At 70.6% G+C, this 57671-nt stretch carries 49 protein-coding genes and 1 tRNA gene (1 of these 50 only partly in view); 25 read left to right on the top strand and 25 right to left on the bottom strand.

Annotated features, from left to right (window positions below):
* The 8 genes from OG912_RS20880 to OG912_RS20915 all read right to left on the bottom strand — a co-directional run.
* Positions 1–674: the start of a discoidin domain-containing protein gene (locus tag OG912_RS20880; RefSeq protein ID WP_327710695.1), read on the bottom strand. 1084 nt of this gene lie to the left of the window's left edge; 674 of the gene's 1758 nt are visible here — the first part of the coding sequence; the start codon lies at positions 672–674; its stop codon lies beyond the left edge, outside the window.
* 193 nt (positions 675–867) lie between these two features.
* Positions 868–1980 carry a DUF1996 domain-containing protein gene (locus OG912_RS20885; protein ID WP_327710696.1) on the bottom strand — a complete coding sequence of 371 codons (1113 nt, stop codon included), beginning with the start codon at positions 1978–1980 and terminating at the stop codon, positions 868–870.
* A gap of 325 nt (positions 1981–2305) precedes the next feature.
* Positions 2306–2524, bottom strand: a complete 219-nt coding sequence (locus OG912_RS20890; RefSeq protein ID WP_327710697.1) for an XRE family transcriptional regulator — start codon at positions 2522–2524, stop codon at positions 2306–2308.
* Entirely contained in the window at positions 2521–3105 is a 585-nt protein-coding gene (locus OG912_RS20895; RefSeq protein ID WP_327710698.1) for a Uma2 family endonuclease, read from the bottom strand. The genes OG912_RS20890 and OG912_RS20895 overlap by 4 nt, the downstream gene beginning before the upstream one ends.
* 63 nt (positions 3106–3168) lie before the next feature.
* Entirely contained in the window at positions 3169–4020 is an 852-nt protein-coding gene (locus tag OG912_RS20900; protein ID WP_327710699.1) for an EamA family transporter, read from the bottom strand.
* Positions 4017–4532 carry a YbaK/EbsC family protein gene (locus OG912_RS20905; RefSeq protein ID WP_327710700.1) on the bottom strand — a complete coding sequence of 172 codons (516 nt, stop codon included), beginning with the start codon at positions 4530–4532 and terminating at the stop codon, positions 4017–4019. Before OG912_RS20905 ends, OG912_RS20900 begins: the two co-directional genes overlap by 4 nt.
* Positions 4533–4645: 113 nt before the next feature.
* Positions 4646–6289, bottom strand: coding sequence for a penicillin-binding transpeptidase domain-containing protein (locus OG912_RS20910; RefSeq protein ID WP_327710701.1), 1644 nt, complete (start codon positions 6287–6289; stop codon positions 4646–4648).
* A gap of 142 nt (positions 6290–6431) precedes the next feature.
* The gene (locus OG912_RS20915; RefSeq protein ID WP_327710702.1) at positions 6432–8210 is read right to left on the bottom strand and encodes a dolichyl-phosphate-mannose--protein mannosyltransferase; all 1779 of its coding nucleotides are present in this window, start codon (positions 8208–8210) and stop codon (positions 6432–6434) included.
* Between the two features lie 53 nt (positions 8211–8263).
* Between OG912_RS20915 and rsmI the strand changes: the two genes are divergently transcribed.
* The 6 genes from rsmI to OG912_RS20945 all read left to right on the top strand — a co-directional run bounded on the left by rsmI (position 8264) and on the right by OG912_RS20945 (position 13762).
* Complete coding sequence (rsmI, locus tag OG912_RS20920; protein WP_326736664.1) at positions 8264–9160, top strand: 16S rRNA (cytidine(1402)-2'-O)-methyltransferase; 897 nt, start codon at positions 8264–8266, stop codon at positions 9158–9160.
* Positions 9161–9319: 159 nt separating this feature from the next.
* Positions 9320–9700 (top strand): hypothetical protein, encoded by a 381-nt coding sequence (locus tag OG912_RS20925; protein WP_326736663.1) that lies wholly within the window; start codon positions 9320–9322, stop codon positions 9698–9700.
* Positions 9701–9734: 34 nt separating this feature from the next.
* Positions 9735–10601: a TatD family hydrolase gene (locus tag OG912_RS20930; protein WP_327710704.1), complete on the top strand. Its 867-nt coding sequence runs from the start codon at positions 9735–9737 to the stop codon at positions 10599–10601.
* A 322-nt stretch (positions 10602–10923) separates the two neighbouring features.
* The gene (locus OG912_RS20935) at positions 10924–11997 is read left to right on the top strand and encodes a ubiquitin-like domain-containing protein (protein ID WP_327713494.1); all 1074 of its coding nucleotides are present in this window, start codon (positions 10924–10926) and stop codon (positions 11995–11997) included.
* Complete coding sequence (gene rsmA / locus OG912_RS20940) at positions 11994–12866, top strand: 16S rRNA (adenine(1518)-N(6)/adenine(1519)-N(6))-dimethyltransferase RsmA (protein WP_327710706.1); 873 nt, start codon at positions 11994–11996, stop codon at positions 12864–12866. Before OG912_RS20935 ends, rsmA begins: the two co-directional genes overlap by 4 nt.
* Positions 12863–13762, top strand: a complete 900-nt coding sequence (locus OG912_RS20945; RefSeq protein WP_327710707.1) for a 4-(cytidine 5'-diphospho)-2-C-methyl-D-erythritol kinase — start codon at positions 12863–12865, stop codon at positions 13760–13762. The genes rsmA and OG912_RS20945 overlap by 4 nt, the downstream gene beginning before the upstream one ends.
* A 29-nt stretch (positions 13763–13791) precedes the next feature.
* Here the strand turns inward: OG912_RS20945 and OG912_RS20950 are convergent, their stop codons facing one another.
* Positions 13792–14439, bottom strand: coding sequence for a lipoprotein (locus OG912_RS20950; RefSeq protein ID WP_327710708.1), 648 nt, complete (start codon positions 14437–14439; stop codon positions 13792–13794).
* A gap of 194 nt (positions 14440–14633) precedes the next feature.
* Here OG912_RS20950 and OG912_RS20955 point away from each other — a divergent pair, with 194 nt between their 5' ends.
* The 5 genes from OG912_RS20955 (at position 14634) to OG912_RS20975 (ending at position 23534) form a co-directional block, all read left to right on the top strand.
* The gene (locus OG912_RS20955) at positions 14634–16448 is read left to right on the top strand and encodes an ABC-F family ATP-binding cassette domain-containing protein (RefSeq protein WP_327710709.1); all 1815 of its coding nucleotides are present in this window, start codon (positions 14634–14636) and stop codon (positions 16446–16448) included.
* Positions 16449–16615: 167 nt separating this feature from the next.
* On the top strand, positions 16616–18382 hold the full coding sequence (locus OG912_RS20960; protein WP_327710710.1) for an outer membrane protein assembly factor BamB family protein: 1767 nt from the start codon (positions 16616–16618) through the stop codon (positions 18380–18382).
* Positions 18383–18644: 262 nt separating this feature from the next.
* The gene (locus OG912_RS20965) at positions 18645–20510 is read left to right on the top strand and encodes an outer membrane protein assembly factor BamB family protein (RefSeq protein WP_327710712.1); all 1866 of its coding nucleotides are present in this window, start codon (positions 18645–18647) and stop codon (positions 20508–20510) included.
* 112 nt (positions 20511–20622) lie between these two features.
* Entirely contained in the window at positions 20623–22569 is a 1947-nt protein-coding gene (locus OG912_RS20970) for an outer membrane protein assembly factor BamB family protein (protein ID WP_327710714.1), read from the top strand.
* Positions 22570–22838: 269 nt separating this feature from the next.
* Complete coding sequence (locus OG912_RS20975) at positions 22839–23534, top strand: helix-turn-helix transcriptional regulator (protein WP_327710716.1); 696 nt, start codon at positions 22839–22841, stop codon at positions 23532–23534.
* Positions 23535–23567: 33 nt separating this feature from the next.
* On the opposite strand, the gene OG912_RS20980 is transcribed toward OG912_RS20975, so the two are convergent.
* Positions 23568–23864: a hypothetical protein gene (locus OG912_RS20980; protein WP_327710718.1), complete on the bottom strand. Its 297-nt coding sequence runs from the start codon at positions 23862–23864 to the stop codon at positions 23568–23570.
* 15 nt (positions 23865–23879) lie between these two features.
* The gene (locus tag OG912_RS20985) at positions 23880–25550 is read right to left on the bottom strand and encodes a sodium:solute symporter family protein (RefSeq protein ID WP_326736651.1); all 1671 of its coding nucleotides are present in this window, start codon (positions 25548–25550) and stop codon (positions 23880–23882) included.
* 224 nt (positions 25551–25774) lie between these two features.
* Between OG912_RS20985 and galT the strand changes: the two genes are divergently transcribed.
* From galT to galK, 3 genes are read left to right on the top strand one after another with little or no spacing between them, the layout of a single operon-like run.
* Positions 25775–26818 (top strand): galactose-1-phosphate uridylyltransferase, encoded by a 1044-nt coding sequence (gene galT / locus OG912_RS20990; RefSeq protein ID WP_326736650.1) that lies wholly within the window; start codon positions 25775–25777, stop codon positions 26816–26818.
* On the top strand, positions 26815–27795 hold the full coding sequence (galE, locus tag OG912_RS20995; RefSeq protein ID WP_326736649.1) for a UDP-glucose 4-epimerase GalE: 981 nt from the start codon (positions 26815–26817) through the stop codon (positions 27793–27795). Before galT ends, galE begins: the two co-directional genes overlap by 4 nt.
* A complete protein-coding gene (gene galK, locus OG912_RS21000) occupies positions 27792–28979 on the top strand; it encodes a galactokinase (RefSeq protein ID WP_327710720.1) in 1188 nt (395 codons plus the stop codon). Before galE ends, galK begins: the two co-directional genes overlap by 4 nt.
* 19 nt (positions 28980–28998) lie before the next feature.
* Here the strand turns inward: galK and OG912_RS21005 are convergent, their stop codons facing one another.
* The gene (locus OG912_RS21005; RefSeq protein ID WP_326736647.1) at positions 28999–29439 is read right to left on the bottom strand and encodes a GNAT family N-acetyltransferase; all 441 of its coding nucleotides are present in this window, start codon (positions 29437–29439) and stop codon (positions 28999–29001) included.
* A gap of 279 nt (positions 29440–29718) precedes the next feature.
* Between OG912_RS21005 and OG912_RS21010 the strand changes: the two genes are divergently transcribed.
* Positions 29719–30528 (top strand): response regulator transcription factor, encoded by an 810-nt coding sequence (locus tag OG912_RS21010; protein ID WP_327713495.1) that lies wholly within the window; start codon positions 29719–29721, stop codon positions 30526–30528.
* Here OG912_RS21010 and OG912_RS21015 read toward each other — a convergent pair.
* Positions 30487–30984: a MarR family winged helix-turn-helix transcriptional regulator gene (locus OG912_RS21015; RefSeq protein WP_326736646.1), complete on the bottom strand. Its 498-nt coding sequence runs from the start codon at positions 30982–30984 to the stop codon at positions 30487–30489. The two genes, OG912_RS21010 and OG912_RS21015, sit on opposite strands and share 42 nt — an antisense overlap.
* Before the next feature lie 89 nt (positions 30985–31073).
* Here OG912_RS21015 and OG912_RS21020 point away from each other — a divergent pair, with 89 nt between their 5' ends.
* Positions 31074–31871, top strand: a complete 798-nt coding sequence (locus OG912_RS21020) for a trans-aconitate 2-methyltransferase (RefSeq protein ID WP_327710721.1) — start codon at positions 31074–31076, stop codon at positions 31869–31871.
* Between the two features lie 96 nt (positions 31872–31967).
* On the opposite strand, the gene OG912_RS21025 is transcribed toward OG912_RS21020, so the two are convergent.
* Positions 31968–32654 carry a TetR/AcrR family transcriptional regulator gene (locus OG912_RS21025; RefSeq protein ID WP_327710722.1) on the bottom strand — a complete coding sequence of 229 codons (687 nt, stop codon included), beginning with the start codon at positions 32652–32654 and terminating at the stop codon, positions 31968–31970.
* Entirely contained in the window at positions 32651–33631 is a 981-nt protein-coding gene (locus OG912_RS21030; protein WP_327710723.1) for an acyl-CoA desaturase, read from the bottom strand. The genes OG912_RS21025 and OG912_RS21030 overlap by 4 nt, the downstream gene beginning before the upstream one ends.
* 343 nt (positions 33632–33974) lie before the next feature.
* Here OG912_RS21030 and ppc point away from each other — a divergent pair, with 343 nt between their 5' ends.
* Complete coding sequence (gene ppc, locus OG912_RS21035) at positions 33975–36704, top strand: phosphoenolpyruvate carboxylase (protein WP_327710725.1); 2730 nt, start codon at positions 33975–33977, stop codon at positions 36702–36704.
* Between the two features lie 54 nt (positions 36705–36758).
* On the opposite strand, the gene OG912_RS21040 is transcribed toward ppc, so the two are convergent.
* From OG912_RS21040 to OG912_RS21065, 6 genes are all read right to left on the bottom strand, one after another.
* Entirely contained in the window at positions 36759–37229 is a 471-nt protein-coding gene (locus OG912_RS21040; RefSeq protein WP_326736641.1) for a hypothetical protein, read from the bottom strand.
* 101 nt (positions 37230–37330) lie between these two features.
* Positions 37331–37924 carry an aminoacyl-tRNA hydrolase gene (pth, locus tag OG912_RS21045; RefSeq protein ID WP_327710727.1) on the bottom strand — a complete coding sequence of 198 codons (594 nt, stop codon included), beginning with the start codon at positions 37922–37924 and terminating at the stop codon, positions 37331–37333.
* 105 nt (positions 37925–38029) lie between these two features.
* On the bottom strand, positions 38030–38617 hold the full coding sequence (locus tag OG912_RS21050) for a 50S ribosomal protein L25/general stress protein Ctc (protein WP_327710728.1): 588 nt from the start codon (positions 38615–38617) through the stop codon (positions 38030–38032).
* A gap of 196 nt (positions 38618–38813) precedes the next feature.
* The gene (locus OG912_RS21055) at positions 38814–39788 is read right to left on the bottom strand and encodes a ribose-phosphate diphosphokinase (protein WP_148019072.1); all 975 of its coding nucleotides are present in this window, start codon (positions 39786–39788) and stop codon (positions 38814–38816) included.
* Positions 39789–39908: 120 nt separating this feature from the next.
* A complete protein-coding gene (gene glmU / locus OG912_RS21060; RefSeq protein ID WP_327710729.1) occupies positions 39909–41357 on the bottom strand; it encodes a bifunctional UDP-N-acetylglucosamine diphosphorylase/glucosamine-1-phosphate N-acetyltransferase GlmU in 1449 nt (482 codons plus the stop codon).
* A gap of 109 nt (positions 41358–41466) precedes the next feature.
* Positions 41467–41538 (bottom strand) — tRNA-Gln (locus OG912_RS21065).
* Between the two features lie 150 nt (positions 41539–41688).
* Between OG912_RS21065 and OG912_RS21070 the strand changes: the two genes are divergently transcribed.
* Positions 41689–42993 carry a sensor histidine kinase gene (locus tag OG912_RS21070; protein ID WP_327710730.1) on the top strand — a complete coding sequence of 435 codons (1305 nt, stop codon included), beginning with the start codon at positions 41689–41691 and terminating at the stop codon, positions 42991–42993.
* Between the two features lie 13 nt (positions 42994–43006).
* Here OG912_RS21070 and OG912_RS21075 read toward each other — a convergent pair whose 3' ends face one another.
* Positions 43007–43540, bottom strand: coding sequence for an SUKH-3 domain-containing protein (locus OG912_RS21075; RefSeq protein WP_327710731.1), 534 nt, complete (start codon positions 43538–43540; stop codon positions 43007–43009).
* Positions 43541–43550: 10 nt separating this feature from the next.
* Positions 43551–44084, bottom strand: coding sequence for a YwqJ-related putative deaminase (locus OG912_RS21080; RefSeq protein ID WP_326736635.1), 534 nt, complete (start codon positions 44082–44084; stop codon positions 43551–43553).
* 304 nt (positions 44085–44388) lie between these two features.
* Here OG912_RS21080 and OG912_RS21085 point away from each other — a divergent pair, with 304 nt between their 5' ends.
* The 3 genes from OG912_RS21085 to OG912_RS21095 all read left to right on the top strand — a co-directional run bounded on the left by OG912_RS21085 (position 44389) and on the right by OG912_RS21095 (position 48890).
* Positions 44389–45366 carry an SMI1/KNR4 family protein gene (locus OG912_RS21085; protein WP_326736634.1) on the top strand — a complete coding sequence of 326 codons (978 nt, stop codon included), beginning with the start codon at positions 44389–44391 and terminating at the stop codon, positions 45364–45366.
* 5 nt (positions 45367–45371) lie between these two features.
* Complete coding sequence (locus tag OG912_RS21090) at positions 45372–47804, top strand: SUKH-4 family immunity protein (RefSeq protein WP_327710732.1); 2433 nt, start codon at positions 45372–45374, stop codon at positions 47802–47804.
* A gap of 192 nt (positions 47805–47996) precedes the next feature.
* A complete protein-coding gene (locus OG912_RS21095; protein ID WP_327710733.1) occupies positions 47997–48890 on the top strand; it encodes a cellulose-binding protein in 894 nt (297 codons plus the stop codon).
* A 33-nt stretch (positions 48891–48923) separates the two neighbouring features.
* Here the strand turns inward: OG912_RS21095 and OG912_RS21100 are convergent, their stop codons facing one another.
* Positions 48924–49379 (bottom strand): MarR family winged helix-turn-helix transcriptional regulator, encoded by a 456-nt coding sequence (locus OG912_RS21100; RefSeq protein ID WP_327710734.1) that lies wholly within the window; start codon positions 49377–49379, stop codon positions 48924–48926.
* A gap of 174 nt (positions 49380–49553) precedes the next feature.
* Between OG912_RS21100 and OG912_RS21105 the strand changes: the two genes are divergently transcribed.
* Positions 49554–51011, top strand: coding sequence for an MFS transporter (locus OG912_RS21105; RefSeq protein ID WP_327710736.1), 1458 nt, complete (start codon positions 49554–49556; stop codon positions 51009–51011).
* Between the two features lie 140 nt (positions 51012–51151).
* Here the strand turns inward: OG912_RS21105 and OG912_RS21110 are convergent, their stop codons facing one another.
* Positions 51152–52600 carry an NCS2 family permease gene (locus OG912_RS21110; protein WP_327710737.1) on the bottom strand — a complete coding sequence of 483 codons (1449 nt, stop codon included), beginning with the start codon at positions 52598–52600 and terminating at the stop codon, positions 51152–51154.
* 339 nt (positions 52601–52939) lie between these two features.
* Between OG912_RS21110 and OG912_RS21115 the strand changes: the two genes are divergently transcribed.
* The 3 genes from OG912_RS21115 (at position 52940) to OG912_RS21125 (ending at position 57333) form a co-directional block, all read left to right on the top strand.
* Complete coding sequence (locus tag OG912_RS21115) at positions 52940–53560, top strand: helix-turn-helix domain-containing protein (protein WP_327710738.1); 621 nt, start codon at positions 52940–52942, stop codon at positions 53558–53560.
* Positions 53561–53965: 405 nt separating this feature from the next.
* Positions 53966–54754: an ABC transporter ATP-binding protein gene (locus OG912_RS21120; protein WP_326736624.1), complete on the top strand. Its 789-nt coding sequence runs from the start codon at positions 53966–53968 to the stop codon at positions 54752–54754.
* The gene (locus OG912_RS21125; protein WP_327710740.1) at positions 54751–57333 is read left to right on the top strand and encodes an ABC transporter permease; all 2583 of its coding nucleotides are present in this window, start codon (positions 54751–54753) and stop codon (positions 57331–57333) included. The genes OG912_RS21120 and OG912_RS21125 overlap by 4 nt, the downstream gene beginning before the upstream one ends.
* Positions 57334–57671 lie beyond the last annotated feature (338 nt).

Consider the following 57671-nt stretch of genomic DNA (forward strand, 5'->3'; position numbering starts at 1 on the left):
GGGGCGTTCTTCTTGTAGTACGGCCAGGCGCCGGTCCAGGCGTCGGTCGAGGTCACCGGGTGGTTGGGGTCGACCGCGTGGATCTTCTTCGCGACCTCGTTGACGAAGGTGGTGTACGCGTTGCGCTGGGCCTCCAGCTCGTCACCGCCGTAACAGTTCTGGAGGCCGAGCGTGGACTCGTTGCCGACGTTCCACATCAGCACGCCGGGGTTGTCCTTGTAGGTGTCGACCCACTTGGGGAACTCGGCGAGCATGTTGTTCTTGTACTCGGTGTCCGTCAGGTAGTTGACGCAGCCGCCCGCGCCGGGGCCGCCGCCCGGCTGGAGCCAGAAGCCGGCGATCACCTTGATGCCGTTGGCCGCCGCCGTGTCGAAGAGCGGCTTGCTGGTGGCGTCGGTGCCCCAGGTGCGGATGGTGTTGACGCCCATGGACTTCACGTCGGGCATGTACTTTGCGGCGTCGGCGACCGAGGGGCCCCAGGTGAGGCCCTTGACCGTATACGGCGAACCGTCCACGGTCAGCTGCCAGTTGCCCTGCGAACCGGTGACCTTCACGACGTTGCCGGCCGCCTGGGCGGCGGGCGCCTGCACGGCGAGCAGACCGCCGCCGAGCAGGGCCGCCGCCGCGAGCGGCGCCACCAGACGCTTGGCCCTGCGTGTGGGGGGATGGTGCATGAGGTTGCTCCTTGCGGGTGGGGAGTGAGTGACGTACGCGATCTTGGAGAGCGCTCTCCAAGGCGGCCCGAAAAAGGGCCCGCGTCCGGTGGGGGTAGGGGTTGTGCGGGGTTGTGCGGGGTTGTGCGGGCTGTTCAGGCCGTACGTGTTGTACGGGCCGTACGGGCCGTACGGGTTGTACTTGCTGTACGGACTACGGCAGTTCGTAGTTCTCGTCGAGCACGGCGCCGGCTGCGGGGTGGTTCTCGTCGTAGCCGTGCGGGTCGCACTGCAGGCCGCCCTTGACGCAGTGGGTGACCATCGCGTCGAGCGTGGCGGCGTCCCAGCCGTTCATGAAGTCGTAGTGGAAGGAGAATCCGGCACCGCTCGCCAGCTTCACCTTCGACATGTCACCGTTGACCGGCCAGGCCATCTTGAACTCGATCATCGGCAGGGCGACGGGGTGGTCGGCCGGGCAGGAGTTGTAGTTGGCGCCCCCCGCGACCGGGTATGCCATGTGACTCTTGTGGTCGGGCGTGTCCAGGTGGATGCCGTCCCAGCAACTGGGCGCCTGGAGACGCAGGTTGAGCTGGACGTCCTGCCGGTCGGGGCAGGTCGCCGGGAAGTCGTAGTTCTTGAACGACTCGCCGCACTCCCAGCCCTCGACGGTGCCCTTGAGGTTCTTGAACTCGTCCTGCGTCTGCATCGGGCTGCCGACGACGTACCGCAGTCCCCTCGGGAAGGGCCGCACGCTGCGGTAGTCGGTGACGCCCGACTTGTAGTAGATGGTCTGGGCGCCTTCGGGGAGAACCTTCGTGTCCCCGTTGAACAGGCTCGGCATCCAGTACCCGGACTTGTCGCCCGGGGCCAGGCAGGTGGTGTCACCCGCCTCCAGTGAGGCGGTGGTGGTGTTGGCGTTCGTGGTGGTGTTGCCCATGAACGTGTGGTCATGGGACTTGCCCGGCTGCCCCGGGTAGACGATCGGGTCGTCCGGAGCGCTGTGCGTCGGGGCGCACTTGGCCTGGAACTCGTGGAAGTACGCCGACGGCGGTACCTCCGTCGAGGGGGTGACCCCGGTGACCGGGGGGTCGGCCATGATGTAGCCGTCGCCGTCCGGGTCGTCGCCCGATGCCTGGGTGGACGCGGGCATGCCGGGCATCCCGGGCATGGAGTACGCGGCGTTGTGCGCGGTGTGCGTGCCCGCCGCCGCGGCCGGCGTCTCGGGGGAAGCGTTCGCTGTCGCCGCGATCCCGGCGATCCCTGCCGTGGTCAGGGTCAGCGAGGTGAACAAGAGCAGTCCGGTGAGGGTTCTCGACCTCCGTGGCATGGAGACCTCCTGCTGCGTCGTGGGGGCGTGCATGGAGTTGGGAGAGCGCTCTCCCAACTCGGAGTGTTCCGCCCCTGACAAGAGCGTGTCAATAGTTGGTTAACGATGGCCGTCGTGCGTGAAGTGGGTGGGGCGCGGTGGGCCGGCGGGGGAGTTGCCGTGTGACCTGCGAGGAGGTCCACGAGATGCTCAACTCACGTGCAGCGTGAACCTGGTGCCGGCCGGTGGGTTGGCTGCGGGGGCCATCGGCGAACTGGATCGTGCGGACGTGCGCGTGTCGCGTCCAGGTGGAGCAGGCCGCTGAAGTCTGCCCGGTCCGAGGCGGTCAGGAGGCGGTCAGGGGAATCTCGTCGCCCGTGGACGTGGTGGCCAGCAGGACGAGGTCGGCCTCCAGGGCGCGAAGGTAGCGGCGGAGCTGGCGCTGGCTGATCTCCTGAACGGGAAGGCGCTCCAGGCGGGAGACGTTGGGCTGGGCCGTACCCATCCGTGTCGCGACCTCGGCCTGGGTCAGGCCGGTCTGTTCCCGCAGTTCGGCGAGCTTCATGCGTCACCGATCTTCCCGTACCGGCGAAAGGCGCTGGTGTCGATGCTCCAGGCTCCGAAGCGGACGATGTCCCCGAAGATGTACGGCTCGCGGTTCCGGTACGCGCCGTGGCAGGGATCGTCATACACCGCGATCGTGCCGTCCCTCGGGTCCACGATCAAATACAGGCCGATCTTCATGGCCGGGTAGTCGGCCATCTTCTCGACGTAGTCATTGCTCGGGTTCGACTTCGAGACCACCTCGACACAGGCCAGCACCTCATCCGGGGCGAGTGAGTCCCGATCGGAATCCAGTGCGCTCTCTTCGCACACCAGCACGTCCGGGCGGCGCATGCGGCCGACCCGCGGGTCCTCGACTTCGGGCCCGGTCTCGGCGATCCACCCCGGATGCGTCGAGGTGATCTGCTGATTGATCTGATCCCTGATCCGGCCCGCGATCCGCTCGTGCCGGTTGACCGGGCTCATCATGGCCATGACGGGACCGCCCGCACCGATCTCCACGCTCCAGGAGCCCTCCAGATGCTGGGCATACTCGGAAAGCTCGTCGGCGACCTTCCGCATCCACGCATAGCCCAGGCTCATGCCTAAAGTATATCAAAAATCATATGCTCTCTCCGGTCGCCGTATCGTCGCCGCCCGCCGTGCTCAACTCGTATGCAGCATCAGCCCGATCCCCACCACCATCAGCCCCGCAGCCGCGATCCGCGGTGCGCCGAATCGTTCCTTGAAGAACACCGTCCCGATCGCCGCGCCCACGATGATCGACGACTCCCGCAGCGCCGCCACCGGGGCGAGCGCCGCCCGGGTCTGGGCCCACAGGACGAGGCCGTACGCCGTCACCGACAGGGCCGCGCCGAGCAGGCCGCGTACCGCGTACGGGCGGAGCTGGGCGGGGAGGGCGGAGCGGCGGCGGTAGAGGGCGTAGAGGGGGATCGCGACGCCCTCCAGGATCATCAGCCAGGCGATGTAGCCGAGCGAGCTCCCGGAGGCGCGTACGCCGACGCCGTCCACCGTCGTGTAGCCGGCGATGGCGAGACCGGTCGCCAGTGCGGCCAGGATCGCCGGCCACTGCGGGCGTTTGCCGGCGCCGCGGATGCCCCAGAGGGCCAGTCCGACCAGGCCTGCCGAGGCGACCGCGACGCCCGCCGTGGCCCAGCCGTCCGGGTGTTCGCCCACGAAGACGGCGGCGAGGACGGTGACCACGAGCGGGGCGGTGCCGCGGGCGATCGGGTACATCTGGCCGAAGTCGCCGAGCGTGAACGACCGCATCAGCAGCAGCATGTACACCACGTGCAGGGCTGCGGACGCGATCAGGTACGGCCAGGCGTCCGTGGCCGGGAACGGGACGAAGAGGGCGGCGGCCGCGCCGATCAGCAGGCCGCCGCCGGAGATCAGGGTGAAGGACAGCAGCTGGTCCTTGATCGCGTGCGCGATGGCGTTCCAGCCGGCGTGCGTGAAGGCGGCCGTCAGGACGGCTATGGCGACCAGCGGCGTCACTTGGTCTGCTCGCGTACGTCCACCACGGTGCCGCCGGCGTGCCCGATCAGCGTCTGCGGGTCGAGCGGGAAGACCGTGTACGGGGTGCCGGCCGCCGCCCACACCGTCGCGTGCGCGAGCAGCCCGCGGTCGGCGAGGACCCGGGTCCTGGTGCGGTGCCCGAAGGGCGGCACGCCGCCGATCGCGTAACCGGTGGCCTCCCGGACCACGTCCGCGCCCGGCCGCCGTACCTTCGCCGCCCCCAACTCCTGCCGTACGAGCTCCACATCGACGCGCGAGGAGCCGTCCATCAGGACCAGTACCGGTACCCCGTCGGCCTCGAAGATCAACGACTTGACGATCTCGCCGAGCTCGCAGCCGAGGGCGGCCGCTGCCTCGGCCGCGGTCCGGGTGGCCTCCGGGAAGCGGCGGATCTCGACGTCGAGTCCGAGCTCGCGCAGGGCCTCGGCGAATCGGGGGTGGGCGGCCGAGGTGTCGTTGCCCGTCGGGGCGGGGGCGTCTGAAGTACTCATGATCTGCACGCTATCGGCCGTGGTGCGGGGCGTGCGATCGGGTTTGCGGGACGGCACGGCAAGGGCCTCCGCCGCAGATGCGGCGGAGGCCCTTGCCGTGCCGGTCGGTACGTCTACCGCCCCGCGCGCAGGACCGCGGCGACGAGCGGGCCGGCCGCGTCGCCGCCGTGGCCGCCGGACTGGACGACCGCCGCTGCCGCGAGGTCGTCGCTGAAACCGGTGAACCAGCTGTTGGACTTCCCCTGCCCGTCCACCTCGGCCGAGCCGGTCTTGGCCCCCTTGTCGCCGAGGACCGAGGACATGGCCGCCTTGCCGGTGCCCCAGGAGGCGGTGGCCCGCATCATGTCGGTCAGCTGGCCGGTGACGTTCGGCGACAGCGAACGGGAAGCGGTGACGAGCCGGCGGCCGTCCAGGCTGCTCGGTACGAGGACCGGCTGGCGGAAGGTGCCGGTGCGGGCGGTCGCGGTGATCGACGCCATGTTGAGCGCGTTCATCGTCACCGTGCCCTGGCCGATGTACTGGGCCGCCGCCACGCCACCGGTCGCCTCGGGCACGCTGCCGTCGACGGAGGTGACGCCGGTCTTCCATACCAGGCCGATCCCGAAGACGTCCCGGGCCTCCTTGCCGAGTGCCGCGTCGTCCTTCGTGTCGTCGATCAGCTTGATGAAGGCCGTGTTGCAGGACTGGGCGAAGCTGGAGGTGAACGTGTTCGTCGGCGGGAGCGAGAAGTACTTCAGGTTGTGGAACGTCGTTCCCTGGTAGAGCACTTCCTTGGGGCACTCGACGGGGCTGTTCGCGGAGGCGAGCCCCTTCTCGATGAGCAGCGCGGCGGTCACGATCTTCATCGTGGAGCCCGGCGCCTGTGCGCCCTGCATCGCCGCGTTGAAGCCGTTCGCCGGGTTGTTGGCCACCGCGCGGATCTCGCCGGTGGACGGTTTCACCGCCACCACCGAAGCCCCGCTGAACTGCTTGACCGCGGTTTCGGCCGCCGCCTGGGCCTTCGCGTCCAGGGTGGTCGGCACCCTGCCCGGCTTCCCCTTGACCAGGGTCAGCAGCGTCTTGTCCACACCGTCGGCGTTCGCGCTGTTGATCCAGGTCTCGATGCCGACGGTGCCGCCGGCCTTCGCGCTGTACCGCTTGCGCAGCTCGTCCAGAATGCCGCCGAGCGACGGGTACTTCTCCTTGGTGAGCACGTTGCCGTTGCGGTCGACCGCCTCGATCGACGCGGTCTCCGACTCGCCCGTCTCCAGCGACTCGCCCTTGCCCAGGTCCGGATGGATGACGGAGGGGAGCCAGTCGACGAGCGGGCGGCCCGTGGTCAGGCCGCGTACGACGGTGAGTTCGGAGGAGTACGTCCAGGGCTTCGTCTTCCCCTCGTACGAGACGGTCGCCTTGACCGTGTACGGCACCTTCGAGCCGGTCGCCGGGCCGGCGGTGATCACGGCCTCGGTGACATGGGCCGAGTCGCTGTAGCCGATCAGTGCGGGTTCGGCGTCGCCCTTGTTGTTGGTGAGATCGGCTGCGACGGCCGCATCGCCCTTCGCCCATGCGGCGAGGAACGCCTTCGACGTCTCGGCGATCTCGTCCTTGGTGACCGGCCCCGTCTTCACCTCGGCCGAGGTGGCCTTGGTGTCCGTGCCGCCCCCGACCCCGCTGTCGCCGAGCCCGTCCAGGACGTTGTAGGCCCCGTAGCCCACCCCGCCGACCACGACCGCGAACACTCCGCCGACCACGGCGACCTTCACTCCACTGCGCATCCCTGCAGTCCCCCTCCCCAGGAGGCCCCCTTGAACGTGTTCAAGGGGGCTGTTCCCTGCACGTTACGGGACTGCCGTGACAGTGGGGCCGGTTGTTATCGGAATGCGATCCGCCGCGGCATGGGAGACGCGAACAGAACGGTCAAATCCAGGTATCCAGCCACATGCGGTCCCGCCAGGAATCCTCGGGAATCGGGGTTCCGGTATACAGCGGCCAGAAATAGATGAAATTCCAGATGATCAGGAGGACCAGTACGCCGGCGGCTACGGCCCCCAGTGTCCGGCGCCGTTCACCCGAGGGATCGCCCTTTGTCAGACCCAGTTCGAGTTTCGCCCCGGTGCCTGCCGCAGGGCCCAGCATCGCGCCGATCATCATCGCCACCGCGAGGCAGAGGAAGGGCACGAACACGACCGCGTAGAAAAGGAAAATGGTGCGTTCCTGGTAGAGGAACCACGGCACCCAGCCCGCGGCCACTCCGCAGGCGATCGCGCCCGCCCGCCAGTCGCGGCGGAAGAACCAGCGCCACAGCACGTACAGCAGGGCGAAGCACGCGGCCCACCACAGCAGCGGCGTGCCGAGTGCCAGCACCTCGCGCGCGCACTTGCCGGTCGACGAGTCGGTGCAGCCGTTCTGCTCCTCGTAGAAGTACGAGACCGGCCGGCCCAGCACGATCCAGCTCCACGGATTGGACTGATAGGTGTGACCGGACGTCAGGTTCACATGGAACTCGTAGACCTGGTTCTCGTAGTGCCACAGGCTGCGCAGCCAGTCCGGCAGCCAGGTCCAGCTGCCGCCCTTGCCGTCGGTCGCCGCCCAGTCCCGGTAGTAGCCGTGCCGGTCGGGGTCGTTGTGGATGATCCAGCCGGTCCAGGAGGCGATGTACGTGAGGACCGCGACCGGCACCGTGGAGACGAAGGCCGGCAGCAGATCCCGCTTCAGTACCGCCTTGTACGGCTGCACCGCGCCCGCGGTCTTTCGCGCGCCGACATCCCACAGGACCGTCATCAGGCCGAACGCGACCATGATGTACAGCCCGTTCCACTTGGTGGCGAAGGCCAGCCCGAGGGAGATTCCGGCCGCGATCCGCCACGGGCGCCAGCCCAGGCGCAGGCCCTCCGCGACTCCGGTGTCCGGCCGCAGCACGCCGTCCTCGTCGACCGGAAGCGCCGCGGCGAGTCTGCGCCTCGCCCAGTCCCGGTCGATCAGCAGGCAGCCGAACGAGGCCAGCACGAAGAACATCAGCACCAGGTCGAGCAGCGCGGTGCGGCTCATCACGAAGTGCAGCCCGTCCACCGCGAGCAGCGCGCCCGCCAGACAGCCCAGGAACGTCGAGCGGAACAGCCTGCGGCCGATCCGGCACAGCATCAGCACCGACAGCGTGCCGAGCACGGCGACCATGAACCGCCAGCCGAACGGCGTGAATCCGAAGATCTGCTCACCGATGCCGATGATCCACTTGCCGACCGGCGGGTGCACCACATAACCCGGATCGGTGGGGACCGGCACCTGCGACGGATCGTTGAGGATCAGCTTGTCGACGTCCTTGGGCCACGCCCCCTCGTACCCCTGCTTGATGAGGGCCCAGGAGTCCTTGGCGTAATACGTCTCATCGAATATCACCGCGTGCGGGCTGCCCAGGTTCCAGAACCGCAGCACCCCGGCGACCGCCGCCACCAGCAGCGGACCGCCCCACGCCGACCAGCGCACCAGCCGGTCCGCGAGCAGCGGGGGCATCCCGAGCACCGCCCACAGCTGGCCTCCCGGGCGGGTGTACGGCGGAACCAGCCGTTCGCGCAGCCCGATACCGGGGCGCGGGAAATGGCCGAAGCGGCGCAGCCGCTGCTGCCAGGAAGTCGGCTCCGGGCCGTGCTGTTCCCCGGCGTCTTGGCCCTGCCGGGCTTCGGGCGCAGTACTCGTCACCGCGCCATCGTAGGGAACGCATCTGTGCGAGTCCTGCCGCCCTTGCTGGGAGGATGGACGTTGTGACTGGAACGACTGGAACGCTGGTACTCGCAGGGACCCCCATCGGCGATGTGGCGGACGCCCCGCCACGACTCGCCGCCGAACTGGAGACGGCCGATGTCGTCGCCGCCGAGGACACCCGCCGGCTGCGCCGGCTGACCCAGGCGCTGGGCATCCACACCACGGGGCGTGTCGTCTCCTACTTCGAGGGCAACGAGTCCGCCCGTACGCCCGAACTCGTCGAGGCGCTGCTGGGCGGCGCCCGGGTGCTGCTGGTCACGGACGCGGGCATGCCGTCCGTGTCCGACCCCGGCTACCGGCTGGTCGCCGCGGCGGTGGAGAAGGACATCAAGGTCACCGCGGTGCCGGGCCCGTCGGCGGTGCTCACCGCGCTCGCCCTGTCCGCGCTGCCGGTGGACCGGTTCTGCTTCGAGGGCTTCCTGCCGCGCAAGGCGGGCGAGCGCCTCGGCAAGCTCCGCGAGGTCGCCGACGAGCGCCGCACCATGGTGTTCTTCGAGGCCCCGCACCGGCTCGACGACACCCTTGCCGCGATGGCCGAGGTCTTCGGCGCCGACCGGCGCGCCGCGGTGTGCCGGGAGCTGACCAAGACGTACGAGGAAGTGAAGCGCGGTCCGCTGGGCGAGCTCGCCGTCTGGGCGGCCGAGGGCGTACGCGGTGAGATCACCGTCGTCGTCGAGGGCGCGGCCGACTCCGGAGCCGAGGAGCTGGACGCCGAGGAGCTGGTGCGCAGGGTGCAGGTGCGCGAGGAGGCGGGGGAGCGGCGCAAGGAGGCGATCGCCGCCGTGGCCGCGGCGGCGGGGCTGCCCAAGCGCGAGGTGTTCGACGCGGTCGTCGCAGCAAAGAATGCGGCTCGGACCGGCCCAGTGGACGGCAAAGGACTATCGTAAAAGGCAAAGCCAGAGCCGCGTTCCGGGGCCTTTTGCCACGAGAAGGCCAAATCCGCTCCAACACTCGACAGGGCCCGGTGCGCTCCCGCCGGTAAAGGCGTCCACTGGATTCAGGACGCATTCTCCGGAGTGCTTGTCCGGCGGACAAGAGGAGCAGGCATGAGCGACATCGCAGCAACCACCGTGCACGAGGCGTATGCCTTCGCCTGCATGAGGTGCGGATACGGCTGGGAACAGGCCTACGAAATAGAGCACCACGTGGACACCTCGAACCACGCGTTCGTGGTCTACAAGGCGGACGGCGAACGCGTGCCGTCCCCGCTTTCCACGCCCACCTGCACGAACTGCGGCGGGCACGTCGTACGGATCATGCGGGCCGGGCGGGTCTCGACGGTGCAGCAGCTGCTCCAGAACCGCCGGCCGGCCGTCGAGGCCGACGCCGACGCCGAGGTGCGGGAGCCCGTGGCCGCCACGGCCGCTCCTTCGGGCGACCACCACTGGCACCTCTCCGACCTGCTCCACCCCTTCCACCGCAAGTGAGGTTCCCGGCCACGGTCCTCGTACGATCGTGGCCATGAGCCGTACCGAAGCCCCGCCGCTGCCCGAGCCCCTCCGGGTGCCGGTCGCCGATTCGCACACCCACCTGGACATGCAGGACGGCACCGTCGAGGAGGCCCTGGCCAGGGCCGCCGCGGTGAACGTGACGACCGTGATCCAGGTGGGCTGCGATGTGAAGGGCTCGCACTGGGCCGCCGAGACCGCGGCCGCGCACGCGAGTGTGTACGCGGCCGTGGCGCTGCACCCCAACGAGGCGCCGCGCATCGTGCACGGGGACCCGGACAACTGGTCGCGGCAGGGGGCGCGCGAGGGCGGCGGGAGCGCCGCGCTCCACGAGGCGCTCGCCGAGATCGACGCGCTGGCCGCGCTGGACCACGTACGCGGCGTCGGCGAGACGGGGCTCGACTACTTCCGGACCGGCCCCGAGGGCATGGCCGCCCAGGAGGAGTCCTTCCGGGCCCACATCGAGATCGCCAAACGGCACGGCAAGGCGCTCGTCATCCACGATCGCGAGGCGCACGCCGACGTGCTGCGCATCCTGGCCGACGCGGGCGCCCCCGAGCGGACGGTCTTCCACTGCTACTCCGGCGACGCCGACATGGCCCGGGTCTGCGCGGACGCCGGGTACTTCATGTCCTTCGCGGGCAACATGACGTTCAAGAACGCCCAGCCGCTGCGTGACGCGCTGGCCGTCGCGCCCATGGAGCTGGTCCTGGTCGAGACCGACGCGCCCTTTCTCACCCCGGCCCCGTACCGCGGACGGCCTAACGCGCCGTATCTGATTCCGGTCACGCTGCGCGCCATGGCCGCGGTCAAGGGCGTCGACGAGGACACCCTGGCGTCGGCGATCGCCGACAATACGGCTCGCGCGTTCGACTACTGACCGGCATTGCACGACGCTGCGTAGTCGCGCCGCTTTGGAGAGTCACGCAGGCTCCGCTATCGTCCCGGGCGCCAAGAGTGAGCCGGGCCGGTACGGATCTTCTGGAGCGAGCGTCGTGAGCAATTCGCAGGGCAGTCACCGCGCGGCACGCGGCAGGGGGCGTACGGCGGCGGCCGGGACCCGCGGGCCCGCAACCGTCGTCGTGCCGGGCCCGTCCCCCGTACCGCCGCACACCGTCGTCGTGCCGGGCCCGTCCCCCGTACCGCCGCACGAGGAGCTGACGCTCGCCGCGTGGCCCCGGCACACCCCGACCGTCGTCGACATGCCGACGGGGCGGACGGTGACCGCGACCGGCGGCCCGGCCGGCCTGCCGACGGGGTGGACCGCTGCCGCGCCCGGCGGCCCATTCCGTACCGCGCAGGCCCCCACCGTCACCGCGCTCACCGTGCCGGCCCCCGCCGGCAGGTCCGGGGCGCGGCGGGGCGCCCGGCGGCGCCGGGTGTCCGTCCGGCCCGAGCAGCTGCGCCGCCTGGTCCCGCAGGCCCTCGTGGTCGCGTTCCTGGCGGGCGGGACGACCGCGTTCCTCGCCGAGGACAAGGCGGTGACCCTGGACGTCGACGGGGAGCCCCGCACCCTGCACACCTTCGCGGACGACGTGGGGGAGCTCCTCGCCGAACAGGGCATCGATGCGAACGCGGACGGCGGCCCGGCCGTGTCCCCGGCCCCCGGCACCCGCCTCGCCGACGGCGACGTGATCACCGTCGGCGGCCCGCGCCCGGTGACGCTCACGCTCGACGGGGTGCGGCGCAGGGTCTGGACCTCCGAGCCCACCGTCGGCGCCGCCCTGCGCCGGCTGGGCGTGCGGGCCGACGGCGCCTACCTCTCCGTCTCCCGGTCCGCGCCGATCGGGCGCACCGGACTGACCCTGGACGTGCGCACCGCCCGCACCGTCACCGTGATGGCCGACGGCCGCGAACACACCGTCCGCACCACCGCCGCCACCGTCCGCGAGGCCGTCGCACGGGCCGGTGTCGTCCTGCACGGCGAGGACACCACGTCCGTGGCCCCGGACAGCTTCCCCCGCGAGGGCCAGACCGTCTCGGTGCTCCGGATCACCACCGCCCGGGTGGTGCGCGAGGAGCTGCTGCCGTACCCCGTCGAACGGACCGGCGACGGGGCGATCCCCGCCGGCACCGAGCGGGTCGAGCGGGAGGGGCGGGACGGTTCGCGCCGTGTCATGTACGCCCTGCGGACCGTCAACGGCGTCCGGCAGAAGCCCCGGGTCCTGGCCACCGAGGTCGTACGGGAGCCGGTCAGCCGGGTCGTGAAGGCCGGCACCGGGCCCCGCACGGCCGGGACGGCCGGGAGGGCGACAGCCCGTACGCTTAACAGGTGAGCACCACAGAGCCCGACGCCCTCCTGGGCCCCGCAGAAATCCGCGAGCTGGCCGCGACGCTGGGCGTACGCCCCACGAAGCAGCGCGGTCAGAACTTCGTCATCGACGCCAACACGGTCCGCCGGATCGTGCGCACCGCGGAGGTCCGCCCGGACGACGTGGTGGTCGAGGTCGGTCCCGGTCTGGGCTCGCTGACCCTGGCCCTGCTGGAGGCGGCCGACCGGGTCGTCGCCGTCGAGATCGACGACGTGCTGGCGGCCGCCCTGCCGGCCACGGTCGCCGCCCGGATGCCGCAGCGCGCCGACCGGTTCACCCTCGTCCACTCGGACGCGATGCTCGTACGGGAGCTGCCGGGCCCGCCGCCCACCGCACTGGTCGCCAACCTTCCGTACAACGTCGCGGTGCCCGTGCTGCTCACGATGCTCGACCGTTTCCCCAGCATCGAGCGGACCCTGGTCATGGTGCAGGCCGAGGTCGCCGACCGGCTGGCCGCCAGGCCGGGCAACAAGGTCTACGGCGTGCCGTCGGTGAAGGCCAACTGGTACACCGACGTCAAGCGCGCCGGCTCCATCGGCCGCAAGGTGTTCTGGCCCGCGCCGAACGTCGACTCGGGCCTGGTGTCACTGGTGCGCCGGACCGAGCCCGTCGCCACCACGGCGAGCAAGGCCGAGGTCTTCGCGGTCGTCGACGCCGCCTTCGCCCAGCGCCGCAAGACGCTGCGGGCGGCCCTGTCCGGCTGGGCCGGCTCCGCGCCCGCCGCCGAGGCGGCCCTGGTCGCGGCCGGCATCTCGCCGCAGGCCCGGGGCGAGGCACTCACGGTCGAGGAGTTCGCCGCCATCGCCGAGAACAAGCCGGAGCTGTCCGCATGAGCGAGAGCGTCACCGTCCGGGTACCCGCCAAGGTCAACGTCCAGCTCGCGGTCGGCGCCGCGCGCCCCGACGGCTTCCACGACCTGGCCAACGTCTTCCTCGCCGTCGGCCTGTACGACGAGGTCACCGTCACCCCGGCCGACGGGCTGCGCATCACCTGCTCCGGCCCGGACGCCGCCCAGGTCCCCCTGGACGCCACCAACCTCGCCGCCCGCGCCGCGACCGCGCTGGCCGAACGGCACGGCATCGCACCCGACGTCCACATCCACATCGCCAAGGACATTCCCGTCGCGGGCGGAATGGCCGGCGGCAGCGCGGACGCGGCCGGTGCCCTGCTGGCGTGCGACGCGCTGTGGTCCACCGGCGCCACCCGCGAGGAGCTCCTCGCGATCTGCGCCGAGCTGGGCAGCGACGTGCCGTTCAGCCTCGTCGGCGGGGCGGCCCTCGGGGTCGGCCGCGGCGAGCAGCTCACCCCCGTCGAGGTCGGCGGCACCTTCCACTGGGTCTTCGCGGTCGCCGACGGCGGCCTCTCCACCCCCGCCGTCTACCGCGAGTTCGACCGGCTCACGGCCGGCACGCGGGTGCCCGAGCCCGCCGCGTCCGCCGCGCTCATGGACGCACTGCGGGCCGGTGACCCCGTCGCCCTCGCCGCAGCCCTGAGCAACGACCTCCAGGCCCCCGCGCTGTCGCTGCGCCCCTCGCTGGCCGACACCCTGGCGGCGGGCACGGAGGCGGGCGCACTGGCTGCGCTGGTCTCGGGCTCCGGGCCGACCACCGCGTTCCTGACCGAGGACGAGGCGGCGGCCCGCAAGGTGGCCGACGCACTGACCGCCTCGGGGACCTGCCGCACCGCGAGGGTCGCCGTCTCCCCGGCACCGGGCGCCACCGTCGTCTGACCGGTGACGCCCCGGACGTGCGGCCCGGCTCAGCCGAGCCGCACGCTCCGCTTCGCCAGCTCGAACGCCGGCAGCATGCCCTTGTGCTCCTGCGCGTCCAGCCCGCCCAGGTGCACCACGACCGGTCCGTCCGGGGTGGCGACGGCGAAGGCGTGGGCCGGGCGCGACTCCTCCATGATCTTGCTGTAGACGGTGTAGCCCACTTCGGTCACGGACAGCTTCCCGACCGTGGTCTGCGTGTACGTGATCTTCGAGGCGTTCTCGTCGGCCTTCACGAAGCCCTCCAGCGCCTGGCGCGCCGTGCCGTCCTTGCCCTCGCCCTGCCACACCCGCAGGAACCCGATGTGCCCGGCCGGCTTCGCGTCGATCTCGCACACCATCGCGACCGGGCCCTGCCGGGCGAGGTCGGCGAGCTCCGAGTCCGGCTCCACGGGAGCCACGGCCTTCGCCTTCCAGTGCTGCGCCAGGTCGAAGACGACCGGCAGCTCGCATCCGGAACCGGGGCCCCCGACCGTGCCGCCCTTGGCCGCGGTCTTCGCACCCGCCCCGTGCGCGGCCGCGCCGCCGCCCGGCTTGGTGTCCGCCTTCGCACCGCCACCGGACTCCGACGAGCAGCCGGTCAGCGCGAGGGCTGCCAGCAGGACGGGCGCCAGCCCGCGAACCGTACGTCGTGTCATGAAGTTCCCCACCCCGATGAGACCCGGGAACCGGCCCGGATCTTGATCAATTCGGGCAAGGTACCGCACAGAGGTGTCCGGACGAACGCGGTTTCCCGGCACTGTCCCGTACAGGTGAGCGGGCGCTCGTAAGGAGCCCGGCGCCATGGCGACTACGCTGAAGGTCAGTGTTTCTCCTTCGAGCTGGAGCGTTTGTGGCCGTCAACCTCGTCAATGTCGAGCAGGTCAGCAAGGTGTACGGCACCCGTGCGCTGCTCGACGGTGTGTCCCTCGGTGTGTCCGAGGGGGACCGGATCGGTGTCGTCGGCCGTAACGGAGATGGCAAGACGACTCTCATCCGGATGCTCGCCAAGCTGGAGGAGGCGGACACCGGCCGGGTCACCCACAACGGCGGACTGCGTCTCGGCGTCCTGACCCAGCACGATTCGCTCGACCCGAAGGCGACGATCCGGCACGAGGTCATCGGCGATCTCGCCGACCACGAGTGGGCCGGCAGCGCCAAGATCCGCGACGTCCTGACCGGGCTCTTCGGCGGTCTCGACCTGGCCGGCTTCGAGCAGGGCCTGGACACCGTCATCGCCCCGCTCTCCGGTGGCGAGCGCCGCCGGATCGCGCTGGCCAAGCTGCTCATCGCCGAGCAGGACCTGATCGTCCTCGACGAGCCGACCAACCACCTCGACGTCGAGGGCATCTCCTGGCTGGCCGGACACCTGCGCGCCCGCCGCTCCGCACTGGTCTGCGTCACCCACGACCGGTGGTTCCTGGACCAGGTCTGCACCCGCATGTGGGACGTCCAGCGCGGCACGGTCCACGAGTACGAGGGCGGCTACAGCGACTACGTCTTCGCCCGTGCCGAACGCGAGCGGATCGCGGCCACCGAAGAGGGCAAGCGGCAGAACCTCATGCGCAAGGAGCTGGCCTGGCTGCGGCGCGGCGCCCCCGCCCGTACGTCCAAGCCCCGCTACCGCATCGAGGCGGCCAACGAGCTGATCGCCGATGTGCCGCCGCCCCGCGACACCAGCGCGCTGATGAAGTTCGCCAACGCCCGGCTCGGCAAGACCGTCTTCGAGCTGGAGGACGTGACCGTCCAGGCCGGCCCCAAGACGCTGCTCACCCACCTGACCTGGCAGCTCGGTCCCGGCGACCGGATCGGCCTGGTCGGGGTCAACGGCGCGGGCAAGACCTCGCTGCTGCGGGCGCTGGAGCAGGCGGCCCGTACCCAGGGCGAGGCGCAGCCCGCCGACGGGAAGATCGTCGTCGGCAAGACCGTGAAGCTCGCCTACCTCTCCCAGGAGGTCGCGGAGCTCAACCCGAACCTCCGGGTGCTGGAGGCCGTGCAGCAGGTGCGCGACCGGGTCGACCTCGGCAAGGGCCGGGAGATGACCGCGGGCCAGCTCTGCGAGCAGTTCGGCTTCTCGAAGGAGAAGCAGTGGACCCCGGTCGGCGACCTGTCGGGCGGTGAGCGGCGCAGGCTGCAGATCCTGCGGCTGCTGATGGACGAGCCGAACGTCCTCTTCCTCGACGAGCCCACCAACGACCTCGACATCGAGACCCTGACCCAGCTGGAGGACCTCCTCGACGGCTGGCCCGGGTCGATGATCGTGATCTCCCACGACCGGTTCTTCATCGAGCGGACCACGGACAAGGTGCTGGCGCTCCTCGGCGACAAGTCGCTGCGGATGCTGCCGCGCGGCATCGACGAGTACCTGGAGCGCAGGCTGCAGATGGCGGGGGCCGCCATGCCCGCCGCACCTGCCACGGCCTCCCGGGCCGCCGCCCCGGCACCGGGCGTCTCGCCGCAGGAGGCACGCGCGGCCAAGAAGGAACTCCAGAAGGTCGAGCGGCAGCTCGACAAGATGTCGACCCGCGAGACGACGCTCCACGCCCAGATCGCCGACAACGCCACGGACTTCGAGAAGGTCGCGAAGCTCGACGCCGAACTGCGCGAACTGGTCGCGGAACGCGATGTGCTGGAGATGCGCTGGCTGGAACTGGCCGAGGAGGCCTGACCGGCCGCTGAGGCGTCCTGCTGCGTGGCCGGTACAACTGCCGTGACCGGTGTGGTCGGTGAGGCCTGTGGGGCGGGTGGTAGAAAGAAGCCCCGTCCGGCGTCGTAGCCGGACCGCTTCGCACCACAGGTACCGACGGAACAACAACGGAACAGGGGGACGGGCCGATGAGCCAGCCGCCCGGACAGCAGCCGCCGCAGGGCGGGTTCGGAGCTCCTTACGACCCGCCGCCCGGGGCGTACCCGCCACCGGCCGCCCCGCCGCAGCCCGCCGGCCCGTACGGGCAGCCCGGTCCGTACGGCAATCAGCCCGGTCCGTACGGCAGTCAGCCCGGTCCGTACAACCAGCCGACGCAGGGCTACGGGTACGGCTACCCGCCCCAGCAGCAACAGCCGCAACAGCAGCCGGGGCACGGCTACCCGACGCAGCCCCCGCAGCCCGGCGGACCGCAGCCCGGCGGACCCCGGGGCGGCGGCCGGTTCCGCGGCCGGACCGGGATGATCGTCGGCGGCCTGCTCGCGGTGGCACTCCTGGCGGGCGGCGGCATCTGGCTCGCCACCGGCGACGACGGCGGCAACGGGACGCCCACGGCGAACGGCGGCCACAGCTCCGCGCCACCGGCCCCCGCGCCGACCCTGGACCAGGGCGACGGCAAGGGCGACACCGACGACGACGGCACGGTCACCCCTCAGGCCGAGGCCGCCGCCATCAACGCGGCGCGCGGGCCGGGGGAGGCGAAGGCCCTCTGGATCCGGAAGAGCGGCGTCGATCTCCCGGAGGGCGGCGAGGACTTCTACGGCCCGTGGTTCGCCGGCGACACCGTCGTCACGGCCATGTACCACACCGTCACGGGCTATTCGGCAGCCGACGGCACGCTCAAGTGGACCCTGCGGCTGCCCACCAACGCCTGCGCCGCGCCCACCCGGCCCACCGCCGACGGCAAGATCGTCCTGGGCATCGAGGACAGCACATCGGACGACGCGTACTGCGACAACCTCCAGATGGTCGACCTCACGACGGGCAAGGCCGGCTGGCGCAAGCAGTACGCCCGCGACGGCGCCTGGGACGGGCTCTCCGACCTCGCGATGGCGATCAACGGCGACACCGTGACCGTGGGGCGCACCAGCAGGACCGACGCCTTCCGGGTCAGCGACGGCAAGGTGCTGTTCGGCAAACTGCCCGGCAACTGCCAGCCGTTCGGCTTCGCCAGCGGCCCCGTGGCGATCGCCGCGGCGAGCTGCCAGACCGCCGCGGACGACCACAAGGAACACCGGGTACAGCGGATCGACCCCGGCACCGGCAAGGTGCAGTGGACGTACAAGGTCAAGAAGGGCTGGCAGGTCGCGCAGATCTACTCCGCCGACCCCATCGTGATCTCGCTGACGCAGCCGGAGAAGTGGGGCATCCTCGTGCTCAACACCAACGGCACCTACCGCACCCAGCTCTCCGGCGGGCCGGGGGAGTACGCCGTCGGGTGCGACAAGGACCGGCGCGTCCAGGGGGCCAACCTCGACAGCTGCACCGGGGTGGCCGCCGGTGCGAACACGTTCTACATGGCGACCAAGGCCGTCGACCTCAAAACCGGCGACGGCAACCAGGTCGCCGCCTTCGATCTGTCCACCGGCAAGCACAAGTGGACGATCAGCTCCCCGGCGGAGCAGCCCCTCACCCCGCTGCGGACGGAGGGCGGCAAGCTGCTGATGTACCTCGGGGCGGCGAAGAACAAGGGAGGCGGTATCGCCTCCGTTCCGGCCGCCGGCGGTAAATGGGGCATGGTGGTGCGGCACCCGGCGGCGGCCTCCGACCTGGAGCGCAGTTTCTACGAGCCGAACATCTCCTACGTGGACGGACGCAGCTTCCTCACGAATTCGAGGATCAGCGGCTCGGACGACGAGGAGATCGAGAGGCGGTCCATGGCCGTCTTCGGCAACTGACGGCCGATCAGGGCTCACGTAGGCATAACGGCGGTATCACGGGCCGGTTCTCCCTTGGGAACAGGGGTGGACCGAACCGCGGCGGGTGGCGGGCCGGGTGGTACAAAGAAGCCCCGCTCGACTGTCGTAACACTGCGGGATCCATGCCCGATTCGCTCCATTTCGCCGTTAATTCAGGGGGTCTTCGCCGATTCCCCGAGCTCCGGCGTGATCGCGGGGGAGTCCGGACCGGGCACCGGACCGCATGAAGGGGGACGCGCTGATGACCCAGCCGCCCAGCCAGCAACCGCCGCAGGGAGGCTTCGGCGCTCCGCAGGAGCCGCCGCACGGGGTCCCGCAGCCGCCCCAGGGCCCGCCGCAGACGCCGCCGCCCGCGCAGCCGCCCCAGGCACCGGCCGCCCAGCCGGGATATGGCTATCCCCAGCAGCCGGGCCAGGCAGCGGGCCGGCCGCCGCAGCCCGGCCCCTACGGGCAGCCGCAGCAGCCGGGCCCGTACGCCCAGCAGCCCGGTCCCTACGGCCAGCCCCAGCAGCCCGGCCCCTACGGTCAGCAGCAGCCGGGTCCGTATGCCCAGCAGCCCGGCCCGTACGGTCAGCCGCAGCAGCCCGGATACGGGTATCCGCAGCAGCAGTACCCCGGCGCACCGGTCCCCGCGCCGCCCGGTGGCCGTGGCCCGTTCAAGGGCAAGCCCGCGGCGATCATCGGTGCCGCGGTCGCCGCGCTCCTGGTCATCGGCGGCGGTGTCTACCTGCTGTCGAGCGGGGGCGACGACGACAAGAAGCCCGTCGCGAAGAAGAGCGGCGAGGTCCAGAAGCCCACCACGTCGCCCACTGTCGACGAGGGCGACGGCAACGGCACCGGCCGTGAGGGCAGCGACGACCTGAACGGCGGGCGCAAGCCCGGCGAGGCGAAGGTCCTCTGGCTCCAGAAGAACGACGTGGACCTGCCGCGCAACGGCGCGGACGTGTACGGCCCGTGGATCGTCGGCGACACCGTCGTCAAGGGCATGTACCGCACGGTCGCCGGCTACTCGGTGGCCGACGGCAAGGAGAAGTGGAAGCTGAAGCTTCCCGCCGACATCTGCTCCGCCCCGCAGCAGACCACCACGGACGGCAAGATCGTCATCGCGGTGAAGAACGGCACGACCGACAAGTCCGACTGCTCCACCCTCCAGCTGATCGACCTCAACACGGGGAAGGCGGGGTGGAAGAAGGAGGTCAAGAAGAGCGGCCTCTTCGACCTGATGTCGGACCTCTCCCTCGCCATCAGCGGCAACACCGTGACGGTCGGCCGCACCGGCGCCTCCAACGCCTACCGGGTCAGCGACGGCAAGGACCTGTTCGGCAAGCGGGCGGGGATCTGCCAGCCGTTCGCCTTCGCGGGCGGGCCCAAGCTGATCGCCGCCACCAACTGCCGGGTCAGTGACCTCGACAACCCGCAGCACGAGATCGAACTGATCGACCCGAACACCGGCAAGCCGAAGTGGACCTACAAGCCGGCCCGCGGCTGGGAGGTCGACAACATCTACTCGGTGAGCCCGCTCATCGTGTCGCTGACCAAGGGCGACAGCAGCAAGGACAAGAAGTGGAGCATCCTCGCGCTCCGGGAGAACGGCACGCTCCGCTCCCAGATCATCAGCGACAAGGGTGACAAGTTCCCGATGGCCTGCGGCAACGCCTTCGCCATCTTCGGCAAGCCCGTCGACGGCTGCGAGGGTGTCACGGCCGACGCCAACACGCTCTACATGCGGACGCAGGACGACACCAGCGGTTCCGCCCGTACCAACCAGGTCGTCGCCTTCAACCTGAACACCGGCAAGACGAAGTGGAAGGCGAAGGCCCCGGCCGAGCAGACCATGAAGCCGCTGCGGATGGAGGGCGCCAACCTCCTGGTCTACGTGGACGCCGGTTACAACAAGGGCGGCGGCATCGCCACCCTGGGCCCGGCCGGCGGCACCCCGAAGATGCTGCTCCAGCACCCGGCCTCCATGGCTCAGGTCGAGAGCTCGTTCTGGAGCGAGAGGGTCCTGTACGTGGACGGCCGCTCGTTCATCGCCAGCGGGCGGGTCAGCGCGACCAACGACGAGGAAGAGCTGGAGACGAAGACCATGATGGCCTTCGGCAGCTGACCGCTCCCCACGGCACCCGTAGGAACTCCACCGGTCGCGGGCGGCGGCAGACCCGCCCGCGACCGGCACCGGCCCACCGCCCGACTCCCCTTCTCCAGAGGTACGCAACGCCATGACGCAGCCGCCCCAGCCGCCGCCCAACGACCCGTCCCAGGGCGGGTTCGGCGCGCCGCAGGACCCCCCACCCGGTGGTTTCGGTGCCCCGCAGGACCCGCCGCCCGGTGGTTTCGGCGCCCCGACGCCGCCGCCCGCCGACCCGTTCGGCAAGCAGCCGGCCACCCCGCCGCCCCCGGCCCCCGGCGGCTACGGCACCCCGCCGCCCCCGGCTCCGGGCGGCTACGGCACCCCGCCGCCCGCGGGCCCGCCACAGCAGCAGCCCGGCTACGGCTACCCGCAGGGACCGCCCCAGCAGCAGCCCGGATACGGCTACCCGCACGACCAGCCGACGCAGCCGTCCGGGTACGGATTCCCGCCCGGTCAGGCTCCGCAGCAGGGGTACGGATTCCCGCCCGGCCAGCCGACGCAGCAGCAGAGCTACGGCTACCCGACCGCTCCGATGCAGCAGCCGCAGCAGCCCGGCGGCAACGGGCCGAAGAAGTTCTCCACCCAGTCCCAGATTATCGTCGCCGCGGTGGTCGCCGTGGCACTGATCATCGGCGGCGGTGTCTGGTTCGCGTCGAGCGGCGGCGACGACGAAGGCAAGAAGGACGAGGCGTCCACCTCCGCCGGCACCAGCGGCGAGAACAAGGGCGGATCGGGCAGCAGCGACAGCATCGGGGGCGGCGGCAAGGAGAAGGCCCCGGCCAACACCAAGGCCCAGGTCGGCTTCCAGCTTCCGCAGCCCAAGGTCACCGATGTCACCACGGTCGCCGGTTCCTGGCTGACCGACAAGGCGTACGTGAAGACCGGCGTCAACGAGATCGTCGGCTACGACCTGGCCAAGGGCACCAAGCTCTGGTCGATCCCGCTGGACGGCCAGCTGTGTGCCGCCTCCCGGTACATGAGCAAGGACTTCAAGACGGCCGTCGCCTTCGAGGAGGGCAAGCGGACCACGGCGAACAAGTACCCCACCTGCAACCAGGTGGGCGCCCTCGACCTGAACACCGGCAAGCTCATGTGGAGCAAGTCGGTGACCGCGTCCACCGGCGGTGACCGGCCGGTCCGGTTCGACGAGATCACCGTCAGCGGCACCACGGTCGCCGCAGGCGGCACCGAGGGCGGCGCCGCCTTCGACCTGAACACCGGCGCCGAGCGCTGGAAGCCGAAGGTCAGCACGGACGGCTGCTACGACAAGGGGTACGGCGGCGGCGAAGCACTCGCCGTGGTCCGCAAGTGCGGGACGTACGACGACCCGCAGCTCGTCATCCAGGCGCTGAACCCGACGACGGGCGCCCCGCTCTCCTCGTACAAGATGCCGCCCGGTGTCGACTACGCGAGCATCGTCTCCACCAAGCCGCTGGTCGTCGCCGCCGACGTCGGCGACACCGCCGGTGACGGCAGCGGCATCTCGGACTTCTTCTCGATCGACGCGGCCAGCGGCAAGCTGCTCACCAGGATCGCGGCGGACGGCGAGAAGTACGCGGCGAGCTGCCGCGCCACCAAGGTCGAGAGCTGCCAGCACCTCGCGGTCGGCAACAACCGCATCTACGTGCCCACCGAGGAGCACGAGGGCACCGGCGAGTACGGCAACACCAACGAGATCGTCTCGTTCGACCTGACCACCGGCAAGCCGACCAGTGACCGGGCCGACGCGGGCGACCGCTACTCGATGTTCCCGGTCCGCATGGACGGCGGCAACATCATCGCGTACAAGGAGCCCCCCTACGACAAGGGCGGCCAGATCGTCTCCATCGACGGCGCCACCTTCAAGCAGACCGTGCTGATGGACAACCCGAGCGACGAGTCCGTCCGGGACGCGGAGACCAGCTTCTCCTCGGACTACGCCGAGTACCTCTACGGCAACGGCAAGCTGTACATCTCGGAGACGATGGTCAGCAAGCCGCGGGAGAGCGCGCTGGACGACAAGGAGTACCTCGTCGTCTCGTTCAGCACGAGCTGACCGCCCGGCGCACATGTGGGGGTGGAGCCGGCCGGCTCCACCCCCACACGCATGTCCTCACCCGGTACGAGTCAGGCCCTCAGTGGTCAGCATGCAGGTGGCAACAGCCAGAATTCGGCCATGATGAGCCATCAACTCGCTGCGAAAGCACCCGAAGCGGGCTATCTCGATCCTTCTGCAGGCTAAGACGCCCGCCGCCTCGAACAAGCGTGTAACTTGCCGGGTCTAAGAGGGCCGGGGGGCCTGCCGGTGCTATGGGGGGTTACTCGATGGGCGTGCGGCTCATGGTGATCGATGACCACCGACTGCTGGCCGAGGCGCTGGCCTCGGCACTGAAACTGCGGGGGCACCGGGTGCTCGCCGCTGCCGCGCCCACCTCGGGGGCGGCGGAACTGGTCGTCAGCAGGGCGCCGGAGATCTGCCTGTTCGGCACGGCGGCACCCGCCGAACCGGGCACCTTCGACCCGATCGTCAGGATCAGGCGCGAGCGCCCGCAGACCGCCGTGGTGGTCCTGGGTCCGGTGCCCAGTCCGCGCGGCATCGCGGCCGCCTTCGCGGCGGGCGCCGCGGGATACGTCCGGCACGACGAACGCATCGAGGGCGTCGAGCGGGCGATCGCCAAGGCGCGGGCGGGCGAGGCGGCGATCGCGCCGCAGCTGCTCCAGGGTGCCTTCGCCGAACTGCTCAACCCGGCGGCGCAGCCGGACGACGAGGGCCGGCGGCTGCTGCAGATGCTCACCCCGCGCGAGGTCGAGGTCCTGGTCCGGGTCGCCGAGGGTGAGGACACCCGGCTGATCGCGGCCGGTATGCGGATCGCGCCGAGCACCGCCCGTACCCATGTGCAGCGCGTGCTGATGAAGCTGGGCGTCGGCTCCCGGCTGGAGGCGGCGGCGCTCGCCGCCCGTACCGGCCTGCTGGACCGGGCGGCCCCGGGGACGCGGCAGGGGCCGGACTCCGTCGGCTGACGATGTCCGGCCCCTGCCGCTGTTGATGGCGCGTCAGCTGTCGGACGCGTCCGTGGTGGCGGGCGCGACCGCCGGCGGCTGGGCCGGGCGCAGCTTGAGCCAGACCAGGAAGAACAGCCCCAGGGCCAGCATGGCGAGACCGGTCCACAGGTTGATGTGGACGCCCTCGGCCTTCTTCAGATCGGCGTCGGACGGGTTGATCCCCGCGATGGTGACGATGACTCCGTACACCACGAAGAGACCGCCGATGATCGTCCGGATGTCGAACAGCCGGGCCGCCGTGGCGGACTTCCGCTCCAGGTCGGAGACTTCCTTGTGCAGGTCGGACATGGTGAGTTACTCCGATCAGAACGAGTAGGGGACGTAACACAGGGCGGCGAGCACGATCGCGCCCCAGCCCAGCAGCGCGGGCCTGCGGTACCAGGCGTCGTCGCCCTCCGCGGGCAGCTCGTCGGCGTCCGGGGACTCGGTTCCGTACACCAGACCGGCCAGTTCGGCCTCGGGCTTGGGGGCCGTGAACAGTGTGACGACGACCATGACGACCGCACCGGCGACGAAACCGACGATCGCAGAGACGAAGTTGGCGCCCTGATCGGTCGGGATGTCGATGACACCCTGCTTGTAGATCACGAAGTAGTTGATCATCGCGGCGGTCGTACCCGCGACCAGGCCCCAGACGCCCGACTTCATCGAGGCGCGCTTCCAGAACATTCCGATGATGAAGACGACGAACATCGGGACGTTGAAGAAGGAGAACAGCGTCTGGAGGTAGCTCATGATGTTGGAGAAGCTGGCGGCGATGAACGCCGTGCCGATGGAGGCCAGCACCCCGACCACCGTGATTCCCCGGCCGAAGCGCAGGTAGTACGCGTCCGGCCGGTCCTTCTTCACGTACCGCGCCCAGATGTCCGTGGTGAACACCGTGTTGAACGAGGAGACGTTGGCGGCCATGCCGGCCATGAACGCGGCCAGCAGGCCCGTCACCGCGATGCCGAGCACACCGTTGGGCAGCAGCTCCTGCATCAGCAGCGGGATCGCGTCGTTGTAGGTCAGGTCCGAGCCGGGGGTGCCGATCTTCGGTACGAGGACGGCGGCGACCAGGCCCGGGATCATCACCAGGAAGACGATGAAGATCTTCGGGAACGCGGCGATCAGCGGGGTGCGCTGGGCGGCCGAGAGGTTCTTCGCGGACAGGGCGCGCTGCACCTCGGCGAAGTTGGTCGTCCAGTAGCCGAACGAGAGCACGAAGCCCAGGCCGAGGATGATCGTCAGCCAGTTGGCGCCGAGCGGGTTGGCGTCACCGATGCCGGTTCCGCCCCAGGCGGTCATGAAGTTCGCGCCGTGGCTGGACTCCAGCGAGTCGCTCAGCCCGTCCCAGCCGCCGACGCGCTTGAGACCCAGCAGGGTCAGCGGGATCAGCGCGGCGAGGATGACGAAGAACTGCAGCACCTCGTTGTAGATCGCGGAGGAGAGCCCCCCGATGGTGATGTAGACGAGCACGAAGAGGCCCGCGACCACGATCGCGACCCACTGCGGCCAGCCGAGGAGCGCCTCCACGACGATCGACAGGGCGTACAGGTTGACGCCCGCGATCAGGATCGCCGCGAAGGCGAAGAGTATGGAACTGAGCAGATGCGCCGACTTGTCGAAGCGCTGGAGGAGGAACTCCGGTACGGAGCGCACCTTCGACCGGTAGTAGAAGGGCATCATCACGAGGCCCAGGAAGACCATGGCGGGGATGGCGCCGATCCAGTACCAGTGGACGACCGCCACGCCGTACTGCGCGCCGGTCGCCGCCATGCCGAGGATCTCGGTGGCGCCGAGATTCGCCGCGACGAAGGCCAGACCGGTCACCCATGCGGGCAGTGACCGTCCGGACAGGAAGAAGTCGAGGCTCGTCTTCACGCTCGCCCGGGCGGCGAAGCCGATGCCGAGAACGACGACGAAGTAGATCGCCAGGATCGTGTAGTCGAGCCCGTTCGTGGGGAGCCGGAGCCCTGCAGCCAGATATTGCATGTGGGGGGTACTCGCTTCGTTGCGCGAACTGAACCCGAAGGAAACTACGCTCTTGTGTTCAGAAAATGAACACTTCCCATGAGGTTCTTTGTTGGATTGTGATCGTATTGCCGGAAACTCCGACCTCAACCCTGCGAGATTCCCGTCACTCCGCCCGCGCCGACTCATTGACGAGCCTGTTGATTTGTGGTTCATTGTGTTTGGTTCTGTTTGGGAGGAGTCTGGTGAAGAAGACGGTTACGACGCTCGCCGACGGCCGGGAGCTGATCTACTACGACAGCCGTGACGACGTCGTCCGCGACGCGGTCGACCGGCGTCCGCTCGACCCCGTCTCCACGTCCTCCGAGGTCCGCCGCGACCCGCTCCTCGGCGACAGCGTCGCCATCGCCTCGCACCGCCAGGGGCGCATCTACCACCCGCCGGCCGACGAGTGCCCGCTCTGCCCCTCGCAGGAGGGCCGGCAGAGCGAGATCCCGGAGCCGGACTACGACGTCGCCGTCTTCGAGAACCGCTTCCCCTCGCTCGCCGGTGACTCCGGCCGCTGCGAGGTCGTCTGCTTCACCTCCGACCACGACGCGTCCTTCGCCGACCTCACCGAGGAGCAGGCCGCACTCGTCCTGGAGGCGTGGACCGACCGCACCGCGGAGCTCGCCGAGCTGCCGCAGGTCACGCAGGTGTTCTGCTTCGAGAACCGGGGCGCCGAGATCGGCGTCACGCTCGGCCACCCGCACGGCCAGATCTACGGCTACCCCTTCGTCACCCCGCGCACCGAGCTGATGCTCCGCTCCGCGGCGGACCACCGCGCGGAGACCGGCGGCAACCTCTTCGACGACGTGCTGGCCCGCGAGGAGGCCGACGGCTCGCGGATCGTCCTCGCCGGCGAGCACTGGGTGGCCTTCGTGCCCTACGCGGCGCACTGGCCGTACGAGGTCCATCTCTACCCGCGCCACCGCGTCCCCGACCTGCGGGAGCTCGACGAGGCCGCACGACGTGAGTTCCCACAGGTCTATCTGGAACTCTTGAGGCGATTCGACCGGATCTTCGGCCCCGGCGAGCCGCCGACCCCGTACATCTCCGCCTGGCACCAGGCGCCGTTCGGGGTCGGGGGACGGGATGACTTCGCGCTCCATCTGGAGCTTTTCACCATCCGACGTACCTCCGGCAAGCTGAAGTTCCTCGCGGGTTCCGAATCCGGCATGAACGTGTTCATCAACGACGTGCCGCCGGAGACCGCGGCCCAGCGACTGCGAGAGGTAGCGAGCGAGTGAGCAAGTCCCCGAAGAAGTACCTGGTGACCGGCGGCGCGGGATACGTGGGCAGCGTGGTCGCCCGGCACCTGCTGGAGGCGGGGCACACCGTCACCGTCCTCGACGACCTCTCCACCGGCTTCCGCGAGGGCGTCCCGGCCGGCGCCGAGTTCATCGAGGGCCGCATCCAGGACGCCGCTAAGTGGCTGGACTCCTCCTACGACGGAGTGCTGCACTTCGCCGCGTACTCCCAGGTCGGTGAGTCCGTCGCCGACCCGGAGAAGTACTGGGTCAACAACGTCGGCGGCTCCACCGCCCTGCTCGCCGCGATGCGCGACGCCGGGGTGCGCACCCTGGTCTTCTCCTCCACCGCCGCCACCTACGGCGAGCCGGTCTCCAGCCCCATCACCGAGGCCGACCCCACCGCCCCGACCAGCCCGTACGGCGCCACCAAGCTCGCCGTCGACCACATGATCACCGGCGAGGCGGCCGCCCACGGACTGGCCGCGGTCTCGCTGCGCTACTTCAACGTGGCGGGGGCCTACGGCGACTGCGGCGAGCGGCACAGCCCCGAGTCCCACCTCATCCCGCTGGTCCTCCAGGTCGCGCTCGGACAGCGCGAGTCGATCTCCGTCTACGGTGACGACTACCCCACCCCCGACGGCACCTGCGTCCGCGACTACATCCACGTCGCCGACCTCGCCGAGGCCCACCTGCTGGCGCTGGACGCCGCCACCGCGGGCGAGCACCTGATCTGCAACCTCGGCAACGGCAACGGCTTCTCGGTCCGCGAGGTCATCGAGACGGTCCGCGAGGTCACCGGCCACCCGGTCCCCGAGACCGCGGCCCCGCGCCGCGCCGGCGACCCGGCCGTCCTCGTCGCCTCCGCCGCCACCGCCAGGGAGCGGCTCGGCTGGCAGCCGTCCCGCGCCGACCTGGCCGGAATCGTCTCCGACGCCTGGACGTTCGCCCGCCGAGAGGAGCCCACCGCACCATGACCGACAACGCCGAGCCGACCGCCGGCTTCACCGATCTCACCGCCTCCTTCACCGAGCTGTACGGGACCGAGCCCGAGGGAGTCTGGGCCGCCCCCGGCCGGGTCAACCTGATCGGCGAGTACACCGACTTCAACGACGGCTTCGTGATGCCGCTCGCCCTGCCGCACACCGCACGGGCCGCCGTCGCCCGCCGCAGCGACGGCGAGCTGCGGCTGCACTCCACCGATGTGCCGGGCGGCGTCGTCCAGCTCCGCCTCGACGAGCTGGCCCCGCACGAGGGCCACGGCTGGGCCGCCTACCCGGCCGGCGTCGTCTGGGCGCTGCGCGAGGCCGGCCACGAGATCACCGGTGCCGACATCCAGCTGTCCTCCACCGTCCCCACCGGTGCCGGGCTCTCCTCGTCCGCCGCGCTCGAAGTGGTGACCGGACTGGCCCTGAACGACCTCTTCGGGCTCGGCCTCACCGCCGCCGAGCTCGCGGTGCTCGCCCAGCGCGCCGAGAACGCGTTCGTCGGCGTCCCCTGCGGCGTCATGGACCAGATGGCATCGGCCTGCTGCACCGAGGGCCACGCCCTGCACCTGGACACCCGCGACCTCACCCAGCGCCAGGTCCCCTTCGACCTGGCCGCCCAGGGCCTGCGGCTCCTGGTCGTCGACACCCGCGTCAAGCACGCGCTCGGCGACGGCGCGTACGCGGAGCGGCGGGCCGGCTGCGAGGAGGGCGCCCGCCTCCTCGGCATCCGTACCCTGCGCGAGCTTCCGTACGAGGGGCTGGGCACCGCCCTCGGCACCCTGGCCGCGGCCGGCGCGGACGAGTCCGTCGTGCGCTACGTACGCCATGTGGTCGGCGACAACCAGCGCGTCGAGCAGGTCATCGCGCTGCTCGACGCGGGCGAGGTGCGCGCGGCGGGCCCGGTCCTCACGGCCGGCCATGTCTCGCTCCGGGACGATCTGCGGGTCTCCTGCGTGGAGTTGGACCTGGTCGTCGAGACGGCGAACGCGGCCGGTGCGCTCGGCGCGCGGATGACCGGCGGCGGCTTCGGCGGCTCGGCGATCGTGCTCGTGGAGGAGTCGCAGGCGGACACGGTCACCAAGTCCGTCCAGGAGGCGTTCGCCGCTGCGGGCTACGCGGCCCCGGGCGTCTTCCCCGCCACACCGTCGGCGGGGGCCCGCCGGCTCGTCTGAGCCGGTCGCCGGCCGTTCGTCAGAGCTCCTTGACGAGTGTGAACTCGGTGACCCCGGGCGGGTAGTTCTCGACCCGCCCGCTCACCTCGTAACCCCGCTTCCGGTAGAAGTCGGGGGCCTGGAAGTCCCAGGTCTCCACCCGGGAGCGGGCGCAGGACCGGTCCGTCCGGGCCACCCGTTCCGCCTCGGCGAGCAGCCGCGAGCCGAGGCCGGAACCGCGGTGGCGGACGTCGACCCAGAGCAGATCCACATGCAACCAGTAGGCCCAGGTGCGGCCGGTCAGCCCCGCCGCGACCTGCCCCTCGGCATCCAGCGCCCATACCTCCAGCGGGACTTCGAGCGCGGCGGGCGTATCGCGCAGCGCGCGGATCCGCGGCGAGCGTGCGGTGTTGTCGTCACGTAGCCACCTGTTCAGCAGCTGACGTCGTTCTTTGTCCACTTCTGTCTCAAGACGGAACATGAACCACACCCTAGGACCCGACTGCCCGTCAGTTCTGTGAATCCCCTTCCGCTCCCGGCCGCCGCCCGTACCCTGATGCACAGCACCGGCGGGGGCCGGTGCTGATTCAGGGGTACGAGACAGCCGGGTGCGACGCCCGGGCGGGATGGCAGTCGGAGCACGGCGGCGGCCGTGGACTGCGGTTCAACTCCCCGCTCCGGGCGTCGTACCCGCGCCGGTCCGTCCCTGCCGGGGGTCGCGCGCTTCGGGCGCCCCAGAACACACAGCATGGGGGTGCCTGTGGCCCGTATCCGGGTTCTCGTCGTCGACGACCACCGCATTTTCGCCGAGTCGCTCGCCGCGGCGCTCGCCGCCGAGCCGGACGTCGACGTGGCCGCGGCGGGCAGCGGCCCGGCCGCCCTGCGCTGTCTGGAACGCGCGGCGGCCGAGGGGCGCGGTTACGACGTGATACTCGTCGATGCCGAACTGGGCATCGTGCGCCCGCCCGGCCGCCGGGCCGCGGGTCCGGTGCCGGTGCCCGCTCCCAGGGCCGGGGAGAACGTCCTGGTCGACGGCATCTCCCTGGTGGCCGGCATCCGTGCGCTGCGGCCGTCGGTGCGCACGGTGGTGCTCGCCGAGAAGGACGACCCGCGCCGGGCTGCGCTCGCGCTCCAGGCGGGCGCCTGCGGCTGGGTCGCCAAGGACAGCTCGCTGCAACGGCTGCTCGCGGTGATCCGCGGCGTGCTGCGCGAGGAGACGCATCTGCCGCCCGCGCTGCTCACGGGCGTGCTGCGGGAGCTGATGGCGGACCGCAAGCACCGCACCGAGAGCGAAGAGCTCGTCGAGTCCCTCACCCCGCGCGAGCGTGAGGTGCTGCGCTGCATGGTGGCGGGCCTGGGCCGCAAGGCGGTGGCGGAGCGGCTCTTCCTCTCCCCGCACACGGTACGTACGCATATGCAGAACGTGCTGGGGAAGCTGGGTGTGCACTCCACGCTGGCGGCCGTCGCGCTGGCCAGACGGGCGGGCGTCGGCCCGGCCGATCTCGAAGTGCCGCCCCCGGAGCCCGTGCTAGCCGGGGATGTTGTCGAACGGGGCGGTCAACTGGCGTAGCAGTCCCGCCAGTTCGCCCCGTTGTCGGCGGGACAGTTCGCCCAGGATGGCGCGCTCCTGGGCGAGCAGGCCGGCCAGTGACTGATCGGCCTTGTCGCGGCCCTCGGCGGTGAGCCGGACCAGCACGCCGCGGCGGTCGCTGGGGTCGGGGAGCCGCTCGACGAGATTCTTCTTGGTCAGCCGGTCGATGCGGTTGGTCATCGTGCCCGAGGTGACCAGGGTCTGGGTGAGGAGCTGGCCGGGGGAGAGCTGGTACGGGTCGCCGGCGCGGCGCAGCGACGTGAGGACGTCGAACTCCCACGGTTCCAGGTGGTGCTCGGCGAAGGCGATCCTGCGGGCCCGGTCGAGGTGGCGGGCCAGGCGGGAGACGCGGCTGAGGACCTCGAGTGGTTCCACGTCGAGGTCGGGGCGCTCGCGGCGCCATGCAGCGACCAGTCGGTCGACCTCGTCCTCCATGTGGATCAGTGTAGAGGGTCTGTCGACATGAAGTCTCTTGAATTCGAGTCTCTTGACATCAAGATACTTTCGGGTCGATCCTGGACCGCATGACCGCACCCACCTGGGACCCGCAGCAGTATCTGCGCCACGCGGACCATCGCACCCGCCCCTTCCGTGACCTGCTGGCCCGCGTCCCCGAACTGCCGGACGCCGCCGCCCCCCGTATCGCCGACCTCGGCTGCGGCGCGGGCAACGTCACCGCCCTGCTCGCCACACGCTGGCCCCTGGCCCGTATCACCGGCTACGACAACTCCCCGCAGATGCTGGACCGGGCCCGCGCCCACGCCACCGCCCTGCTGGACTTCGCCGAAGCCGACGCCGCGACCTGGACCCCCGCCGAGCCGCACGACCTGATCATCTCCAACGCGCTGCTCCAATGGGTCCCCGGCCACGCCGACCGCCTCCCCGGCTGGCTGGACGCGCTCACCCCCGGCGGCACCCTCGCCCTCCAGGTCCCGGGCAACTTCGACCAGCCCTCGCACGCCCTGATGCGCGAACTCGCCGAGTCCCCGCGCTGGCGCACCCGTCTGGGTGGCCGCCTGCGCCACACGGACGCGGTCCTGAGCCCCGCCGGCTACCTGGACCGCCTCACGGGGCCCGGCCGCACCGCCGACGTCTGGGAGACCACCTATCTCCACCTCCTGCACGGCCGGGACGCCGTACTCGACTGGGTGAAGGGCACCGGACTGCGCCCGGTCCTCACCGCCCTCGCCGACGACGAGCAGGCCCAGGACGCCTTCCTCGCCGAATACCGCGACCTGCTGCGCGCCGCGTACCCCGAGGGCCCGCACGGCACGGTCTTCCCGTTCCGCCGCATCTTCGCCGTCGCACACCGGGAGAGGTGACGATCGCCGCCGTCGGCCACGTCCGGCTCGCGGGACGGGGCCCCGGCACCGGAGAACCGGTGACGGAGCCCCGTCGCGTACCTGTGCCGCCGCCGCTCAGTTCTTGCGGTGTCCGATCAGCCGCGGCTTCGACTCCAGGTTCTCCAGACCGTGCCACGCCAGATTCACCAGATGGGCGGCGACCTCGGCCTTCTTGGGCTTGCGCGCGTTCACCCACCACTGACCCGTCAGCGCCACCATCCCGACCAGCGCCTGCGCATACAGCGGGGCCAGCTTCGGATCGAAGCCCCGGGCCTTGAACTCCAGACCCAGGATGTCCTCCACCTGGGTGGCGATATCGCTGATGAGCGAGGCGAACGTGCCCGTCGACTGGGCCACCGGCGAGTCACGGACCAGGATGCGGAAACCGTCCGTGTACGTCTCGATGTAGTCCAGCAGCGCGAACGCCGCCTGCTCCAGCAGCTCACGCGGATGGCCGGCGGTCAGCGCGGTGTTCACCATCTCCAGGAGCTGACGCATCTCCCGGTCCACCACCACGGCGTACAGCCCCTCCTTGCCGCCGAAGTGCTCGTACACCACCGGCTTGGAGACCCCGGCACGCGCCGCGATCTCCTCCACCGACGTGCCTTCGAAACCCTTGTCGGCGAAGAGCGTGCGACCGATGTCAAGCAACTGCTCGCGGCGTTCCTTCCCGGTCATCCGCACCCGGCGGGCCCGCCGGGCCGAAGGTGCACGGGTGTTCTCGCTGCCTGCGCTTGAGTCGGTCGCCACGTCGTCAATCATGCCGCGTCGGCCTGCGCGGGGTGGCGCCGGGACTCGATACGGGCGGAATCGGGCCAGCGCACGTCGGACGCCCAGCCCAGCTTCTCGAACCAGCGGATCAGCCGCGCACTCGAATCGATCTGACCCCGCATCACACCGTGCCGCGCACTCGTCGGGTCCGCGTGGTGCAGGTTGTGCCAGGACTCACCGCACGACAGGACCGCCAGCCACCACACGTTGCCGGACCTGTCGCGGGACTTGAAGGGGCGCTTGCCGACCGCGTGACAGATCGAGTTGATCGACCAGGTCACATGGTGCAACAGCGCCACCCGGACCAGCGAGCCCCAGAAGAACGCGGTCGCCGCACCCCACCACGACATCGTGACCAGGCCCCCCACCAGCGGCGGAATGGCCAGCGAGACGATCGTGAAGGTGAGGAAGTGGCGGGAGATCCCACGGATCGCCGGGTCCCTGATCAGATCGGGGGCGTACTTCTGCTGAGGCGTCCGCTCCTCGTCGAACATCCAGGCGATGTGCGCCCACCAGAGGCCCTTCATCAGAGCCGGCAGCGTCTCGCCGAAACGCCACGGCGAATGCGGGTCACCCTCCGCGTCCGAGAAACGGTGGTGCTTGCGGTGATCGGCCACCCAGCGGACCACCGGACCCTCCACCGCCAGCGAACCGGCCACGGCCAGGGCGATACGGAGCGGACGCTTCGCCTTGAACGAACCATGTGTGAAATACCGGTGGAAACCGATCGTGATGCCATGGCAGCCGATGAAGTACATCGCCACCAGCAGTCCCAGATCGAGCCAGCTCACACCGCGGCCCCAGGCCAGCGGCACCGCCGCGACCAGGGCCACGAACGGCACGACGATGAACAGCAGGAGCGCGATCTGCTCGATCGACCGCTTGTTGTCCCCGCCGAGCGTGGCGAGGGGGAGATCCTGACCGGCAGCCGGCTGAGCGGCCTCGATCACTTCGGGGCTGGACTTCATTGGGGAGTCCCCTGTGGGTAGGAATGCAGCGGACAGTCGGGCTACGCACCCGTAACCTACGGCGTCGTAAGTATGGCAGCGAGAAGGCCCGCCACACGAGAGGCCGACGGACCTGGCACGGACCGGCGCCGTACGGGGTAGGGGACAGGGAGCGCACCCCGCACGTACCCGCCATGAACGGCGGGTACCTCTCGGGGCGCGAACAGCACCGACAGCACGGACACCTATCCTGGAGAGGTCGGACAGCGCGGTCCGCACCCTGCCACCCGGGGGGTTGCGTCAGCACCGCTGCCAGCCGCGGGCCCCGGATCCCGTGCTCAACCACTGCAAGGAGCCGCACACTGTGAGCAGTGCCGACCAGACCCCTGCCGCCAGCCCCGAGCTGCGCGCCGACATCCGCCGCCTCGGCGACCTGCTGGGCGAGACCCTCGTACGCCAGGAGGGCCAGGAGCTCCTCGACCTCGTCGAGCGCGTCCGCGCCCTGACCCGTACCGACGGCGAGGCCGCGGCCGAGCTCCTCGGCGACACGGACCTGGAGACCGCCGCACAGCTCGTGCGGGCCTTCTCCACCTACTTCCACCTCGCCAACGTCACCGAGCAGGTCCACCGCGCCCACGAGATGCGCGACCGGCGCGCCGCCGAGGGCGGGCTCCTCGCCCGGACCGCCGACCGGCTCAAGGACGCGGACCCCGAGCACCTGCGCGAGACCGTCAAGAACCTCAACGTACGGCCCGTCTTCACCGCGCACCCCACAGAAGCCGCGCGGCGCTCCGTACTGAACAAGCTGCGCCGCATCGCCGCACTCCTGGAGACCCCGGTCATCGAGGCCGACCGGCGCCGCCAGGACATCCGGCTCGCCGAGAACATCGACCTCATCTGGCAGACCGACGAGCTGCGCGTGGTCCGCCCGGAGCCCGCCGACGAGGCCCGCAACGCCATCTACTACCTCGACGAACTCCACGCCAACGCCGTGGGCGACGTCCTGGAGGACCTGGCCGCCGAACTGGAGCGCGTCGGCGTCGAACTGCCCGCCGGCACCCGCCCCCTCACCTTCGGCACCTGGATCGGCGGCGACCGCGACGGCAACCCCAACGTGACGCCCGCCGTCACCTGGGAGGTGCTGATCCTCCAGCACGAGCACGGCATCACCGACGCCCTCGAACTCGTCGACCAGCTGCGCGGGCTGCTCTCCAACTCCATCCGCTACACCGGAGCCACCGACGAGCTCCTCACCTCCCTCCAGGCCGACCTGGAAGCGCTCCCCGAGATCAGCCCCCGCTACAAGCGGCTGAACGCCGAGGAGCCCTACCGCCTCAAGGCCACCTGCATCCGGCAGAAGCTCGTCAACACCCGCGAGCGCCTCGCCGCCGGCACCCCGCACCGCCCCGGCTGCGACTACCTGGGCACCGCCGGACTCATCGCCGACCTGGCCCTCATCCAGACCTCGCTGCGCGAGCACAAGGGCGGCATCGTCGCCGACGGCCGGATGGACCGCACCATCCGCACGCTCAACGCCTTCGGCCTCCAGCTCGCCACGATGGACGTACGCGAACACGCCGACGCCCACCACCACGCGCTGGGCCAGCTCTTCGACCGCCTCGGCGAGGAGTCCTGGCGCTACGCCGACATGCCGCGCGACTACCGGCAGAAGCTCCTCGCCAAGGAGCTCCGCTCCCGTCGCCCGCTCGCCCCGACCCCGGCCCCGCTGGACGCCGCGGGCGAGAAGACCCTCGGCGTCTTCCACACCATCAGCCAGGCCTTCGAGCGCTTCGGCCCCGAAGTCATCGAGTCCTACATCATCTCGATGTGCCAGGGCGCCGACGACGTCTTCGCCGCGGCCGTCCTCGCCCGCGAGGCCGGACTGCTCGACCTGCACGGCGGCTGGGCCAAGATCGGCATCGTGCCGCTCCTGGAGACCACCGACGAGCTCAAGGCCGCCGACGTCATCCTCGACGAGATGCTCGCCGACCCGTCCTACCGCCGCCTCGTCTCGCTCCGCGGCGACGTCCAGGAGGTCATGCTCGGCTACTCCGACTCCTCCAAGTTCGGCGGCATCACCACCTCCCAGTGGGAGATCCACCGCGCCCAGCGCCGGCTGCGCGACGTCGCCCACCGCTACGGCGTACGCCTGCGCCTCTTCCACGGCCGCGGCGGCACCGTCGGCCGCGGCGGCGGCCCCTCGCACGACGCGATCCTCGCGCAGCCGTGGGGCACGCTGGAGGGCGAGATCAAGGTGACCGAGCAGGGCGAGGTCATCTCCGACAAGTACCTCATCCCGGCGCTCGCCCGCGAGAACCTGGAGCTGACCGTCGCGGCCACCCTCCAGGCCTCCGCGCTGCACACCGCACCCCGCCAGTCCGACGAGGCCCTGGCCCGCTGGGACGCGGCCATGGACACCGTCTCGGACGCCGCCCACGCCGCGTACCGCAAGCTGGTCGAGGACCCCGACCTGCCGACGTACTTCCTCGCCTCCACCCCGGTGGACCAGCTCGCCGACCTGCACCTGGGCTCGCGGCCCTCCCGCCGCCCCGGCTCGGGAGTCTCGCTCGACGGCCTGCGCGCCATCCCGTGGGTCTTCGGCTGGACCCAGTCACGGCAGATCGTGCCCGGCTGGTACGGCGTCGGCTCCGGCCTCAAGGCACTGCGCGAGGCCGGCCTGGACACCGTCCTGGAAGAGATGCACGAACACTGGCACTTCTTCCAGAACTTCCTCTCCAACGTCGAGATGACCCTCGCCAAGACCGACCTGCGCATCGCCCGGCACTACGTCGACACCCTCGTCCCCGACGAGCTCAAGCACGTCTTCGACGACATCGAGGCCGAGCACGCGCTGACCGTCAGCGAAGTCCTCAAGATCACCGGCAACACCGAACTGCTCGGCACCAGCCCGGTGCTCCAGCAGACCTTCGCCATCCGCGACGCCTACCTGGACCCGATCTCCTACCTCCAGGTGTCCCTGCTGGCCCGCCAGCGCCAGGCGGCCGAACGCGGCGAGGAAGCCGACCCGCTGCTCGCCCGCGCCCTGCTGCTCACCGTCAACGGTGTCGCGGCCGGACTGCGCAACACCGGCTGATCAAGACCGGCTGATCGACGCTGCCTGATCGAAGCGGTCGCGGGCGGGGTCCTCTCACAGGGCGATGAACGTCGCCACGAGCAGGGCCCCGCCCGCGATCCCGGCACCCCAGCCGATCCGGGGCAGCCGCAGACCGCCGCCGATCACCAGCCCGGCCAGCACCAGCGCCCCGCCCAGCGGCATCCACGCATGGAGGAAACCCGGCGTCCCGGTGCGTACGACCTCGAAGGTGCCCGGCTTCACGACGACGGGGAAACGGTCACCCTTCTTCGCCGCGACGGACTTCTCGACCGACACCCGGGAGCGCCCGGACCCGCCGTCGGTCGGCGTGTAGGGACCCGTGCAGACCTCGCTGCCGCACCCCGTGACCGTCATCGTCCCGTGCTCACGACCCTTCGCCAGCACGATGTGATGCGCCGAGTCCCACGAGGACAGCACACCCGCGACGAGCAACAGCAGGACGACACAGCCGAGCGCCGCGCTGCGGCCGTACTGCAGGGCACGGTGGGAGGAGCTGCGCTTCATGGGGGCCGATCTTTGGCCAGGGCCCTGCGGTCGGTCAAGCTGTGGCCGAAAACAGCCCGATTACCGGCGGGTATGTCGGGATTCGCGCCCGCCCGCGCGGCTCAGGAGTTGTACGCGCTCTGCGCCCGCTCCAGCCCCTCCGCCAGCAGACACTCCACCGAGTCCGCCGCCCGGTCCACCAGGAACGCGAGCTCCTTGCGCTCCGTGGACGAGAAGTCCTTCAGTACGAAGTCCGCCACCTGCATCCGCCCCGGCGGACGCCCGATCCCGAACCGGATCCGGTGATAGTCGGGCCCCATCGACTTCGTCATCGACTTCAGTCCGTTGTGACCGTTGTCGCCACCGCCCAGTTTCAGCCGCAGCGTCCCGTAGTCGACGTCCAGCTCGTCATGGACCGCCACGACGTGGTCGAGCGGCACCTTGTAGAAGTCGCGCAGCGCCGAGACCGGGCCGCCCGACAGGTTCATGTACGACATCGGCTTGGCCACGACCACCCGGCGGCTCAGCGGTCCGGGCGGACCGATCCGGCCCTCCAGCACCTGCGCCTGCGCCTTGGGCGCCCGCTTGAACTTCCCGCCGATGCGCTCCGCGAGCAGGTCGGCGACCATGAAGCCCACGTTGTGGCGGTTCGCCGCGTACTCGGGACCGGGATTGCCCAGGCCCACGATCAGCCAGGGGTCATTGGCGTCGGACATCGCGCTGGGTCTCCTCGCGTACGGGCGGGTGGCAGACAGGGAAACGGGGCAGCGGCCTCCTTGCGGAGATCCGCCACCCCGTCAGTCAAGCAGGTGGGGCGAGAATCAGGCCTCGGTGGTCGCGGCCTCGGTGCCCTCGGCGGCCGGCTCCTCGGCCTGCGCGGCGACGACCTGGAGCACGACGGCGTCCTCGTCACCGGCCAGCACGGAACCCGCGGGGAGCGGGACGTCCTTGGCGAGGATCGAGTCGCCGGCGTCCAGGCCCGCGATGGAGACCGTGACGGACTCGGGGATGTGGGTGGCCTCGGCCTCGACGAGCAGGGTGTTCTGCACGTACTCGAGCAGGTTGCCGCCCGGGGCCAGCTCGCCCTCGACGTGCACCGCGATCTCGACCTCGACCTTTTCGCCGCGCTTCACGGTCAGCAGGTCGACGTGCTCGATGTTGCCCTTGAGGGCGTTGCGCTGCACGGCCTTCGGGATGACCAGGGCGTCCTTGCCGTCGATCTCGAGACCGATGAGGACGTTGGCGGTACGGAGCGCGAGGTGCAGCTCGTGGGCCGGCAGCGTGATGTGGACCGCGTCGGCGCCGTGGCCGTAGATGACCGCGGGGACCAGGTTGGCACGACGGGTACGGCGGGCAGCGCCCTTGCCGAACTCGGAACGGACCGCGGCGTTGAGCTTGATCTCGGCCATGACTGCACTCCTCGTAAGGTGACAAAACTGCGGATGGTCACCCGGCCCACGACAGGCCTGCTACGAAGAGCGCGTCGATAACGGACCGCCGTACCTATGAGTACGGCCTCCCTCGCCGAGCAACTCGCTGAGTCTACCCGGCGGGGAGGCCGCACCCAAAGTGGATCTTCTGTGACGCTCGTGCGCCTACTGCTGCCTACTGCTCCTCGAAGAGGCTCGTCACCGAACCGTCCTCGAACACCTCACGCACCGCGCGCGCGATCGTCGGCGCGATCGAGAGCACCGTGATCTTGTCGAGCTCCAGCTCGCCCGGGGTCGGCAGGCTGTCCGTGAAGACGAACTCGCTGACCTTCGAGTTCTTCAGCCGGTCGGCGGCCGGACCCGAGAGCACACCGTGCGTGGCCGTCACTATGACGTCCTCGGCACCGTGGGCGAACAGGGCGTCCGCGGCGGCGCAGATCGTGCCGCCGGTGTCGATCATGTCGTCGACCAGGACACAGACCCGGCCCTTCACGTTGCCCACGACCTCGTGGACGCTGACCTGGTTGGGCACGTCCTTGTCGCGGCGCTTGTGCACGATCGCCAGCGGGGCGTCCAGACGGTCGCACCAGCGGTCGGCGACACGGACCCGGCCGGCGTCCGGCGAGACGATCGTCAGCTTCGAGCGGTCGACCTTGGCACCGACGTAGTCGGCCAGGATCGGCAGCGCGAAGAGGTGGTCGACCGGGCCGTCGAAGAAGCCCTGGATCTGGTCGGTGTGCAGATCGACGGTGAGGATGCGGTCCGCACCCGCCGTCTTCATCAGGTCCGCGATCAGACGCGCCGAGATCGGCTCGCGGCCGCGGTGCTTCTTGTCCTGACGGGCGTAGCCGTAGAACGGCACGATGACCGTGATGGAGCGGGCCGACGCGCGCTTCAGCGCGTCCAGCATGATCAGCTGCTCCATGATCCACTTGTTGATCGGAGCCGTGTGGCTCTGGATCAGGAAGCAGTCGGCGCCGCGGGCGGACTCCTGGAAGCGGACGTAGATCTCACCGTTGGCGAAATCGAAGGCCTTCGTCGGCACGAGGCCCACACCCAGTTGGTGCGCAACCTCCTCGGCCAGCTCGGGGTGGGCGCGGCCGGAGAAGAACATCAGTTTCTTCTCGCCGGTCGTCTTGATCCCGGTCACAGCACAGTCTCCTCAGACGTGTATCTGGCGCTGCACGCAGATGTCCCGATGTGCAACGAGCCAGCCGAAATGGGGTGAGCATCTATCACGGTACGCCGTGCGCGGCGCACCTGTTTCCGGTCAGCTTTCGCTGCCGGTGTCCTCCGCCGAGGCCTGGGCAGCCTGCGCGGCCGCGCTGCCGGGACGCTTACGGGCCACCCAACCCTCGATATTCCTTTGCTGGCCGCGGGCCACGGCCAGCGAACCGGCCGGCACGTCCTTCGTGATGACGGAGCCCGCCGCGGTGTAGACGCCGTCCCCGACCGTGACAGGCGCCACAAACATATTGTCCGAACCGGTACGGCAGTGCGAGCCGATCGTCGTGTGGTGCTTGTTCACGCCGTCGTAGTTCACGAAGACGCTGGCCGCACCGATGTTGGTGTGGTCGCCGATCGTCGCGTCACCGACATACGACAGGTGGGGGACCTTCGTCCCCTCCCCGATCGTGGCGTTCTTCATCTCCACGTACGTACCGGCCTTGGCCTTCGCGCCCAGCTTCGTGCCCGGCCGCAGATAGGCGTACGGGCCGACCAGCGCGCCCGGACCGACCTCGGCCCCGTCCGCGACGGTGTTGTCCACCCGCGCGCCCGCGTGGACGACGGTGTCCGTCAGCCGCGAGTTCGGGCCGACCTCGGCGTCCTCCGCGAGATGCGTCGCACCCAGCAGCTGCGTACCCGGGTGCACGATCGCGTCCCGCTCGTACGTGACCGTGACGTCGATCAGCGTCGACGCCGGATCCACCACCGTCACACCCGCCGTCATGGCCCGCTCCAGCAGCCGCTGGTTCAGCAGCCGGCGGGCCTCGGCGAGCTGCACCCGGTTGTTGATCCCGAGGATCTCCCGGTGGTCCCCGGCGACCGAGGCGCCGACCCGGTGCCCGGCCTCGCGCAGGATCGACAGCACGTCGGTGAGGTACTCCTCGCCCTGGCTGTTGTCCGTGCGCACCTTGCCGAGCGCGTCCGTGAGCAGGCGCCCGTCGAACGCGAACACCCCGGAGTTGATCTCCCGGATCGCGCGCTGCGCGTCCGTGGCGTCCTTGTGCTCGACGATCTCGGTGACCGCGCCGGTCGCCGCGTCGCGCACGATCCGGCCGTACCCGGTGGAGTCGGGGACCTCGGCGCTGAGCACGGTGACGGCGTTGCCGTCGGCGGTGTGGGTGGCGGCGAGCGCGGCGAGGGTCTCGCCGCACAGCAGCGGGGTGTCGCCGCAGACGACGATCACGGTGCCCTCGACGGTCCCGCCCAGCTCGTCGAGCCCGACGCGCACCGCGTTCCCGGTGCCCTTCTGCTCGGCCTGGTAGGCGGTGCGCACCTGGGCGTCCGCGGCGGTGAGGTGGGCGGTGACCTGCTCGCTCGCGTGGCCGACGACCACGACGAGGTGCTGCGGGTCCAGCTCGCGGGAGGCGGCGACGACATGTCCGACGAGCGAGCGCCCGGAGATCTCGTGCAGGACCTTGGGGGTCTTCGACTTCATACGGGTGCCCTCACCCGCTGCGAGGACGACGACGGCTGCCGGGCGTACGGAGCTCACGGATAGGCCCTTCGGCTTCGGGTGATGGACATCCGCAGGATACCGGGGGGCGCTGGACCGGACATGGGTGCGGGCCCCGACCGGTTGGGTCGGGGCCCGCAGCGCTGAGCTCCCCCACCAGGACTTGAACCCGGACAAATAGCACCAAAAGCTACTGTGCTGCCAATTACACCATGGGGGAATAAAGCCGACGGAACCGGACATTGCGCCAGGCTGTCGGATTGGCACGGAACACTATGCCGTACCACCAGCCCTCAACGCGACGGTATAGGCACGACGTGCTGTGCAGGTCACCCGAAAATGAGGTGCGCCCGCCCGTACGCTGGACGTCATGACCGCAACGGGGGCAGACCGGGAAGCGGCGGGGCCGACCACCCGCGGCTACTGGTGGTGGGAACGGCGACGGAGCGTCGCACTGGATGGGGGACTGGCGCTGGTTTCGGCGCTGGAGTGTGCGCTGGAAGGGGTGGAGTTCGCGGGGAACACCGGGCTGCCGGTGCCGCTGGGGGTGGTGTTCGGGCTGGTCGCGGGGGCCGTGCTGCTGGTGCGGCGGAAGTGGCCGATCGCGGTGGTGCTCGTGTCGATCGCGACGACGCCGGCCGAGATGGGCTTCCTGATGGGCCTGGTCGGCCTGTACACGCTGGCCGCCTCCGATGTACCGCGGCGGATCACCGCGGTGCTGATGAGCATGCAGCTGGTGGGGACGTTCATCGTCACCTACGTGCGGCTGCGGCAGGGCGTCGACGCCGACGCGGACTTCGGGCCCGGTGACTGGTACGTCCCGATGCTGTCCCTCTTCATGGCGGTGGGCCTGACCGCGCCACCGGTGCTGTTCGGCCTCTACACAGGGGCGCGGCGCCGGCTGATGGAGAGCCTGCGGGAGCGGGCGGATTCGCTGGAGCGGGAGCTGTCGCTGCTCGCGGACCGGGCGGAGGAGCGGGCGGAGTGGGCGCGTACGGAGGAGCGGAACCGGATCGCCCGGGAGATGCATGACGTGGTCGCGCACCGGGTGAGCCTGATGGTGGTCCACGCGGCGGCCCTGCAGGCGGTGGCACCGAAGGATCCGGCGAAGGCGGTGCGCAACGCGGCGCTGGTCGGTGACATGGGGCGGCAGGCGCTGACGGAGCTGCGCGAGATGCTCGGCGTGCTGCGTACCGGGGAGCCGATGGTGGCGCGGGTGACGCAGGTGCCGCTGGCTTCTGTGGGGCGGCGTGCGGTGCCGGTGGCGACGGAGGACGGGCCGCGGCTGGACGAGATGGAGACGCTCGTGGGGGAGTCGCGGGCGGCGGGGATGACGGTGGAGCTGTCGGTGGAGGGCGAGGCGCGTGGTTATGCGCCGGAGGTCGAGCAGACGGCGTACCGGGTGGTGCAGGAGGCCCTGACGAACGTGCACAAGCACGCGGCGGGCGCGAAGACCTGGGTGCGGCTGGCGCACCGGGCCTCCGAGGTCGCCATGCAGGTGGAGAACGGTCCGTCGGACGCGGCCACGGCGGACGCGGGGCTGCCCAGCGGGGGCAACGGGCTGCTCGGCATGCGGGAGCGCGTGCTGGGGCTGGGAGGCGTCTTCGTGTCCGGTCCGACGGATGCGGGCGGCTTCCGGGTGTCGGCGGTCCTGCCGGACGTCGACGCGGCGTGACGGTGCCGAGTTCTCAGCCCGAGATCAGGCGTTCCGGCTGGATGCCGGTGACGAGTGTGGCGAGGGCGCCGTCGATGTCGGGTCCGAGGTACCAGTCGCCGGTGTGGTCGATGCTGTAGACCCGTCCGTCCGTGTCGATGGCGAGGACGGCCTGTCCGTCTCCTTCTTCGCCCAGGGGCGCGACCTCGGTTTCCAGGGCGCGTCCGAGGTCTCCCAGGGTGCGGGCCAGGTGGAGTCCGCTCAGTGGGTCGATCCGTACGGACGGCGGTGCGATCTGGCGTCCGGGTGCGGTGGCGGTGATGTGCAGTCCGCCGAATTCGGCCCACGCCTCCACCGCGGCGGGGAAGACGGCGTGCTGGTGTCCGGCGGGCGAGGCGTGGGAGCGCAGGGCGTCGGCCCACTCCTCGGCCTGGCGGATGTCCCAGCGGCCGGGCTGCCAGCCGGCGGCGCGCAGGGCGGCGTCGACGGCGACGGGGAAGCGGGTGGAGGTGTGGCGGTCGTGGTCGGCCGGGCCGGTTTGTGCGGGCAGGTCGGTTCGGTCGCGCATGGGGGCGTGGTCAGCCCTTCTCGGCGGTGGTCGCCGTTCCGGTCGTGGTGAGGTCGACGGGACGTACGCCGAAGTGGGCGAGCATGACGGAGCAGGAGCGGCAGGGGGCCGCGTAGCTGCCGTGGAGGGGGTCGCCGTCCTCGCGGATGCGGCGTGCGGTGAGCCGGGCGTGCTTGAGCGCGCGCCGGGCCTCGCCGTTGGTGAGGGGCTTGCGCTGGGCTCGCTTGGAGCGGCCGCTCTCGGCGGCGGTGAGGTGCCGGGAAAGCAGTATGGCCTCGGGGCAGCGGCCGGTGAAGCGTTCGCGCTGTCCGCTGGGGAGGGTGTCGAGGAAGTCCTGGACGAGGTGGTGGAGTACGGGTGGCTGGTCGCCCTTGCCCGCGGTGCAGGTGAGCGTTTCACCGCGTACGGACAGCGCTGCGGCCACCGCGGGCAGGATGCCGTCGCGGCGGTGGGTCAGCCGGGGTGTGTGCCCGGTCTCGTTGCTGCTCCAGCTGAGTCGTGGGTCCCCGGTGGTGACGGTCTGTGCAGAGTGTGCGGTGTGCATGGTGCTGTGTCCCTCCCGTGCCCGCAGCGGCTGCTGCCGAATGTGCACGCCCCCGTGTATGCGGGTGACAGCCTGCCAAATGTGTCGGGTCCTGTGAAAGCTGGGTCGGTGAAACGTGTCTGCGTGTCGCGATTCGGTGGCCTGTTCGTCGCCCGTCCGTCACTCCGTTGTGACGGTTGGTGACGGATGTGGCCGGGGGACGGAGGGGCGGGGTCTGTTACGGGCTCACCGCATAGGCTGTGCCTGGACCGCCCCCGTGGGCAGGTCGGTCCTCATCAGCCAGACGCAGCAGGGGGCAACCGCCATGACGACAGGTCGGCTCGGGCAGCAAGCCGCGCCACCGAACGCGGCCTACGCCGGGCAGCTCGTGCACTTCCCGGACCCGGTCCGGGCGTCCCGCCACCCCAGAGGTGTGCGCATGGACGGGAACGGCTGTCCGGACTTCGCGCCGTACGCGCGCGCCGCCGCGGAGATCGCCGAGCCCCCGCAGGGCTTCGGTGTGGACGAGCTGCGGCTCACGGACTACGTGTCGGCGAACGCGGCGCTGGCGGCGAGCGGGCACGAGCTGTGGGACACGATTCCCGCGGTGGCCACTCCGCACGGCTGGACCTGGCATCACGTGCCGGGTGGCCGGCGGATGGAGCTCGTTCCGGTCGAGGTGAAGGCGTTGCTGCGGCATCACGGTGGCCTGGCGACGACCGCGGTGGACCAGAACAAGCGGGGTACGCGCCCGCTGCAGGAGACCCGCCCCGCTCATTTCCGGTTGCCGAAGGGTGCCGTGGCGGTGAGCGAGCAGCAGATCCAGGGCGTCGAGGAGGATCTCGGCTACCGGCTGCCCGGTGCGTACCGCTCGTTCCTCAAGGCGGCCGGCGGCTCGGCCCCGGTGGGTGCGGCGCTGGACGCGGAGCTCGGTCTCCTGGTCGACCAGCCGTTCTTCACGGTGCGTGAGGAAGCCGGTGTGAACGACCTGGTGTACGTGAACAAGTGCCTGCGGGACCATCTGACCAAGGACTATCTCGGCGTCGGTTTCGTCCAGGGCGGCATTCTCGCGGTGAAGGTCCGGGGGGATGGCATCGGTTCGGTCTGGTTCTGTGCGTACGACGATGCGCGTGACCAGGACGGCTGGAGCGTGCAGGAACGGGTGGACCGGCTGCTGTTGCCGTGCGGCGCTGATTTCGACGCGTTCCTCCAGCGTCTCGCGGGCAATCCGCCGGAGCTGGAGACGGTGGCGAACCTGATGGTGGACGGCGGCTTCGCGCGTGCCGTCCCGGTGGAGGGGTGAGCGCGATGGTGACCTTTGCGCAGGCGCAGGAGCGCGCGGACGAGTGGGTCAACGGTGACGTTGCGGCGTACCAGCACCGGGAGGTGCGGGTCCGTGAGTTCGAGCTGGGTTTCGTGGTGTGGGCCGAGGACCGTGCCGAGGGCCCGGTGTCGGACGGTGGCCGGCAGCGGCTGGTGATCGCCCGGGACAGTGGCGAGGCGACGTTGTGGCCGGGGCTGCCGGTGGGTGAGGTGATCCGGCGGTACGAGGAGGAGTACGGGTCGTTGGACGGTGCGCCGCCGGCCCCCGAGCCGCCGCAGCGTATCGATCTGAATCAGACGTCGTTCCTGTTGAGCCCGCCGGAGTGGCTCCAGGAGGCGGCGGACAAGCTGGGTATCCCGGACCGGCGGGCGGAAGCGGCGGGTCAGGCACCTTCGCCCGCGCCCGCACCCCCGGTCCCTTCGCCTTCCGCGCAGGGCGGGCCCGTTCCGTATGAGCCCACCGCTTCCTCGGCTGTGCAGGCGTCCGCGCCGCAGCCGCCCGTCGGGGCCACTCCGTGGGCGGGTACCGACACGAACGCGGGTTCCGACGAGGGCGAGGTGGGGTTGCCCGCCACCGTGTTCGCGCCGCCGCTCTCGGGTGCGGACGACGAGGGTGCGCCGCGCCGGGTGGTGCCGGCCGATGCGCCGACTGCGCTGATGTCGGGTGGCAGTCAGCTGCCTCCGACGGCGATCGTTCCGGGCCTGCCCCCGCGGGCCCCGGCCCCGGCCGCGCCCGTGCACGGTGGTCCCGGCGCTCCGCCGCCTCCTGCGCCGAGCAGCCCTGCGCCGAACCGTGTCGCCGGTCGTGGGCCTCGCGGGGGTGTCGGTGACATCTCGGACGAGGCGACCAGCAAGGCCGTCGTTCCCCCGCGCGGTGCCCGTGGTGGCGGCTCGACGACTCCGCCGCCGCCCGGTGCCCCGGGTACTCCGGGTGCCCGCCCGGGTGGTGTGCCGCTGCCGCCGCCTTCGGGGCCGGGTACGCCGGGTGCTCCGGCGGGTGGGTATGTGCCGACGCAGCTGGTGTCGCAGCTCGGTCCGCCCGGTGCGCCGCAGCCTCCGGCTCCGCCGGCTCCGCCCGGTTCCACGCCGCCGCCCGGTGGTGGCGATGTGCACCATGCGGCGACGATGTTCGCCGAGCCGGGCTCGGTCGGTCCGTCGGCTCCGCGCCCGCCCGGGGCTCCGGGTGCTCCGGGTGCGCCGCAGCCTCCGGCTCCGCCCGGTTCCACGCCGCCGCCCGCCGCGGGCAGCGTGCACCATGCCGCGACGATGTTCGCCGAGCCGGTCGGGCCGTCGGCTCCGCGGCCGCCGGGTCCGCCCGGCCCGCCCGGTCCGCCGGGTGTGCCGATGGGCCAGGGCGCGTCGTCGGGCGGGGCCCCCGGTCCCGTACCGCCGCCGGGGCACACTCCGCCGCCGGCGTACGGCTATCCGCAGGCGCCGGCCGGTCAGCCGACCGTCGGTCCCGGCTACCAGGCCGTGCTGCGCTTTCGCGCGCCGGACGGCAGCGAGCAGCAGCTGATCCGTCGTTCGGCGCCGGGTACTCCGCACCCCGAGTGGCAGATGCTGCACGAGCTGCGGGCGATGAACGTGCCGCCGCAGCAGGTCATCGAGCTGCACACGGAGCTGGAGTCGTGCGAGCTGCCGGGTGGATACTGCGCCCGGATGATCCGGGAGACGTGGCCGCAGGTGCGGATCACGAGCGTCGCTCCGTACGGTACGGATCACGCGAGCCGGCAGCAGGGCATGCAGCATCTGCTCACGCATCAGGGGGAGTTGCACCAGGTCGCGGACGGTCCGGCGCGTCCGGCGCCGGTCCGGGCTCCGCTGCCGCAGGTGCCGCCCGCGATGCAGGTGCCGCCGGAGGCGATCGCGGAGGAGATGCTCCAGACATTCGGCCCGCAGGGGGTGCTGCGCTTCGATCAGCGTGCGGTGTCCCGGCAGGGTGTGCCGGAGGTCGTGGCGCGGACGCTGGTGTGGGCGGGGCTGCCTGCCGACTTCGGGCCGTTCTTCTGGGCGCAGCCGGGTCAGCCGGTGGTGCCGACGCTGGCGGAGCTGGCGGCGCAGCGTCAGGTGCAGGCGGCTCCGGATGCGGGGTCGTATCTGGTGATGGGTTCGGACTTCGGCCGGGCGATCTGTGTGCAGTACGGGACGGCGAACATCGTGGCCGTGCCGGTGGAGGCGGGTCCGGGCGGGCAGTCGGTGCCGCCGCAGTTCGTGAATACGGGGCTGCCGGAGTTCGCGCGTTGCATGGCGTTGCTGGGCCGGATGTGGCGGCTGCGGTTCGGGTTGAATCCCGAGCAGGCGGGTCGCTGGACGGTCGATTTCCAGGCGCAGCTGGTGGCGCTCGATCCGGCGGCTCTGGCGTCGCCGGAGAGCTGGTGGTCGGTGCTGCTGGAGCAGATGTGGGACGGGCTGATCTGACGGGCCGTTCTTCGCGGTGGTGCCGGGGTGTGGCGCCCCTTCCCTTAGGGGGAGGGGCGCCACACCCCTTCTGTGGGCTGTGATGCCTGTCGCTTCCGTCCGGAAAGCATCGAATCGATTCCGACTTCTGGGCCAATTGCCGCATCCTTGACGTATTGCTCGATGGTCGGTAGTCGGAAAGAGGCGTCAAGGATGAGTTCTGCACCGGTGTCCGCGCACGGCTTCGTCGGCGTACGGGGTCGTGGTTATCGCCCGGAGCAGGTGGACCGGATGGTGGCCGGGCTGTCGGCGGAGCGGGACGGTGCGCGGGAGCAGGTGGCGCGGCTGACGGAGCTGGCGGAGCGGCTGGTGGCCGAGTCGGCCCGGCTGGACGAGGTCGTTGCCGCGTTGGCGCCGCAGGACTACGCGTCGCTGGGGGAGCGGGCGCAGCAGATTCTGGCGCTTGCCGAGGGTGAGGCGGAGACGGTCCGGGGTGCCGCCCTGGAGGAGTCGCAGGCGCTGCGGGACGAGGCGGATGCGGCGGCACGGACCTTGCGCGAGTCGGCGAGGGCCGATGCGGAGGCGATGCGGTCGGCTGCGACGGGCCATGCCGAGCAGGTGCTGGCCGCTGCCGAGAGCGCGGCGGGAGAGGCGCTGGAGGCGGCCCGGCTGGACGCGGCGCGGACGCGCGAGGAGTCGGATGCCGCGATGGAGGCGACCCGGAGTCGTACGGCGAGTGTGCTGGCCCATCAGGAGCAGGAGCACGCCGAGCGCTGGAAGGCCGGCGAGCAGGAGCTGGCGGATGCCGAGGCGGCGCAGTCGGCGGAGCATGTGGAGCTGATGGAGCGTGCGGAGGCCGGTCTGGCCGCGGCGCGGCGTGTTCTGGCCGAGGCCGAGGAGGCTGCGCGGCACGGCCAGGAGGACGCGGAGGCGCAGGGGGCGGAGCTCATCGCGGGGGCCAGGTCCCGCGCGGAGCGGGTGGTGCGGGAGACGGAACGGATCCTGCGCGAGCACGACGAGGGGCGCGAGGACGTGCAGGCGCACATGGCGCATGTGCGTCACTCGCTGGCGGCGCTGACCGGGCGGGTGGCTCCGGCGGAGGACTGAGGGGCGTCGCGGGGGGCCGGGTCATGGGCCGGGTCAGGGGCGGGGCCAGGGGCGCTGGGAGATCTGCTCGATCCCGGTGTTGAAACGCTTGAGGTAGCCGGCGAAGGCGGCGATCTCGTCGTCCGGCCAGTCCTTCATGACCTGGTCCAGGGACTGGACGACGCGTTCGCGTTCCGCGTCGAGGAGTTCCGTGCCCTTGTCGGTGATGCGGAACTTGCGGGCCATGCCGCCGTCGGGGTCGGCGATGCGGTCGGCCAGTCCGGCGCGGGTGACCGCGGCGGTCTGGCGGTTGAGGGTGGAGGCGTCGAGGCCGAAGGCGTCGCTCAGTTCGCCGTTGGACATGGGGCCCTGGACGCGGAGGCGGCTCAGCAGGGTGTAGGCGCTCCGGTCCAGGAGGGCGTACTTGTGGCGTCCGCCCCGGTGGTCGGCGAGGCTGTGACGCCCGAGCAGCATCTGCTCGTACTCCACCTCTTCTGTGGGCCTCGGCATGTCTGGGGTCTCCTTGCTTCTGCGCCGGCATCGGTCGCGCGTCGGTTCTGAGCGGCGGCCCATGCTCTCACGAGGTGTGTAGTGACCACATAACGTGTATGACACATTGGGCATGTACGATGCACATCGCTGTCCCGGTAGGCGGGACCACGACCCCCCAAGGAGTCCCTCCTCATGGATGCCCCCCGGCCGACAGCCAGATCAGGCGGTGTGATCGCCACGCTCGCCTTCGCGGGCACTGTGGCGGCGGTCATGCAGACCCTGGTCACCCCGCTCATCGCCGAGCTGCCGAAGATCCTCGACACGACCTCCTCCAACGCCGCCTGGGTGATCACGGCCACCCTGCTGGTCTCGGCCGTGTGCGTGCCGGTCTCCGGACGGCTGGGCGACCTGCTGGGCAAGCGCCGGATGCTGCTCGTGTGTGCGGTGCCGCTGTTCGCCGGCTCGGTGGTCTGCGCGCTCTCGTCCACTGTGATCCCCATGATCGTGGGACGTGGTCTGCAGGGCATGGGCATGGGCATGGTGCCGCTCGGCATCGCCCTGCTGCGTGACGTGGTGCCGAAGGAGAAGCTGAGCTCCTCCATCGCGCTGGTCAGCGCCTCCCTGGGTATCGGTGGCGCCCTCGGCCTGCCGATCGCCTCGGCGGTCGCCCAGTACGCGAACTGGCGGGTGCTGTTCTGGGGCTCCGCCGTGCTGGCCCTCGCCATCTTCGTGCTGGTCTGGTTCCTGATCCCGGATGTCCCGGCCGCCGCCAGGGGGCAGCGCTTCGACATGCCCGGCGCCCTCGGCCTGGCCGCCGGTCTGGTCTGCCTGCTCCTCGCCGTCTCCAAGGGCGCCGAGTGGGGCTGGGGCTCCGCGACGACGGTCGGCCTGTTCGTCGCCGCCGTCGTGGTGCTCGTCGCCTGGGGCTTCTGGGAGCTGCGCACCAAGGACCCGCTGGTAGACCTGCGCACCACGGCCCGCCCGCGCGTGCTCATCACCAACCTCGCGTCGCTCTTCGTCGGCTTCGGCATGTACGCCGGCATGCTGATCGCGCCGCAGCTGCTGCAGTTCCCCGAGGCCACCGGTTACGGCCTGGGCCAGTCGATGCTCCAGGCGGGTCTGTGGATGGCCCCCGGCGGCGTCATGATGATGATCGTCTCCCCGCTGGGCGGAAAGCTCACCGACGCCCGCGGTCCGAAGTTCACGCTGATCAGCGGGGTGCTGGTTATCGCCGCCGCCTATGGCCTGGGCATTCTCCTCATGGGCTCCGCCTGGGGCCTGATGCTGTTCCTCATGGTCAGCAGCAGCGGTGTCGGTCTCGCCTACGGTGCGATGCCCGCACTGATCATGAGCTCGGTCCCGGCGTCCGAGACGGCCGCCGCCAACGCGTTCAACACCCTCATGCGCGCACTCGGCACGTCGATCGGTGCGGCCGTGATCGGCGCGGTCCTCGGACAGATGACCACGAAGACGGCCGGCTACACCTTCACCTCCGAGGCCGGGTTCCGTACCGGCCTGATGTTCGGCTGCGGTGTCGCCCTCGTCGCCGTGGTGATCTCGACGTTCATCCCGGCCGTGCGCGCAGCCGCCGCCAACGGCGACAAGGCCGACGAGGCCGTCTCGCCGGAGGTGGCCGCGGCCAAGGGCTGACCCCGCCCGCGGTCCCGTCACAGCCGAACTGCCCGGCTCCGGCCCCTCATCGGGGGCCGGAGCCGGGCAGTTCGGCGTCATGGCCTCCCCGGGGTGGCGTGCTTCGCACCCGGGGAAGCGCTTCTGCGGCGGCCGGAGCTCTACTTGAGATCGAGGAGCTGTTCCAGCGGGTCGATCGCGAAGTACACGAGGAAGAGCGCCGCGGTGATCCAGAGCAGCCAGTGGACCTCACGGGCCTTGCCCAGGCACGCCTTGATGATGACGTAGGTGACGAATCCCGCGCCGATGCCGTTGGTGATGGAGTACGTGAGCGGCATGACGGTGATGGTGAGGAACGCCGGGATGGCAAGGTCGTAGCGGTCCCAGTCGATGTGCTTGACCTGCGTCATCATCAGGAATCCGACCGCGACGAGGGCGGGGGAAGCGGCCTGCATGGGCACGATCGTCAGGACGGGCGCGAAGAAGAGCGCCAGGGCGAACATGCCGCCCGTGACGAGGTTGGCGAAACCGGTGCGGGCGCCCTCACCGACACCTGCGGCGGACTCGACGTAGGTGGTGGCGGACGACGCGGAGGCGGCACCGCCGGCGACCGCTGCCGCACCGTCGATGAGCAGGACCCGGCCCAGGCCCGGCACCTGTCCCCGCTCGTCGAGGAGTCCGGCTTCGGCGGTGACGCCGACGACGGTGCCCATCGTGTCGAAGAAGTCCGACAGGATGAGGGTGAAGATGAGCAGGATGACGGTCAGGACACTGATCTGGCCGAACGAGCCGAACAGGTCGAACTGGCCGAGCAGCCCGAAGTCGGGTGCGGCGACGGGCTTGTCGGGCATGGAGGGGACGGTCAGGCCCCAGGACTTCACGTCGGCGAGCGAGTTGATGACGACGGAGAGAACGGTCATCACGACGATGCTGATGAGGATCGCGCCCTTGACCTTGCGGGCGAGGAGGACGATCGTCATGATCACGCCGAGGCAGAAGACGAGCATGGGCCAGCCCGTGAGGGAGCCGCTGCCGAGCTGGACGGGAACGGTGGTGTTCGCGGCGTCCGGGACACGGGTGACGAACCCGGCGTCGACGAAGCCGATGAACGCGATGAACAGACCGATGCCGACGCTGATGGCCTGCTTGAGGGCCTGCGGGATGGCGTGCATGATCGCCTCGCGCAGACCCGATGCCACGAGTACGCAGATCAGCAGGCCCTCGAGCACGATGAGGCCCATCGCCTCGTCCCAGGCCATGAGGGGGGCGACCTGGTACGCGACGACGGCGTTGATGCCCAGGCCGGCGGCCAGGGCGAGCGGCAGGTTGCCGCCCACACCCATGATCAGGGTCATCACCGCGGCCACGAGGGCGGTCGCGGTCACCAGCTGAACAGTGTCCAGCTGGTCGCCGAACTTGTCCTTCGCGCCGCCGAGAATGATCGGGTTGAGCACGAGGATGTACGCCATGGTGAAGAAGGTGGCGAAGCCGCCGCGAACTTCCCGGCCGTAGGTCGATCCGCGCTCGGTGATGCGGAAGAACCGGTCGAGGGGACCGTCACCGGATCTGGTCGCCGGTATCTCGGCCGGGCTGGTCTTGGTGGGTTGCATGGATACGTCTCCTGGGCCTGCAACGGACAAGGGGGAAGAGGCGGAGCCGCTGCTGCCCGGCACAGGGGACAGGCAGTTGTGCGAACACACGTGCGGCGCCTTGCGAGCGGATCATACGTGCCATGGGTTCACGCTCAAGGGCCTTGCCGCATAAGGCTGTTGATGACTCGAAACTGTCTGTCTGTTCCTACGGAATCGCCGGTGATCTATGGAGTCAAAGCGTGATTCAGGCGACAGCGGATGTGGATTTTCTGGTGACGGTGCCCATACGTTCTGTGCGTGCACCCTCCACCCCCTTTCAATGCGCGTGCTGCCCGAGCCCTGCGCGAGAAGCTCGGGATGGCCCACGGCCACGTCGCCTACGCGATGAGGGCCTCCTTCGGGACGGCTCACGTCTCCCCCGAGCACATCGCGGCGTGGGAACGTGGCACCGCGCTGCCCGACCCTCATGAACTCGCGGCGCTGGCAGGCGCGTTGTGGTGTCACCCCAGCGAGATCATGGGGCACCCGCGCACATTGCGCGAGCACCGTATCGCCTGTGGGATATCGGCCGAGGCCGTCGCTCACGGCACGGGCCTGCCGCTGGACGCCTACCTCCGGATGGAGGAGACCGGCCGGTGGACCGGTGACCAGAGGCAGTCCGCGAAACTCGGCAGCCTGCTCCGCCTCCCGCCGCGCGACCACGTCGCCATCACCGGTCTTGAGGACGAACTCGCCCGGCTGCTCACCGAAGCCGTCAGCACCCGGTGGCAGGCGCATGTCCGCGCGATCGCGAAGCTCGTCTCCGTGGATCGCAAACAGCTGCACGGGCCGCTGGACTCCATGTACCACGAGTACCAGGCCCTCATGGCGGCCACGCTCAGCCGGGCCAGCGGCAGCACCGCTTCCGGCGAGGACGGGCGACGCTACGTCGAGGAGATCGTCGACCACTTCTGGGCCAGGCTCGCGGAGCAGCCGTAAGCCCGGTCCTGCGCGCACCACTGACTCCGAGGCCCCGTACCGGAGCAGGCCGCAGACCTGAAGCACCTCCGCCCGGTCCCTGCCGCGCCGCCCGGCGGCCCCGGCCCAGGGGTGCACGCACCCCTGAGAGACCTCTCCACCCGGGGGACCGCAACCCCTAGGGGTAGCTACCTACTTCGGCCCAGGGGCCGTTCCTCCCGGCGGAGGACGTGCCGGTGCCCGCCTGCTCCGTAGCGTGGTCATGTACCGGGATCGCATCGCGATTGCGGCAGACCACAGGGGGCGGGGTGGGGAAAACCCCACCCGAAGACTGCGCTGGGCACCAGCGCGCCGGACCCCCTCCAGCGACCAGACTTCACAGCAGAACGGCGACAACCCGTCGTCGGCCGACATAGGAGAAAAACCGTGACAACGGCTGTAACCATTCCCAGGCACGGGGGCACTGGAGGGCGTACGGCCGTGGCTGCGCGAGCGCGGCAGGTCGTCAAGGCGTACGGCTCCGGTGAGACCCGGGTCGTCGCGCTCGACCACGTCGACGTCGACATCGCCCGCGGCCAGTTCACGGCCATCATGGGCCCGTCGGGCTCCGGCAAGTCGACGCTGATGCACTGCCTCGCCGGTCTGGACACCGTGACCTCCGGGCAGATCCACCTCGCCGAGACCGAGATCACCGGCCTCAAGGACAAGAAGCTCACGCAGCTGCGCCGCGACCGCATCGGCTTCATCTTCCAGGCGTTCAACCTCCTGCCGACGCTCAACGCGCTGGAGAACATCACGCTGCCGATGGACATCGCGGGCCGCAAGCCCGACGCCGCCTGGCTGCGGCAGGTCGTCGAGACGGTCGGTCTCGCCGAGCGGCTCAAGCACCGGCCGACCGAGCTCTCCGGCGGCCAGCAGCAGCGCGTCGCGGTGGCACGGGCACTCGCCGCCCAGCCGGAGATCATCTTCGGTGACGAGCCGACCGGGAACCTGGACTCGCGGGCCGGCGCCGAGGTGCTGAACTTCCTCCGCAAGTCCGTCGACGAGCTGGGCCAGACCATCGTCATGGTCACCCACGACCCGGTCGCCGCCTCCTACGCCGACCGCGTGCTCTACCTCGCCGACGGGCGCATCGTCGACGAGATGCTCAACCCCACCGCCGACCAGGTGCTGGACCGCATGAAGGACTTCGACGCGCGCGGGCGGACGTCATGACCGTCTGGAAGACCTCGATGCGCAACTTCTTCGCGCACAAGGGACGCATGGCGCTCTCCGCCGTCGCCGTCCTGCTGTCGGTGGCGTTCGTGTGCGGCACGCTCGTCTTCACCGACACCATGAACACCACGTTCGACAAGCTCTTCGCCGCGACGTCGGCCGACGTCACCGTCAGCCCGAAGACGGCGAAGGTCGACGACACCCCCGAGAACGGCAAGCCCCAGTCGCTGCCCGCCTCCGTCATCGGCCGGGTCGAGAAGGCCGACGGGGTGAAGAAGGCCGAGGGCGCCGTCTCCAGCTCCGCGGTCACCGTCGTCGACAGCGACAACAAGAACATGGGCTCCGACAGCGGCGCCCCGACGCTCGCGGGCAACTGGACCTCCAACGACCTGCGTTCCATGGAGATCACCTCCGGCCACGCCCCGCGCGGCCCGACCGAGGTCATGGTCGACGCCGACACCGCGGACAAGCACGACCTGAAGATCGGTGACGAGCTGCGCACCATCGCCGTCACCGGTGACATCAAGGCGCGCATCAGCGGCATCGCCACCTTCAAGGTCACCAACCCGGGCGCCGCCATCGTCTACCTCGACACGGCCACCGCCCAGCAGAAGCTCCTCGGCAGCCCCGACGTCTTCACCCAGATCTCCATCACCGCCGAACCCGGCGTCAGCGACGCCCGGTTGAAGCAGAGCGTCGCCGCGGCCCTGGACGACTCGGCCACGTACAAGGTGCAGACCCAGAAGGAGGCCGCGGAGGCCAACAAGGACTCCATGGGGTCGTTCCTCGACGTCATGAAGTACGCGATGCTCGGCTTCGCCGGGATCGCCTTCCTCGTCGGCATCTTCCTCATCGTCAACACCTTCTCGATGCTGGTCGCCCAGCGGACCCGCGAGATCGGCCTGATGCGGGCCATCGGCTCCAGCCGCAAGCAGGTCAACCGGTCCGTGCTGCTCGAAGCGGTGCTCCTCGGCATCGTCGGCTCGATCCTCGGCGTCGCCGCCGGTGTCGGCCTCGCCGTCGGACTCATGAAGGTCATGGGCGCCGTCGGAATGGAGCTGTCCACCGGCGACCTCACCGTCGCCTGGACGACCCCGGTGGTCGGACTCGCGCTCGGCGTCATCGTGACCGTCCTCGCCGCCTACGTCCCGGCCCGCCGGGCCGGCAAGGTCTCCCCGATGGCAGCCCTGCGCGACGCCGGAACACCGGCGGACGCCAAGTCCGGATGGATCCGGGCCGGCATCGGCCTGGTCCTCACCGGCGGCGGCGCGGCCGCCCTGTGGGCGACGACGCAGGCGGACAAGTCGAGCGACGGCTCGCTCTACCTCGGCCTGGGCGTGGTCCTCACCCTCATCGGCTTCATCGTCATCGGCCCGCTGCTCGCCGGGATCGTCGTACGGGCACTCAGCGTCGTCGTCCTGCGGCTGTTCGGCCCGGTCGGCCGGCTGGCCGAGCGCAACGCGCTGCGCAACCCGCGGCGCACCGGGGCGACCGGTGCGGCCCTGATGATCGGCCTGGCCCTGGTGGCCTGCCTGTCGGTGGTGGGCTCCTCCATGGTCGCCTCGGCCACGGACGAGCTGGACAAGTCGGTGGGCGCGGACTTCATCGTGCAGTCGGCCACCCCCGGCCAGCTGATCGTGCCCCAGGCGGCGAAGGCGCTGGAGACCGCTCCCGGGATCGAGCACATCACGCACTACAGGGTCCTCGGCGCGAAGCTCACCAACCCCGACGGTTCGACGACGGACGAGGACGTCACCGCCGCCGACCCGACGTATCCGAGCGACCTGCGGCGCGAGACCGTCGCCGGTGACCTCGCCGCGGCGTACGGCAAGAACGCCATGTCGGTCGGGGACGACTACGCCAACCGGCACGGAATCAAGCTCGGCGACACGGTCGGCGTCGCGTTCAAGTCGGGCGCCACGGCGAAGCTGAAGGTCGCCGCGATCACCTCGGACGACACGACCGTGGACCAGGGCGCGATGTACATGAACACCACGACCGCCGAGCGGTACGTCCCCGCCGACAAGATGCCCCAGAACATGATCATGTTCGCCAAGGCGAAGGACGGCAAGGAGAAGGAGGCCTACGCCGCCCTGAAGAGCTCGCTGCGCGAGTACCCGACGTACAAGGTGCGGAATCAGGCCGACTTCAAGCAGGACCTGAAGGACCAGATCGGCCAGCTGCTGAACATCGTCTACGGCCTGCTCGCCCTGGCGATCATCGTCGCGGTGCTCGGGGTCGTGAACACCCTCGCCCTGTCGGTCGTCGAGCGGACCCGCGAGATCGGCCTGATGCGCGCCATCGGCCTCTCCCGCCGCCAGCTGCGCCGGATGATCCGGCTGGAGTCCGTGGTCATCGCACTGTTCGGCGCCCTGCTGGGCCTCGGCCTGGGCATGGGCTGGGGCACCTCGGCCCAGAAGCTGCTGGCACTGGAGGGCCTCGGCGTCCTGGAGATCCCGTGGCCGACGATCGTCACGGTGTTCGTCGCCTCGGCCTTCGTGGGACTGTTCGCGGCGCTGGTCCCGGCCTTCCGTGCCGGACGGATGAACGTCCTGAACGCCATCGCCACGGACGGGTGAGGCGGGCGGTCCGCATAGAATGACGGTTCCGGCCCCGGGGCGCTCCTCCAAGCGCCCCGGGGCCGGATTCCGTATGCGAGGACGCACAGGGTGCGGCGCGCAGCCCCGTTGCGGGAGCGACTGTCACCCCGGAGTCGTACGCTGGTGGCACTCCCGGCCCGCCCGGGGGTGGTTTCTGGATCAGGCCGGGCTCGCACGGGCCGGCACGCACATCTGCGGCGTTGTCGTCAGTCGCCTACGCTCCGCGTGGGCTCCTTCCTCCGCCTTGCAGCTGCACGCACCAGCCCGCGCTTCCTGATCCGGCCTGATCCAGAAACCACCCCCTGCACGTGTCGGGC

It is taken from the genome of Streptomyces sp. NBC_00464, assembly GCF_036013915.1.
Classification (GTDB): domain Bacteria; phylum Actinomycetota; class Actinomycetes; order Streptomycetales; family Streptomycetaceae; genus Streptomyces.

Bases quoted from the DNA above. Each gene is read 5' to 3' on its own strand.
- rsmI (WP_326736664.1), top strand. From the start codon at position 8,264: ATGGACGTTGTGACTGGAACGACTGGAACGCTGGTACTCGCAGGGACC.
- OG912_RS21040 (WP_326736641.1), bottom strand. From the start codon at position 37,229: ATGAAGCGCAGCTCCTCCCACCGTGCCCTGCAGTACGGCCGCAGCGCG.
- OG912_RS20890 (WP_327710697.1), bottom strand. From the start codon at position 2,524: ATGAAGCTCGCCGAACTGCGGGAACAGACCGGCCTGACCCAGGCCGAG.
- OG912_RS21070 (WP_327710730.1), top strand. From the start codon at position 41,689: ATGACCGCAACGGGGGCAGACCGGGAAGCGGCGGGGCCGACCACCCGC.
- OG912_RS20985 (WP_326736651.1), bottom strand. From the start codon at position 25,550: ATGCAATATCTGGCTGCAGGGCTCCGGCTCCCCACGAACGGGCTCGAC.
- OG912_RS20885 (WP_327710696.1), bottom strand. From the start codon at position 1,980: ATGCCACGGAGGTCGAGAACCCTCACCGGACTGCTCTTGTTCACCTCG.
- OG912_RS20975 (WP_327710716.1), top strand. From the start codon at position 22,839: ATGGGCGTGCGGCTCATGGTGATCGATGACCACCGACTGCTGGCCGAG.
- OG912_RS20925 (WP_326736663.1), top strand. From the start codon at position 9,320: ATGAGCGACATCGCAGCAACCACCGTGCACGAGGCGTATGCCTTCGCC.
- OG912_RS21005 (WP_326736647.1), bottom strand. From the start codon at position 29,439: ATGTTCCGTCTTGAGACAGAAGTGGACAAAGAACGACGTCAGCTGCTG.
- OG912_RS21015 (WP_326736646.1), bottom strand. From the start codon at position 30,984: ATGGAGGACGAGGTCGACCGACTGGTCGCTGCATGGCGCCGCGAGCGC.
- OG912_RS21095 (WP_327710733.1), top strand. From the start codon at position 47,997: ATGAGTTCTGCACCGGTGTCCGCGCACGGCTTCGTCGGCGTACGGGGT.
- OG912_RS20895 (WP_327710698.1), bottom strand. From the start codon at position 3,105: ATGAGCCTGGGCTATGCGTGGATGCGGAAGGTCGCCGACGAGCTTTCC.
- OG912_RS20950 (WP_327710708.1), bottom strand. From the start codon at position 14,439: ATGACACGACGTACGGTTCGCGGGCTGGCGCCCGTCCTGCTGGCAGCC.
- OG912_RS20935 (WP_327713494.1), top strand. From the start codon at position 10,924: ATGCCGACGGGGCGGACGGTGACCGCGACCGGCGGCCCGGCCGGCCTG.
- OG912_RS21025 (WP_327710722.1), bottom strand. From the start codon at position 32,654: ATGATTGACGACGTGGCGACCGACTCAAGCGCAGGCAGCGAGAACACC.
- OG912_RS20970 (WP_327710714.1), top strand. From the start codon at position 20,623: ATGACGCAGCCGCCCCAGCCGCCGCCCAACGACCCGTCCCAGGGCGGG.
- OG912_RS21085 (WP_326736634.1), top strand. From the start codon at position 44,389: ATGACGACAGGTCGGCTCGGGCAGCAAGCCGCGCCACCGAACGCGGCC.
- OG912_RS21125 (WP_327710740.1), top strand. From the start codon at position 54,751: ATGACCGTCTGGAAGACCTCGATGCGCAACTTCTTCGCGCACAAGGGA.
- OG912_RS20980 (WP_327710718.1), bottom strand. From the start codon at position 23,864: ATGTCCGACCTGCACAAGGAAGTCTCCGACCTGGAGCGGAAGTCCGCC.
- OG912_RS21030 (WP_327710723.1), bottom strand. From the start codon at position 33,631: ATGAAGTCCAGCCCCGAAGTGATCGAGGCCGCTCAGCCGGCTGCCGGT.
- OG912_RS21090 (WP_327710732.1), top strand. From the start codon at position 45,372: ATGGTGACCTTTGCGCAGGCGCAGGAGCGCGCGGACGAGTGGGTCAAC.
- OG912_RS20945 (WP_327710707.1), top strand. From the start codon at position 12,863: ATGAGCGAGAGCGTCACCGTCCGGGTACCCGCCAAGGTCAACGTCCAG.
- pth (WP_327710727.1), bottom strand. From the start codon at position 37,924: ATGTCCGACGCCAATGACCCCTGGCTGATCGTGGGCCTGGGCAATCCC.
- OG912_RS21105 (WP_327710736.1), top strand. From the start codon at position 49,554: ATGGATGCCCCCCGGCCGACAGCCAGATCAGGCGGTGTGATCGCCACG.
- OG912_RS21080 (WP_326736635.1), bottom strand. From the start codon at position 44,084: ATGCACACCGCACACTCTGCACAGACCGTCACCACCGGGGACCCACGA.
- galK (WP_327710720.1), top strand. From the start codon at position 27,792: ATGACCGACAACGCCGAGCCGACCGCCGGCTTCACCGATCTCACCGCC.
- OG912_RS21100 (WP_327710734.1), bottom strand. From the start codon at position 49,379: ATGCCGAGGCCCACAGAAGAGGTGGAGTACGAGCAGATGCTGCTCGGG.
- OG912_RS21020 (WP_327710721.1), top strand. From the start codon at position 31,074: ATGACCGCACCCACCTGGGACCCGCAGCAGTATCTGCGCCACGCGGAC.
- OG912_RS21115 (WP_327710738.1), top strand. From the start codon at position 52,940: ATGGCCCACGGCCACGTCGCCTACGCGATGAGGGCCTCCTTCGGGACG.
- OG912_RS20910 (WP_327710701.1), bottom strand. From the start codon at position 6,289: ATGCGCAGTGGAGTGAAGGTCGCCGTGGTCGGCGGAGTGTTCGCGGTC.
- OG912_RS20960 (WP_327710710.1), top strand. From the start codon at position 16,616: ATGAGCCAGCCGCCCGGACAGCAGCCGCCGCAGGGCGGGTTCGGAGCT.
- OG912_RS20965 (WP_327710712.1), top strand. From the start codon at position 18,645: ATGACCCAGCCGCCCAGCCAGCAACCGCCGCAGGGAGGCTTCGGCGCT.
- OG912_RS21075 (WP_327710731.1), bottom strand. From the start codon at position 43,540: ATGCGCGACCGAACCGACCTGCCCGCACAAACCGGCCCGGCCGACCAC.
- OG912_RS20930 (WP_327710704.1), top strand. From the start codon at position 9,735: ATGAGCCGTACCGAAGCCCCGCCGCTGCCCGAGCCCCTCCGGGTGCCG.
- OG912_RS20905 (WP_327710700.1), bottom strand. From the start codon at position 4,532: ATGAGTACTTCAGACGCCCCCGCCCCGACGGGCAACGACACCTCGGCC.
- OG912_RS21110 (WP_327710737.1), bottom strand. From the start codon at position 52,600: ATGCAACCCACCAAGACCAGCCCGGCCGAGATACCGGCGACCAGATCC.
- OG912_RS21050 (WP_327710728.1), bottom strand. From the start codon at position 38,617: ATGGCCGAGATCAAGCTCAACGCCGCGGTCCGTTCCGAGTTCGGCAAG.